Consider the following 57,671-nt stretch of genomic DNA (forward strand, 5'->3'; position numbering starts at 1 on the left):
TAAAATCTCTTCAAACACCTAGTAAATAGTTTGTAAATAAGGGAATTTGTCCCTTTTTATACTATTCAAAGTCCACGGAGAAGAACTGTATCCGTGGGCTTTTTCTATTTATTTTTCTTTAACGAAAGGATGAAATAAAATGACAATCGTCAGTTTAAATAAAGTGAGTAAAAATATTGGTGGTCAGTCCATCTTTGAAAATGTGAATTGCGAAGTTCAAGCGAATGAAAAAATTGGATTAGTGGGACGAAATGGAAGTGGTAAAACAACGTTGTTTAAATTGTTAACTGGACTCGAAAAGCCAGATAACGGTGAAATAAGCATTAAACGAGGTACGAATATTGGTTATTTAGAACAAGTGCCATCCTATTATAATGATGAGACTGTACTACAAGTTTTGGAAGGTGCTTTTAGTGAGGTTAAACGTATTGAAGATCAGCTAAAAGAGCTTGAAAACATTATGCAAAGCTCTATGAATGAGAGAGACATGCAGAAGTTATTGAATCAGTATGGTTCTCTTCAAGACGTTTTCACTCATTTAGGAGGATATGAAGTTGAGTCCAAAATAATGAGTGTCGCAAACGGTCTAAATATTACACCACTACTACAGAAAAAATACGTTGTGCTTAGTGGTGGTGAAAAAACAAAAGTGGGACTAGGGTTAATTTTATTACAAAATCCTGATTTATTGTTATTAGATGAACCAACTAACCATTTAGATTTAATGGCAGTAGAGTGGCTAGAAAAATATTTAAAAGAATACAGTGGTACAGTTATCGTTATTTCGCATGACCGGACTTTTTTAGATCAAGTTGTTACGAAAATTTTAGATATGGAGGATGGAGAATTAACGATCTATCATATGAATTACAGTGGATTCGTCAAAGAAAAACAAGAACGATTATTGTTAGAATTTAATAGCTATCAAGAACAGCAAAAGAAAATTAAGAAGATGAAGGAAGCAATAAAGAGGTTAAAAGAATGGGCAAATAGCTGCACTCCACCGAATGAGGGGTTACACCGTCGTGCTAGAAATATGGAGCGAGCATTAGAACGGATGGAAAAACTAAAAAGGCCACAAATTGATCGTAAAAAAGTTGAGTTACAGTTTAGTGGAAATGAACGAAGTGGGAAAGATGTTTTGCTGTTAAAGGGAATAACGAAACGATTTGATTCCAGAAATTTATTTGTTGAAGCAAATTTAAACGTCTATTATTTAAATCGCGTTTGCCTAATTGGTCAAAATGGAACTGGAAAATCTACCTTAATTAAAATAGCTCTTCAACAAGTGAATCCTGATGAAGGGGAAGTTTATGTAGGAAGTAATGTGAAAATTGGCTATTTGTCCCAAACCTTTTCATTTCCAAATCAAGATCAAACGCTATTAGATACATTTCGAGATGAAGTAAATGTAACCGAGGGTGATGCAAGGCACATACTTGCAAAATTTTTATTTTATGGTCCATCTGTTTTTAAAAAGGTAAAAAATTTAAGTGGTGGCGAGAAAATGAGACTAAGGTTAGCTCAACTTGTTCATCAAGATATAAACTTATTAATTTTAGATGAACCTACAAATCATTTAGATATTGAATCAAGAGAAGTGCTTGAAGATGCCATTGAACAGTTTAATGGAACAATTTTCGCAGTCTCCCATGATCGATACTTTTTAAATAAATTGTTTGATAAAACGTATTGGATTGAGCAAGAGAAGTTATATTTTTTTGAAGGAAATTATGAATGGGCTAGAGAGAAAATGGAAGATTTATTTTTGGTAAATCAAACTTCTACAAAAGATGATGAACAAAAAGAGAAAAAAGTGAAGAACGATAAAAAACAAAAGAGTGAAGAAGAAATAATTGAAGAAATGATTATGGAACTAGAAAAAGAGCTTTTTCAATATGAGCAACAGCTTTTGGCAGAAAGTGAACTTGATGTGCTACAAAAGTTACACAAAATTATTGAAGAGAAACAAAAAGAAAGAGAAAAATTGTATTTGAAGTTGAGCTAATTGATTTTAGATTTATCCCGCTATTCGCGGGCAGTAAGACCCCCACCTCAAGATTGGGAGAGATACGAAGAAGATAGGTGGGGGATGAATGCCCCCACTGATGGAAGTTTCACTTTATAAGATTAATGGCTAATGGTGATTTTCTTGTTCAATGAGTGAGTGTTGAACAAGAAAATCTTATGTTGAGAAATCTTCTATTTAAATATTGATTTTAGATGGTATATAAATGAGGGACTAAATAGAAAAAAGTAATGAAGTGGTCAATGTTTGTAAAAAATGAGTTTTTGTACACTGGAAGGACCGTCCAATATCCTTATAATGAACATGATACTATTACTCAAGATCATGAAGGGGATTACATATGACAATTGTTTTTAAAAATAAAGATGGACAAGTTCGAAGTTTTTGGAAAATAGGATTGGCTTTTATACTTATGTCAATGCTGTTAGGAGTATTTTTGTTTCCTTTATATGCTCAAATGGCTTTAAAAAATACTCCTATGGAAGAACTATTAAACAATCCACTTAATAATTTGTATGGGATGTTTGTACAATGCTTAAGCGTTGTTATAACAGTTTTAATTTGCTTGAAATTAGAAAAAAAATCATGGGAAAGTGTAGGGATTACACATATTAAATCTCAATGGAAAAATTTGTTAATGGGTCTTCTTTTAGGTGCAATTTCCATTCTATTTATTACATTGATTTTAGTGGTCACAAATCAAATCACTTTAACTTCTGTTAAAATAACTTCTAATTTACTGATAAATACAGGAATTTTTCTTTTAGGATTTATTTTTGTTGCAATTAATGAGGAATTATTCTTTCGAGGATATGTTGTCTCAACATTACTACAAACCCGTTCATTTCCTATCGCTTATATTGTATCAAGTATATTTTTTGGTTTAATGCACACTTCTAATCCGAATGTTCATATTTTAGGCATTATTAATGTCATGTTAATTGGATTTTTATTTGCCTATATGTTTATTCAAACGAAATCATTATGGATGTCTATGGGATATCATTTAACATGGAATTTCTTTCAAGGAAATATTATCGGGTATAATGTTAGCGGGACAACTGGAAGTGGATTCTTTCGTATTAAGTCAGAAGACAACTTCTGGACTGGAGGATCGTTTGGTGTTGAGGCTAGTGTATGGACAACAGTATTTATAATTGTTGGATTCATTGTTACGAAAGTTTATACTAATAGATCCTCTCAAGCTAAGGTACAGTTAAATCGTATTAATGAGCAGTAAGACTATACGTGAAGTTTAGATAAAAATGCCATCCTAATTATAAAAGTCAAAGTGTGAAAGTTGTAGGACGCTTTCAATTTATTGTGTATAAGCAAAAGAAAAGACAGCTTAGATCAGCTGTCTTTCTTAAATGCTTCTTATTGATTACTATTTAGTTGTTTCTGTAATTCTTGATTAGACTGTTGTAATTTTTGATCAAATTTTTCTAATGCAGTGTTAATAGCTGCTTGGTCTTTCTTTTGAACTGCAGATTTCAATTCTTTGAAAATACCACGTTCACCATTTTCTTTGCCTTTAAATTTATCTTTATCATTGTCATGGTTCTTACCTTCGTGGTTTCCAAATATCGCTTCAAATTTCTTATGTGCTTCTTGTTTTGTTATTTTTCCATCTTTTTCTTGTTGTTTAATCGACTGAATTTCTTGTTTATGAGCTTGGAAAAAAGCTTGTCGTTCAGATTTTTCTTGACCCTCTTGTTTTTTGAAGCCTGCTGTATTATGCAGTTTATTCTCTAAATTTTTATGTGTTGCTAAATCTTGTGTAAGTTTAGTTTTTAAATCAGAAGAAGCATATTTATTAATGATATTCATAAATTTCTTCTCTTGATTACCCTTATGATGATTTTCATACTTTGAGTATTCATGAGTAGCTGATGTGTTGTTTTGATTTGAATGATCCATTACTGCACTCCCAGCTGCAGGAGCTAATATTGATGCTGCTAAAACTGGCACAATTAAACTTGATCTGATTTTCATTTGGACTTCCTCCTAAAATGCTTTATGGTGTTACAGGTAGGATTATGTTCTAAGTTTCTTAACTTTTTCTTAACAAAAAAATGACTAGTTAAGTTTTATGAGAATGAATTTTATAAGATTAAAATTCATTAGAAAAAGATTTGAGGAGCGAATGCTGGAAACACAAGGAAGAAAGTTGGATTATCTACTAAATTTGGTAATTATCTAAATGTATTCTTTAATAGGCTACTTATTTAATTTTTATATTTTATAAGTTTTTCTCATTTGAAAAGATGTAATTAGTATAAGTATTTAAGGATTTGTAATATGTATTACCACTTTTAATTTATTTTTTAGCTGCTTTCGTATACATTGTTACTATTTTAGTATGTGTAATTTGATTGGAACGTAGGGATGCTCGCTTTCCTAGGGGCGTGAGCTGAGCCTCCTCGTCGCATACGCTCCTGTGGGGTCTCAGCCTTCCCGCATCTCCCACAGGAGCCTTGGCACCCTTCCGTTCCAATCAACTTCTGTCCTTTAATTTACAAAACCCAAAAACAACAATCTTTAAAAAAATACCCTGTTTTTTTGTTTATAAATTAGTACTAGGTCCTAAGATTAGGTGATATAATAATTAAAGAAACAAAAATTTAAAATAGAGGTGGATACTATATGTTTAAATCAAAAGCTCGTATTACTGCGATTGGTTCATATGTTCCAGAAAAGAAGTTAACGAATTATGATTTAGAAAAATTAGTTGAAACAAATGATGAATGGATTGTAAAACGTACAGGTATTAAAGAACGAAGAATAGCGAATGAAGATGAGTATACAAGTGATATCTGTTTTAAAGCCGTTCAAAATTTAATGGAGCGGTATGATAAGACGGTTGAAGATGTTGATATGATCATTGTGTGCACAGTAACACCTGATTTCAAAACTCCAAGTGTAGCTTCTCTACTTCAAGCAAAGCTTGGTATAAAGAATACTGGCGCAATTGATTTAAATGCTGCGTGTGCTGGATTTACCTATGGTTTGCATATGGCTAATGGTTTGATAACTTCTGGTTTACACAAGAAAATTTTAGTTTTGGGCGCAGAAACCTTATCTAAAATTACTGATTATGAAGATCGAACGACTTGCATTTTATTTGGAGATGGAGGAGGAGCGGTTCTTGTAGAATTTGATGAAGAACAACCAAGTTTTCTTTCTTCGTATATAGGTTCAGAAGGAGAAAAAGGAAAACACTTATATTGTACAAACTTATCAAATCGTATGTTTGAAGAGGATTTAATTGATAGTAATAAAATTGTTCAAAATGGTCGTGAGGTATACAAGTGGGCAGTTACTACTGTTCCGATTGGAATGAATAAAGTCCTTGAAAATGCATCCACTCAAATTAATGAAGTAGATTGGTTTGTTCCACATAGTGCAAATTTAAGAATGATTGAATCAATCTGTGAAAAAAGTGACTTTCCAATCGAACGAACATTTTATAGCTTAGTTGATTATGGAAATACGTCATCAGCAACAATTCCATTATCATTAGATAAAGGGGTTAGTGAAGGGAAACTCAAAAGAGGAGATAAAGTTTTATTATATGGATTCGGTGGTGGGCTAGCTCAGGCTGGATTATTGATTAATTGGACAATTTAAAAACAATACTTTCGTTTAATCAGCAGACCAAGACTGTATTCTTTCAGCCTTGGTCTGCTTTTTGATTATACTTTGCAGTTCAGAAAATCGATCATGCGGAAGTTCGTTTCATCATTTCCTGCTAACCAGTAGGGTCTCCAGATGGTTGGGGCACTGGCATATTTAGTGTTGTCCAGCCAAGGAAATGTAATCTGTATATGACATAATGTAAACTTTTTATGACATCATGCATATAATACTTTACCGGATGTAAAAGTGACCATACAGGAGGTGTAAAACATGACTTATCAGGAAAAGAAGAGCATCGGCGCCATCCTTATTTTCGGATCTTATTCCTTGTACATGTACACGAGGTTTCCCGGTGGGGGCCTGGAGTCGGAAACATTTCGATATTGGGGTTCCTTCGTTCTCATCTTGACTTTGATTTCAATAGTCGCACATATCATTATCAGCATTATTTTTAACATCTTCTTTAGAATTACGACCAGGGAAAAGGAACCAACTTTTGCTGATGAACTGGATAAGTTAATTGACTTGAAAGCAAATCGAAATTCTTTCTTTGTGTTTATTGTCGGCTTTCTTCTTGCAATGGGATCACTGGTCATCTATCAGCCGTCACAAGTAATGTTCATAATCCTAATCACTTCTGGATTCATTTCAGATGTGACCGGCTCCATTACAAAACTGTATCACTATCGGAGAGGAGTGTAAGGTGTACGATGGGCAAAAATCTTGTCGGCAATCATATACGTAAATTACGATTCAATCATGATGAAATGACTCAGCAGCAATTGGCTGACAAGGTGGGCGTAACGAGACAAACAATATTGGCACTCGAAAAGGGAAACTACTCTCCATCCTTAGAACTGGCTTTTCGTATTGCTCTCGCCTTTAACTTACCATTGGAAGAGGTTTTCTTTTATGGTAACAGCATAAAGAAGTAAGAACTATGATTAAGAAAGGGGATAAAAAATGATTTCAAACAAGAAAGCGGCACAAATTGTGGGAGTACTGTTTATACTTGCATCCGTTACGGCAATAATAGGTCTTAATTTATACAATCCTATCCTAAAAAATCCCGACTATCTGATTCAAGGTTCCGAACACGCCAATCAGGTGATATTAGGAGCACTTATGGAGTTAATTCTTGTGGTATCGGTGATTGGTACTGCAACTACAATGTTTCCATTTTTAAGAAAGTATAATGAAACGATAGCACTTTGGCATGTTTGCTTTAGATTTCTTGAAGGCATTATCATTACTGTTGGTGTAATTAGTGTACTGTCGCTATTGACATTAAGCCGTGAATTTGTAGAAACAGGAGCTCAGGATATCTCCTCTTTTCAAGCTTCAGGTATTTTATTAAAAGCAATACATGACTGGACATTTATGCTTGGTCCTCTTTTCATGCTAGGAATTAATACGATGATGTATAGTTATATATTTTATAAATCCAAATTAATACCTAGATTTATATCCATCTTGGGGATGACAGGCGCAACAATGGTTTTTATTTGTGCCTTGTTAGTAATGTTCGGTGTAATTCAACAAATTTCTGTTATAGGTGGTATTTTAGCCTTACCAGTAGCAGCTAATGAAATGATTTTAGCAGTATGGCTTATCATTAAAGGATTCGATGAATCTGCACTAGCTTCCATATCTACAAAAAAGTAAAATAAGCGGTAAAATTTTTGTTCAACTAACGCATGCATAAGTTCAATAAAAAAAGGATCTTTTTTGGAAGATCCTTTTTTTGCTGTTCGTCCGCGGAAAGGAAGCGGATTCTTGAGAATATCATCAATGTTGTTTAACAGAGATTTAAAATTAAAGATTATCCTAAAAATGCTTTTAACATCCAAATGTGTTTTGTTAGTTCGCTACTAATCGCAAGAAGTTTGTCACTAATTATTTCTTCTGCAATTTCCATACCGTTTTGAAGTTCTATATTCATACTTGTGAAATCATTAATAATATCTTGTACCATTTCTTCAGCAGTGCTATTTCCAGTTGCTTCTGTAATACTAGAAATCTCTAAGTACTCTTTCATTGTTGCAGAAGGACGAAATCCTTGCATTAAGGCAAGTTCAGCTAGTTCATCAATATGGGTACTTGCCTCATTATAAAGTTCTTCAAATTTTTCATGAAGGGTAAAGAAGTGAGGTCCTTTTACAAACCAGTGATAGTTGTGTAATTTAACGTATAATACATTCCAGTCAGCAATTTGTTTGTTTAATACATCTTGAATATTTTTTGTAGTAGTTGTTGTCATTTTAATTTCCTCCTAAATAACTTATTTATATTAATTATAATATAAGAATCATTATAATTAAGTAAGGTTTTTAATTTAAATTATTTAAATCAGGAAAAAATGCCCGATTTAAAATTAATTTGAAATAGGCGTCAGATGTACAGTTTCTATATTTTGATCAACTACTTCTAGGTATTCCGAAATTAGCTGGTGGAAAATTGTATCCCAATTTTGAGTAGTTGCGTAGGCCCTTGCTTTTTTTGACATTGCTTCTAAAAATATTGGTTTAGTAAGGCAATCATCAATCGCCTGGCAAAATGAAGAAACATTTTTTGGTTCGCACAGAATGCCAGTTGAATAATCTCTAACGATTGTACGAACTCCACCAGAATTTGCACAAATAACTGGTGTACCACACGCCATTGATTCAAGGACAACATTTCCAAATGTTTCTGTAGAAGAGGGGAAAATCATTAAATTACTAATACTATAGATTTCCGTTAAAGCTTCTTTCTCAAGAAAACCAGTATAAATAATATTTGATTCACCTGTTTTTTTCATCAATTCATTTTTCTTTGGGCCATCGCCTGCTAGTATCCAAGTTACATCGTCCCCATAACGTAGTTTTGTATTTTGTATAATTAAAGCAAGTGTTTCTAAATCTTTTTCAGGTGCCATTCTACTAACAAATGAAAGAATATATTTAGAGGTAATCTTATATTTTGAACGAATCGATGAAACATCTTCAATAGGATGAAAAAGGTCACAATCTACACCGTGCGTCCATATTGATAGATGCCGAAAGTTTTTTTCTTTTAATTCTTCTAAGGTGTCTTTTGATGGAACAAAAGTTTTTTGAAAGGACTGGTGAAACCATTTCAAATAGCGCCATATGATATCTCTAAGAAATTCAAGTTTGTAATATTGTAAATAAGAATGAAAGTTTGTGTGAAAGGATCCTACTATAGGAATTCCTAGCTTTTTTGAAAGTGAAAGTCCACATAATCCAATCGAAAACGGAGTTGCAATATGAACTAGATCGGGATTAAATTCAATTAATCTCTTTTTCAATCTCTTTAGATTCGGTAAAGCGATTTTACAGTCAGGATATAACTTAAATGGAATACTTTTTATTGGAAATATATTTGGTGAATTCATGGAAAGCTTATCATCATGCGGAACCACAATCAGATAGTCTATTCCGGACTTTTCTAAATAATTCGTTAAGAGATTCAATGTTTTTGAGACACCATTAATTTGAGGTAAGTACGTATCGGTAAATATAACAATCTTCATGAGTTCACCCCTATTAGAATAAAATTGAAAAGAGTAGAGTTTTTAAATTAGCTTTTTTCAAAAAAGATAGTTGCTTTTAGGTTTTGTAATTTAAAAGGCAGAAGTTGATTGGAACGGAAGAGTGCCCAGGCTTCTGTGGGAGATGCGGGAAGGCTGAGACCCCACAGGAGCGTATGCGACGAGGAGGCTCAGCTCACGCCCCAAGGAAAGCGAGCACCCTGGAGTGGAAATCAACTTACACATACTGAAATAGCAACAATGTATACGAAAACAGCAAAATTTTATCATTTGAATAATAATGTAAGGTATTAGTATTTATTTGAATAATTCAAAGGAACCTGTTTCACTTTATCAAAAATAAATAAATTAATATTTCTTAATTTTCAGTATAAATAAGAAATGTGGATAGAATACGAAGAAAGTGTAAAAGAAGTGTAATGATTATTAAATTAAATGAAAAGGCTACCATTATTAAGTAATATACACTTAATAACAGTAGCCTTTAAAACTATTTATTGTTATGTAATTCCATTTCAACTTCTTTATAATATTGTCCTTTTTCAACATATTCTCTTCGAATACGATTCATGTCTTCAATATCTTCCTTCGTTAATTCACGAATTACTTTTGCAGGTCTTCCGAATGCTAAAGTATTCGGTGGAATTACTTTTCCTTGAGGAATAAGACTTCCAGCACCAATCATTGCACCTTCACCAATTTCAGCACGATCTAATACGATCGTTCCCATCCCCACTAAAGCGTTTTTTCGAATAATCGAACTGTGAAGAATAACACTATGTCCGATTGTTACACCATCTTCAATAATTAATGGATTGTTAGGACTTTGATGAAGAACGCTTAAATCTTGAATGTTTACATCATTTCCGATAATTGTATTACTTACATCCCCTCGAATGACAGCACCGAAAAAAACACTACTACGTTCACCAATTGTAACGTCTCCAGTAACAGTTGCGCTAGAAGCAATAAATGCACTAGAGGAAATTTTTGGTTGTACCCCTTTATATGGTAAAATCATATTATACCTCCATGAAAAATTTCTTTACCTAATTAAAGTATAACATGAGAGAAGTTTCTTATTTACAAAAACTAGAGGGGAGTGGTCAGTTGAGATGTCATTGCCTACAAATTCAATACAACTAATGCCGAAAGTATATAAGAAGGTATTTCCTACAGTACATAAAGAACTTAATTTTTGGAAGAACGAAGCAAATACTATCCCAGATCCTGAATTAAAAAAACAAGCACTAATGAGCATTCAACATAAAACATTCCACTGTGAGGGAGGAAGCATCTTATCTCTCGTCTCTGAAGAGAAAATGGATCTGATTATTCAGTTCATTGTTGCGTACCAAACGATTAGTGACTATCTAGATAATCTATGTGACAGAAGTACTTCACTTGACCCAGCCGATTTTAAAGCGTTACATGAATCAATGATGGATGCAGTTGGATTAACAAATTCAACTCAAAATTATTATCGTTTTCGTGAGGAACAGGATGATAATGAGTATTTAAAAAAACTTGTGAAAACGTGTCAAGATGTTTTGAAACAAGCTCCTCACTATGAAATCATCAGGCCATATTTACTTGAACTAGCAGATTATTATTGCAAGCTACAAATACATAAGCATGTACAAAAAAGTGAAAGAGAACAGAGACTAATAGATTGGTTTGAACCATATAAAAATAAATTTTCTGATTTGACATGGTATGAATTTTCAGCATGTGCTGGTTCCACTTTAGGGATCTTCTGCCTTGTCTCTTATGCTTTTAATGAAGAGTTAAGTTCTGAATTTTTTCACGAAATATATAAAAGCTACTTTCCATATGTTCAAGGTCTACATATTTTACTTGATTACGTTATTGATCAAAATGAAGATATTGAAGGTGGAGATTTAAACTTTTGTAGTTACTACGAATCGAAGGAATTAATGATTGAACGAGTAAAGTATTTTGCAGAGCAAAGTGACAAATCTTTAAAAATACTGCAAGACTATCGTTTCCATCGTTTAATTATTCGAGGATTACTTGGAATTTATTTAGCAGATGAAAAAATGTCGGGTACAAAAGAAGATAGGAAAATAAGAAATCAAATTGTAAAATGCGGTGGGTTAACATCATACTTTTTTTATCGAAATGCTAGAATCTATTTTAAAATTAAAAAACGTGCATAAAAAGAAGGGAGCTGTCTTGGTTAGGACAGCTCCATTTCTTTAGTAAACTAGCTCGCTAGTTCATTTTTTGACTGGCTAAAAAATTTTTTCATTAAAGGCGGAGTTGCAATAGTTGTAATTAATACGACAATGACCATGACTGTAAATAACTCTTCACTTAATAAATGATTTTGGATACCTGATGAAGCAATAATTAATGCGACCTCACCACGTGATACCATTGCAGAACCAATTCCTAAAGAACTCTTAGTATTGAAACCCGCTAATTTTGCTCCTAGTGCGCCTCCTACTAATTTTGACAAAATCGCAATGATGCTTAGAATAACGATCGTCCAAATTTTATCAGTTATTCCTGTGAAATTAACTGAAACGCCAATAAGTGTAAAGAATACAGGGACAAAAATTGAATAGGCAATTGTTTCTACTTTTTCAGTCACTTCTTGCTGATATTTTGTTACGGAAACGGACACCCCTGCAATATAAGCACCGATAATTGGTGCAATTCCTGCTTTGTCAGCAAAAGTAGCGAATAAAAAACAAATGATTAATGCAGCTGAAATAACGGTTTCTGAAACCTGAAGTTTGACAAATCGATTAAGAACCCAAGGGACAACCTTCCATCCAAGAGCAATTGCAATCGCAAAGAAAGCGAATTTTTTTAAGATAACTGTTGTTAAATTAACATCTCCACCAGAGAGGCTCATAACAAAAGCAAGTGCGATAATGACTAACACATCATCTATCACTGCTGCACCAAGAATAGTTGCACCTTCCTTAGTTTTTAATTGACCCATCTCCTTCAGTGCTGCAACTGAAATACTTACACTTGTAGCGGAAAGTAATAATCCTAAGAAGATTGACTCGAATGTAGATAAGCTCATTGTAATTCCAGCTAAATAACCTAAAAACATTGGAAGAATAATACCTAACACACCTACATAAGAAGACGCTTTTCCAGTTCGCTTGAATTCTTTAACATCTGTTTCAAGTCCAGCAAGAAACATTAATAAAATGACACCAATTTCACTAATTTCGTTTAAAACTTCAGTATTTGTAATCAGTCCTAGAACAGCAGGGCCAAGAATAATTCCAATTAATAATTTCCCTAAAACTGACGGCTGACCAAGCTTAACACTAAGGTCACCTGCAATTTTAGATGCTAGTAAAATAATTGCTAATTTGAAGATAAGCATAGGGGTAAAACCACCTTTCATTTCTATTATTTGCACAAAAAGAGCCTGTTACTACGAGTAAATTACAAAAAGACATAATTTACCCGTAGTGACAGGCTCCTCCAGTTAAAGCATTCAGTTATATATAGTTTATTATAGATTAATTTTTTCATAATCACAAGATATGGTGATTCCTATTTTACGATCTTAAGAGTACCAATTAATGGGATAAAGAATGAAAAAAGAAGTTCGAATATAGTTATTCAATCTTCTTCTACTACATTAATCTGTTACTGTAACTCCCGTATTTGAATGAACTGTTTCTTCTACAGAATCATTGATTAATTTTTTTGCAAAAATAGGGTATAAAATTGGTACAATACAAAGACCTAGAGCGACCAATCCAACTGTAGAAGCCAATGCAACTTGAACAAATAAATAGCTTTCACTAAATAATAAGCCTACAAATGTTGCGAGTATAGTCATACATACTGCAAACATACTTGAGGTATTACTAGCAAAAAATTGAGCATGTTCCTTAGTATTCGTTTTATAAAGTTGTGCCAACACAGAGCAAGATAGTGTAAACACTAAAGGTAAAACGATCACTGGAACTAAGAATTTTAAGCCTATTTGACCGTAATGGTTCATAAAGTATTCTTCTGAAGCAGCAAGACCTACTACATATGATAAGCCAGCCCCAGCAACAGCAAGGATTGCAAAATAAACATTTCGATATGCTAGAGCTAATAGTAAGAAAGCGACGATGAATGAGTATCCAAGCAACCATTTTATATCTTTACTTACAATTGGTTTTAGACTGTAAACAGTAGCTGGATCATCTGAAACAGCTGTTTTAGCATTAGTAATTCTTTGATCTTTCAGTGATTTATTAGTTGTATTGTAAACTTGATCAACTAAATTAGCTCCTTTATTTGAAAGAGGTGACTTATCAAAAGTTACATAAACAAACGTTACATTACGATCTTCTGACATGTAGTTATCATAAATCTTATTAAACTCTGGTTTTGATAAAGCTTCTTCTGGTAAATACCATCCAGCAAGAGAAGGGTTAACACTATTTGATAGATTTGTTAAATAGCCTTGAGCTGTATTTAAACCGTCATGAATTTGATTTAAACCTCCAACAGCTTTACCTAATCCATCTGTTAATTCGCCAACTTTATTAACAAATAATCCAATCCCATCACCTAACTGAGTTTGGCCACCTTTTAATTGTCCTAATCCATCTGTTACTTTAGGGATATTTGAAAGAACTAGTGATTGCCCATCAGCTGCCCTAGTAATTCCATTTTGTAATTGTCCCATTCCATCGTATAGTTTTGTTAAGCCAGCAATTAATGCTGTTTGACCATCAACTACTTGCTTCATGCCTCCGTTAGCTTTCTTTAATCCTGCACTTAAAAGACCTGCACCTTTTTCTGCTTCGCCAACTTTTGATATAAAAGCGGTTAAGCTTGTGTTTAGTAAAGTTAATGTACCTTGAAGTTGCAAATAAAGTTGATCTGAAGCAACTGTTGGGTATTTTTGTCCCAATTCAGTTGCAATACCTTGAGATCCTCGTACAATACTTTGAATTTTTGCGAGATTTAATTTAATATCACCGACACCAGATGCGAGTAAATTAAAGTTCGTTTCAATTGTTTGATAACCGGCTAACAACTGTTTACTTCCGTCTAACAGCTTTTTTGTACTATCTTTTGCAATTCCTAATCCATCATGCAATTGCTTAGCTCCAACAGATCCTTTTCTAAGGCCTGCTTCAATTTGAGATAATCCACCTTGAAGTTTCCCCATGCCTGTTTGAAGTTTTGTTGTACCATTTATTAATTTGTCTATCCCATCCGTAGCTTCTTTTAATTTAGGAGCATTGCTTTCTAATTGATCCTTAGCTCCTTGAAGACCTTCACGGATTTGATTAACTCCGTCGTTTCCTTTTCCTAGACCGTCTTTTAATGTTGTTGCTTGACTCACTAACATTAATGGATCTAATTCACTACTAAATGGTCTAGTTGCACTTCGAATTGATTTTACTCCATCAATGTGAGACAAGCTGCGGGATAGAGCCTCAATCGAAGTCATACCAGCAACATTGTTCCATCCGTTTGGATTATCTAACACGATTTTTAGTGGAGTAGTTGTACCTTCGCCAAATTCATTTGCAATCACTCGAGATCCTTTTGCAGCATCAGTGTTTGGAAGCCCGTCAGCAGTGCTATATGCAACTGCTTGCTTATAAAATCCAACAATTGGTGCAGCAATAACGAAAGCGATTAAGACAAAAATACTACCACGTTTTGTAATAGCTGAATTCCATTTTTGCCATCTAGCATAAGTAGAGCTCTTAGCACCTGGGAATGATAAAAGCTTCCCGAAAATAGCAAATAGTGCCGGTAAAAATGTTACCGAAACTAAGTAAGATACAACCCCAAGGATAGCAAGAATACTTAGTGATTTCGTGATTTGAAAAGTTGTATAAGTTAGTCCGAAAGAAAGAGATGCAAATACTAGGTGTGAAACAAATAATGAATAGTGTTTTTCTTGTAATGCTAAAATGAATGATTCCTCATTCGATTTATTGGTACTAAAAATTGAGACTACTCGATAATAAAGTCCGAACACTGATATAACGGATAATAAGAAAGAACCAATTCCTAAAGCTAGTGGTGTAACGTTCGTAATTGGCAACGTGCCGTTATCAACTAGTACATTATAGATCGAAGCGCTTACAAGGAAATTTAAAATTGTCATAATATAAACTGATATAATAACAAATACTTTTCGCGTTATTAATAGAGCAATAATAGTAGTTGCTATTACACTAATGATAAGCCCTTTTTTTAATCCTTCTTCATTCTGTTTATTAGCTTGATCGTCAACAAAAATTGTACCAGATACATATCTTTCCATACCTTTAACAGAGGAAATTGATTTTAATTCGTTATAAAGCTTGGATATATTTTTATTCTTAACATTTAAAAAACCTGTGAGAAAGAGTGTTTTACCATCATTCGTTTCAAGTGTACTTTTTAATCCTAGTTCATCAATTGAATTAGCAATTGATTGTAATCCAATGGATTCCATCTTTTCATTTAATTTGTCTATAACTCCTTTAATCGTATCTTTGTCTGCCTTAGTAAGCTCGCTGTTTTTATGAAATACAATCACAAACTGTTTAGTGTTTTTTGGATCCATTCCATGTGCTTCTTGAATCTTTTGTGCTTTCATAACTTGAGAGCTTGCTGGTAGTGTGAGGGTACCTTTTTCTTTTATGAGCGAAGAAAGAGAGGGTGCTATAAAAGCAAGTGCGGCAGCCAGTATAATCCAAATGGTTGCTATCAAGTATTTCGATTTAACGAAAAATGACATTCAAACACCTCCGTGAGTTTTTAGTAAACAATCGTTCGTACAAGAAAGTGAAAAAATAGGAAAAAAGGACGGAATCACTTGTACAAATTTAATGTTATTTATATCATTTTAATTCAGAATTATCTAAAAATTTAAGTCAAACTTTTAGACAAAATTTGTAACAATCATTGATATTAAGCGAGAAAAGTATAAGAATATTGAGTAGTTTGATATTTTAAAAGAATATTGAACGTTATCTTTTTTTGATCCTTTTTTACTAAAATCCTTATATTTATTTCTATAAATAACAAAACATAGGAAAAAATATAATAGAAGAATAAATTAAATGTGGAAGCATGATATTTTGATGTAATAAACACATATATGATAGAGAGGTCGAAAAAAGTCAAAAAAAATAACCTTGTTCGTAGAAAAAAGTCGAATGAAACGACTTTTTCCATACTTACTAAGGAAATCTCTTATCTGTTTTCTAAATATTTAGCTGTAGCACTTGTTTCGATTTGTTTTTCATCTTTAATTGTTCCAAATACATAATCAAATAATGGATTAGAAACACCGAACCAATAGTTTTCATTTTTAAAATGATGTAATATATGAGTCTTTTTTAACCATCTTCCAAATTTTGATTTAGGTTTAATTGGTTTATGAGCTATATAATGTTTCCATTCATAAGCTAATAACATAACTATTGTTCCAATCGAAAATGCAACCATCGCCAGTAAATTTGAATAGATTAAATAAAAAATACCACATAATATTAATAGATTTGGAAAACTATACCATAAAGGTAAAAAAAGCAATTTTAAATCGTCTGGTTCAAGGTGATGATCATAGTGTAGCCTTTTTATTGCTTTTAATAAGAACTTGTTTTTAGGTGGCTTCATATGGAATACAAATCGATGTGTCATATATTCAAAAAAAGCAAATGTTAATAGACCAATTCCAAAAAATAAGAAATGAATCCATTGTCCCCCAAAAAGAAACATTGAACTTGTTAAAGCGACTGCCAAAATAATCATGAATGCAATATCAAAATGAAGAAAAAAATCACGATAGAGCTTACTCATTAATAATCCTCCTTATTTAACTTTAACTAATACTATTCTAGAAATGAAATTTAATTCCTTCTCTATTCTAGTATTCTATTTTTATGAAGGATAGAACTTTATTGAAATGAACACAAAGTAAAATATAGTAGCTTATTTTTAGGAGAAAAATTAATGAATCTGTTAATTATTTTCTTTTGTAAAGTCTAACGGTAAGTGAACGAAATTGCTGTGAGATATAATACTACAAAAATAAATTAATAATAATAAAACGCACGATGGATATATTTTGTTCCCATCACACGTTTTAGATTATTATTCAACTTCATTAGTCACTTGTATTTCCTTTGTAATGTTATATTGAAGATTTTTCATCTCTTTATGGAATTGTCTCGGCGTTACATTGTATTTTATTTTTAATTCTCTAAAGGATACTTGGTTCATCTTGTCTTGTAGAATTTTATTAATCGGTTGATTTGTCAGTTTAGATATAGCTGCACCGTTTACTAAACTGTTTACTTGGTTATCTTGTTGTTTTAGGAGATTGTTTAATTTTGCTTCTGGTTCTTTTAAATAATTCGATAGGTAATGAACGACTTCTTCCTTATGTAAGTTTAAAAATTGGTGATACTTTTTTTGGTAAGGATATTGGTGATGTGGATTGTACCGGGAGTAATCAATCACATCTGCATAGGAGATGAAAGGAACGAGTAAAAAAATAAGTATGCTAAAAGTTAAGATTTTTTTCATTATTTTTTCCTCCAATACAGTTATTTCATGAGGAATAGTGTTTACATTATTAAGTGAAATATGTAAATAGCTTTTTAAAGGAACAATAGGGAATTGATAAACCGTTTGTTTAAGAAATTCTGTTTTTGTGGAACTCCTTTTTTAAAGATTGTTGCTTTTAGGTTTTGTATTTTAAAAGACAGAAGTTGATTGGAACGGAAGGGTGAAGGGCTTCTGTGGGAGATGCGGGAAGGCTGAGACCCCACAGGAGCGTTTGCGACGAGGAGGCTCTGCTCACGCCCCTTGGAAAGCGAGCATCCCTACGTTCCAATCAACTTACGCATACTGAAATAGCAACAATATATACGAAAACAACTAAATTAAAAAAGTAGGCACATTTTCATTGCCTACTTTTTTGTGTCAAATTTAATTATTATCTTTTTTCAATTGCCACAATAAACGGTGGATTGTTTGCTTGATTGATGAATCGATAGCATAAAACATGTGCAGTATCTTGTGGCATGTTTTTAACAAATTCCATTAGTGCATCACGCTCGATTTCGCCACCTTCATGTCCATGATAGATGACTACAACTAATATGCCTTCTGGTGCCATCATGTCATGAATTTGTTCGATGGCTGAAATAGTTGATTGTGGTACAGTGACAATTTCTTTATCACCGCCAGGTAAATAACCTAAATTAAATATGGCACCTTTAATTTTTCCATGATTCGATTGAGGGACGGTCTCTTTTACTTTTTCATGACTTTGTTGAAATAAAGTAACCCGCTTCTGTAATGAAGCTTTTTCAAGACGTTCTGCTGTATTTCGAATGGCCTGATCTTGTACATCGTATCCATATACATGGCCTGTTTCGCCAACTAATTCGGCTAAGAAGGTTGTGTCGTGTCCGTTACCTACTGTTGCATCAATGACGATGTCTCCTTCTTGTACTGCTAGATGTAACAATTTTCTTGCGTAAGGTAAGATGCGATCAAGCTTCATTTGTTAGAACCTGCTTTTCTGCATATTTTCCTTGCCAGCTATTACGTCGTTCGAATTCACGGTCAATACTATTTAATACTTCCCATTTATTTAAGCTCCACATTGGTCCAACCAATAAATCTGCCGGGCCATCACCTGTAATACGGTGAACAATCACATTACTTGGTATGATCTCTAATTGATCAACAACCAGCTTAATATAATTTTCAAATTGCATGAATTCTAATAGTCCTTTTTCGTATTGCTTCATCATAGCTGTACCTTTTAATAAATGCAGCAGATGAATTTTTATCCCTTGAATATCTAGCTTTGCTACTTCACGAGCAGTTTCCATCATCATTTCAGGGGTCTCTAAAGGTAGTCCATTAATAATATGCGAACAAACACGAATACCATGTTTGCGAAGTTTTTTAACACCTTCTACATAAGTTGGATAGTCATGGGCACGATTAATAATGTTTGCTGTCTTTTCATGGACAGTTTGTAGCCCTAGTTCTACCCATAAATAAGTGCGTTTATTTAACTCGGCTAAATAGTCTACTACATCATCTGGAAGACAATCAGGACGTGTTGCAATGGATAGTCCTACGACACCTTCTTGTTCAAGAATTGGTTCGAATTTTTGTTTTAGAACTTCTACAGGAGCATGTGTATTAGTATAAGCTTGGAAATAACCTAAATACTTTCCACTTTGCCATTTCTTATGCATTTTATCTTTTATTTTATGAAATTGAGTAACAACATCTTCCGCACGATCTCCGGCAAAATCACCTGAACCTGAAGCGCTACAAAATGTACAGCCACCAAATGCTACCGTACCATCACGGTTTGGGCAGTCAAATCCTGCATCAATCGAAACTTTAAACACTTTGTCACCAAAATGTTGGCGTAAGTGATAATTCCACGAATGATACCGTTTATGATCCAAAGAATATGGAAAAGGATTATTTTGTCTCATTTCTGATCTCTCCCTAATAAGTCACTAATGTCGATTTTATCATTGAATGAATGTAATGCAAAATGGAAAAACATTTCTTTTTTGTCAGTAACTTTTAGTAGGTGAAAGTTCTAACTTTGGTAAAACTACATGTAAGGTACCATACATAAGTGGTGTCTTATTAAAAAATGTCTGATGAAAGTTATAAGGAGGCATTTCCATGACAGATCGTGTTTTTGGGCAAGAACAAATCCAACAAGCTAAAAAAGCGATGGAGTATGCAGTTGAACAACTTGAAGTAGGAATGCGTCAAGAACACTATAATGATATCGAATACTCAGACGCACAGATGAAGCTTGAACAAGCAATTCGTGGTCTTACTCAAGTAGAACATTTAGCAAATAGAGAAAACCGTGATGAGTTTTCGCGTTTACGAATTCAAATGGAGCAATTAAAAAATCAAATGGTAGTCACGCCACATTAAGAGGTACTACGATGAATGAAAGCATAAAGGAATATTTATTTTTAAGGAGGAACCAAGCTATGGCAACAAAATCAAATAGCAATAATCCAGAGCAAAAAACACAAAATGCAAAAATTACTGAGTTCTCTAGTGAGCTAAGTCCGGTAGGTGCAGTAAAGCAAAAAAATGCAAAAAAAGGTCAACCGCAAAGATCAAAACAAGGCTAATTGATGTATCAAAAAAGAGTGAACATTGTGTTCACTCTTTTACTTTTTATTTAAAACCATGCTTTTGCTAATAATTGAATTGCTTTAAGTATTTCTTCCTCAGATAAAATTGCAAAGCCCAGTAACACAGTTTTGTCATCACTCATTCCATATGCTGAGACAGGGTATACTCTTATGCTACATTTTGCAGCCTGTTCAATGAGCTCTTTTTCTGACATACCATTATTTGGACGTACTAATAGATGTAACCCAGAATCTTGACCAATGATTTCAACGAATTCTGGAAAATGTATTGAAATGGCAGATACAAGAGCATCTCTTTTTTTACGATAGATTACGCGCATTTTCTGGATATGTCTTTCCCAATAACCTTCTTGTAAAAATTTCTTTATAATGTCTTGATCGATTCGTGAAACTGTATGTGGATAAAAGAAACAATCTCTTTGATACACTTGAATGAGTGATTTTGGAAGAACCATATAACTAATACGCAAGGATGGTAGAAGAGCTTTTGAAAATGTGCTCATATAAATTACTTTTTCATTAGGGTCTAACCCTTGTAAAGCTGGAATTGGTTTACCTGAGTAGCGAAATTCACTATCATAATCATCTTCTATTATATATCGCTCTTCTTTTGCTTCTGCCCAATTTAAAAGTTGCATCCTTCTTGAGATAGGCATAATCATCCCATTTGGAAATTGATGAGATGGTGTAACAAAAGTGATATTCACCTTACTCATCTCTAAGTGGGAGATGATCATCCCATCTTTATCAAGTGGAATCATCTCTACCTGTTCGGATCCTTTTTCGAACAACATCAGTTTTCGGTGATATCCAGGGTCTTCCACAGCAAATGTACTCTCTGGCAAAATTTGAAATAAAATTTTTAGTAAATTTGGTGTGCCGGATCCAATTATTATTTGACTTGGGGAGCATCTAACTCCGCGTGATTCATATAAATATTTCGCAATTGCCTGACGTAACGCCAATTCACCTTGGGGATGTCCAAGTCTGAGTACCTCTTTATTCTCCCTCTGAAGTACTTCACTTGCTAATTTACGATATAAATCAATAGGAAATGAATCCTCATCCACACCTGTGTGAGAAAAATCAAACATATAATTTCGTTTAATGTGAGGTTTCTCTTTGACATTTTGGATACTCCTACTAATGTCAAAACCGTTTTGTTCCAATTCACTCACAAAGAATCCTTTGCGAGGGAGTGAGTCGATGTAACCTTCTGCAACGAGTTGACCGTAAGCTGCTTCAATTGTATTCTGACTGATTTGAAGATACTGTGATAGCTTTCTTTTCGAAGGTAACTTTGTTTTAGGAGTTAAATTTCCTGATGCAATTTCTTGTTTAATATAATGATATAACTGTACATATAATGGCTCTTCACTATGAATATCAAGATTAGGTGTTAACTCTAACATATCAACTGACCTCATTAATTTTTAGTAAACTGACGCTTATAATAGTGTCAGAATGAAATTATAATACCACTATGTTATTCATTACTTTTATAAAAATCAATAGTTGAATTAGTATAGGGGGATTCATCATGAAGACATCACGTTATCTTGGCCTACTAATGATTATTAGTGGTGCAACACTTTGGGGACTGTCAGGGCCTATGATTCAATGGTTGTTTAGTCATTCAGATTTAACATCCATTAATTTTTTAATCGTTCGATTAATTTCAGCGGGGTCAATTATTTTAGGATATCTTTTTTTCGCAAAGAAAAAGATTTTTATGGTTTGGAAGGATCCAAGAGATTGGATTCAAATTGTTATTTTTGCTGTTATTGGAATGCTTGGTGCTCAGTACGCTTTTATTGAAACCATTAACGTGAGTAATGCAGTTACTGCAACCTTATTTCAATTCTTCGGACCAGTATTGATTACTATCTATGTAGCTATTCAAAATAAAAAACTGCCGTCTACAGTACAAATTCTAGCCGTTTGTACAGCTCTAATTGGTCTCTTCTTTCTAATAACAAATGGTTCAATTGAAAATATTGTGTTATCTAACAGAGCTATTTTCCTCGGTGTTCTTACGATGCTTGGTTTTACATTCTATACGCTTCATCCTGCTTCTCTTATCAAAAAGTGGGGTACTTTAATGATTGTCGGCTGGGGGATGTTTATTGGTGGAATCGTTTTATTGATATTTAATCAGAATTTTAGTGTACAACTTTTACCAAATACTTTAACAAACTATATTTTCTTTATTATGATTCTAGCTATTGCCATTGGAACGATTTCTTTTCTACTTTATATCGGTAGTTTAAAATATCTGTCCCCTACAGAAACAAGTATTTTATCTAGCATTGAACCGTTTGTTGCTGGAATCGTTTCTATGACATGGTTAAACGAATCGTTTGGAGTTTATCAAATGGTTGGAGGTGCTTTTATTATTACTGCTGTTATCTTCTTAACAATGCCGAAGAAGAGAGAGAAGTTAAATGAAAAGATAAAAATGGTATCGTAAGAAAGGGAATTAGGGTAATTGTGACATGATAGGATAATGCGAAAAAGTCATCCTACATTATTCTTCTTTGAGTATCCCCCGCTCGGAATAATTAGAAAAATCGGAAATTATTCCTATAAAAAAATATTTACTTAAAGTAGGTTGAAACCAAGTTCATTCTAAAATACAATTTAATAGGTTGATTAGAGATGCAGGTGAGAGAGGGGGAACGGCATGCCTAAAAAACTATGGTTCTTAATAATTGGTATGATCATAAACGTAACAGGAAATTCATTTCTATGGCCGTTCAACACAATATACATTCATAAGTACCTAGGTAAATCGATGACAGTTGTTGGGATAGTCTTGATGTTAAATTCATTAGCAGGTGTATTTGGTAATATGTTAGGTGGCTGGTTATTTGACAAGATTGGTGGATACCGTTCAATTTTAACTGGAATCGTCATTGCATTTTGCGCTATTTCTGGTCTAGTTGTGAATCATACATGGATTTTTTATACAACATTTTTTGTACTATTAGGATTTGGGATAGGAATTGTTTTTCCTTCTATGTATGCAATGGTTGGAGCGGCTTGGCCTGAAGGTGGTCGAAAAGCATTCAATGCACTTTATGTTGCACAAAATTTAGGAGTTGCAATCGGTACAGCACTTGGTGGGCTTGTAGCTAATTTTAATATTAATTATATCTTTTCAGCAAATTTACTTTTATATGTCTTTTTCTTCTTGATTGCTGTTTTCGGATTTAAAAATATGCAAACTACACAGGAAGTGGATCGTAAAGTAAAGGAAGAAAAGAAAACAAAAGGAAAATTTGTATTAACACCTTCTTTAAAAGCATTATTAATGGTTTGCTTAGCATATATTCTATGTTGGTTATCATATGTTCAATGGCAAACAACGATTGCAGCAGAAATGGATACTCTACATATAAGTATAGACAAATATAGTTGGTTATGGACGGTAAATGGAGTATTAATTGTACTTGCTCAACCAGTTGTATCAACATTTATTCGTAAGTATGTGAGTAGTTTAAAGAAACAAATGATTTATGGGATTGGTTTCTTTATTTTTTCAGTAGTGGTTGTTAGCTTTGCAAAAGACTTTTCTATTTTTATGACAGGGATGGTTATTTTAACAATTGGTGAAATGTTTGTGTGGCCAGCAGTACCAACGATTGCAAATATGCTAGCTCCGAAAGATCGAATTGGAATGTATCAAGGAATTGTAAATAGTGCATCAACAGTTGGTAGAATGCTAGGTCCTATTCTTGGAGGAGCAATTGTTGATACATTAAACATAAATATACTGTACATTGTGTTAATAGGATTATTATTTATTGCAATCATTTTTACTTTTTTATATGAAAAATTAGCAAAAAAACATGCAAGCATGCATAGTGATACAATTGCTTCATAAGTAGTAAAAAATCTCTAATCAATTGATGGTTAGAGATTTTTTTATGCTCGTTAATATCACAGATTTACTTCCATTTCTCCTTAAAAATCAGTAACAATTTACCCTTTTAATTACTATAGTCGCTATTCTAAAGATTGATTTTTTTAAAGGCTACCCTAAAATAACATCTTAAAAGACAAGCATTATAGAGTGAATTTCTTATTTTCAAGGGCCATGGTGCGAATATTATTAGCATGGATGTCTTTTTTCTAAAAGATTGTTGCATTTGAGATTTTTAATTTTAAAGACAGAAGTTGATAACAACGGAAGGTGCGAGACTCCTGTGGGAATAGCGGGAAGGCTGAGACCCCGCAGGAGCGATAGCGACGAGGAGGCTCAGCTCACGCCCCAAGGAAAGGGAGCAACCTGGAGTTGTTATCAACTTACGCATTCTAAAATAGCAACAATGTATATGAAACAGCCTTTCTTAAAGGTTAATATAAAAAAATGTTCATTGTATAATTGACCTTTTTGAATGGGTATAATATATTATAAATAATATAAAAATTTGATCGGCTATGATTGGGAATAGTAACAAAAATGAAGAGGTTTAGAGAGTTGACGGCTGGTGAAAGTCAATCCATTCATTTTGTGAACTCGCCCGTAAGCTACATTTTTGAACAGCTTATGCTCAGTAGAGAATGTCGTACTCCACGTTACGGAAACAAGTGAATGTATTAATTACATTAATTTGGGTGGTACCGCGGGAAATCCTCTCGTCCCTTTATTGGGATGAGAGGATTTTTTTGTTTACCAAAAAGCAAATTCAGAGTCTAGCCGATCACCAAAGGAGGAGTTTTCATGAGTTTTAATCACCAAAGTATTGAAAAGAAATGGCAAAAACATTGGTTAGAAAACAAAACGTTTAAAACAACAGATGATGCAAATAAACCAAAATTTTATGCGTTAGATATGTTCCCTTATCCATCTGGTGCAGGTCTACATGTAGGGCATCCAGAAGGTTACACTGCAACTGACATTCTTTCACGTATGAAGCGTATGCAAGGTTATAATGTACTTCACCCAATGGGATGGGATGCATTTGGATTACCTGCTGAACAGTATGCATTAGACACTGGAAATGACCCAGCTGAATTCACTGAAAAAAACATTAACACATTCCGTAATCAAATCCAGGCATTAGGATTCTCATACGATTGGGATCGAGAAGTGAATACAACATCTCCAGATTACTATAAATGGACACAATGGATTTTCTTAAAAATGTACGAAAAAGGCTTAGCATTTATTGATGAAATTCCAGTTAACTGGTGTCCAGCACTTGGAACAGTTTTAGCAAATGAAGAAGTAATTGACGGAAAAAGTGAGCGTGGTGGACACCCTGTTGAGCGCCGTCCGATGAGACAATGGATTTTAAAAATCACAGCTTATGCGGATCGTCTATTAGAAGATCTAGAAGAACTTGATTGGCCTGAAAGCTTAAAAGAAATGCAACGAAACTGGATTGGACGTTCAGAAGGTGCAGAAGTGTATTTCAAAGTTGATGGAGTAGATGAAAAAATTACCGTATTTACAACTCGTCCTGATACATTATTCGGTGCAACTTATTTAGTACTAGCACCTGAGCACGACTTAGTTTCTAAAATCACAACAACTGAACAAAAAGAAGCAGTTGAAAGTTATATTGACTCAATTAAATCGAAAAGTGATCTAGAGCGTACTGATCTAGCGAAAGACAAAACTGGAGTATTCACAGGAGCTTATGCAGTTAGCCCTGTAAATGGCGAAAAACTTCCAATTTGGATTGCTGATTATGTATTAGCTAGCTATGGAACTGGAGCTATTATGGCAGTACCAGCTCATGACGAACGTGATCATGAATTCGCGGTGAAATTCCAATTACCAATCGTAGAAGTAGTTGCGGGTGGAGACGTACAAAAAGCACCTTATACAGAAGATGGAAAACATGTTAATTCAGCATTTTTAAATGGCTTAAATAAAGAAGAAGCTATGACAAAAATGATTGAATGGCTTGAAGTATCTAAAGCTGGTGAGAAAAAAGTAACATATCGTCTACGTGATTGGTTGTTCTCTCGTCAACGTTACTGGGGTGAACCAATTCCTGTTATTCATTGGGAAGATGGTACATCATCAGCTGTTCCTTACGAAGAACTTCCATTAGTACTTCCAAAAACAGAAGATATTCGTCCATCTGGAACAGGTGAATCACCACTAGCAAACATTGCAGACTGGGTAAATGTTGTTGATCCAGTTACAGGTAAAAAAGGACTTCGTGAAACAAATACAATGCCACAATGGGGCGGTAGCTGTTGGTACTACTTACGTTATATTGATCCACATAATGCTGATGCGCTTGCAGATGCAGAAAAATTAAAACAATGGTTACCTGTTGATATTTATATTGGTGGAGCTGAGCACGCTGTTCTTCACTTACTATATGCTCGTTTCTGGCACAAATTCCTTTATGATTTAGGTGTTGTTCCAACTAAAGAACCTTTCCAAAAATTATTTAACCAAGGAATGATTTTAGGTTCAAACAACGAAAAAATGTCTAAATCAAAAGGAAATGTTGTTAACCCTGATGATATCGTAGCAAGCCACGGTGCAGATACTCTACGTCTATATGAAATGTTCATGGGACCTTTAGATGCATCAATTGCATGGTCAGAAAATGGTCTTGATGGATCTCGTCGTTTCTTAGATCGCGTTTGGCGTTTACTTGTAACTGATAATGGTGAGCTTTCTTCTAAAATAGAAGAAGGAATAACTGTTAAAGGTCTTGAAAAGACATATCACCAAACAGTGAAGAAAGTTACTGAAGACTTTGAAGGATTACGCTTTAACACTGCCATTTCACAAATGATGGTCTTCATTAATGAAGCTTATAAAGCAGAACAATTACCAAAAGATATGGTAGAAGGATTTGTGAAATTATTAGCTCCTGTTGCACCACATATCGGTGAAGAACTATGGTCTCTACTTGGTCACGCTGATTCAATCACTTATGCATCATGGCCAGCATTTGACGAAGCTAAGCTTGTTGAAGATGAAGTAGAAATCGTTGTTCAAATTAACGGAAAAGTAAAAGCAAAATTAAAAGTTGCGAAAACTGCTTCACGTGAACAAATGGAAGAAATCGCATTAGCAGATGAAGCCGTTAAAGAACAAGTAGAAGGTAAAACAGTTCGCAAAATTATTGCCGTACCTGGAAAACTTGTTAATATTGTAGCAAACTAATTGGTTGAAGGATCTCAAGAGTGTTATTCGCTTTTGAGATCTTTTTTTTGTTATCATTGCAAATCATATGTAGCTGTTTTATGATTTGGTTTAGGAATGTTATTTGGTGTAACATATACATGGAATGTGCTTTAAAGAGTAATATTATTTTGGCTCTTTTCTAAAAGATTGTTGCTATTAAAACGATATTGTTAAAGGAAACTGTTGATTAAGAAGTTGATTGGAGCGGAAGGTGCGAGACTCCTGTGGGAGCAGCGGGACAGGTGAGACCCCGCAGGAGCGATAGCGACGAGGAGGCTCACCGCCCGCCCCAAGGAAAGCGAGTATTTCTTTCGCTTCAATCAACTTATCGCATTCTTATTTAGCAACAAAATTTAGGAAACTGCCATTATTTTATAATTAGTTAATACATTTAAAAGGAGTGTATATTAATGAAAGAAATTTCTACTGAAGAGTTACAACAAAAAATTGAAGCTGGTGAAACATTATTTTTAGTTGATGTTCGTGAAGATGATGAAGTAGCAGCAGGCATTATCCCAGAAGCAGTTCATATCCGTATGGGAGACATCCCAAGTAAACTAGACTTCTTCTCAGAAGATAATGAATATATTTTCATTTGTCGTTCAGGTGGCAGAAGTGGGAATGTATGTGAATACTTATCCGAGCAGGGCTTCAATGTAACCAATGTTGTAGGCGGTATGTTAGCTTGGGAAGGCGAAACGAAGTAAGGAACAAGGAAACAAGGAATTAAGGAAGTAAAAAAAGCCAATTCTTTTGAGGTTATCAAAAGAATTGGCTTTTTTTGTTTTAAATACATATTTTTTCAAGAGTTAAACAAAATAGTAATAGCTGGTAACAAGTTTATTTGCTTAGGTTTATTGTTACTTATAAACCTATTGTTAATAAATGATCAAATCAAAATATAAACATATTCAAGGAGGAAAAACATGAAACGTGGTTTGAAATTATCTGTTGCAGCATTATTACTAACAGGAGTTATGACTGGATGTAATATGAAAGGGACGAATAAGAAACCGGCTCCTACTGCTAAATTGACTGGTACGATTAGTGCTGCTGGATCTACAGCATTACAGCCACTTGCTGATGAAGCAGCTAAGGAATTTATGACAACATATCCACAAGTTTCAATTACAATCCAAGGTGGGGGAAGCGGTACAGGTGTAAACCAAGTATCTTCTGGTGCAGTACAAATTGGTAATTCAGATGTTCCAGCTGCTGAAAAATTAACAAATCCATCACTAGCAAAAGGCTTAGTTGAAACAAAAGTTGCAGGTATTGGTTATTCTATTATTACGAACAAAGATGTTGGTGTAGATTCTCTTACTCAATTACAGATTCAGAATATTTTTTCTGGAAAAACTACAAATTGGAAAGATCTAGGCGGAAAAAATGAAAAAATAAATGTCATTAACCGACCAGCTTCTTCTGGAACACGTACAGCATTTGAAAAAACAATTATGAAGAATGTAAAGATTAATGATAGCGTCGGAACAGTTCAAGATTCGAACGGAGCGGTTGAACAAGCAATCAATAGTACTCCTGGTTCAATATCATATTTAGCAAATTCTTATTTAGCTGGTGGTAAAAAGACTACATTAAAAACAGTAAAAATAAATGGTAAAGATTCTACTGTTGCGAATATTACTGCCGGAAATTATCCTTTCTATTCTTATGAATATATGATCACTAAAGGGGCTGCAAAATCTCCTGTTAAAGAATATGTTGATTATGTAAAAGGAGATTCATTCTCTAAGAAAGTAGAAGAAATGGGTTATATTCCAATTTCTAAAATGAAGGGTTTAAAATAATATCATTTCGTACGTGAATAGAATTATGATGAATTGGAATTTTAATGAGAGTTGGTTTTTACCAACTCTCATCATTCTATTTAGACATTAGAGGTTTATTATGGAATATAAAAAAAGAAATTTCTTTCTAATTGAATATCTAGGACGATCACTTGTGACCTTATGTGGATTACTTATGGTTGTCATTACAATTGCTATTATCGTATTCATTGTGAGCAAAGGCATTCAATCGTTTACTCAAAATCATATTTCTTTATTTGATATGTTATTTTCTAAAAATTGGAGTCCTAATAATCCTACAAATCCAAGCTTTGGAGCCGTTATTTTTATAGTTGGTTCAATACTTGTATCTGTGGGTGCTGTCATAATCGCTGCACCAATTGCTATATCCTTAGCTGTGTTTATGAATTATATTTCGCCAAAATTTGGTGATAAAATTTTAAAGCCAGTTTTGGAAGTTTTGGTAGGAATTCCATCAGTGGTATATGGTTTTTTAGGTGTTACACTCCTTATCCCTCTCATCAGAAATACGGTTGGTGGAGTTGGATTCAGTTTATGTGCAGGTATCATCGTTCTAAGTATTATGATTTTACCTACTATTGCAAGTATTGCTTCGGATGCAGTAAGAGCAGTTCCAAAAGATTATTTAGAAGCTTCGTATGGATTAGGCTCAACAAGATGGCAAGCAATTAGATTAGCTATTGTTCCGGCAGCTAAAACAAACATTTTAACAGCTATTGTATTAGGGCTAGCAAGAGCATTTGGTGAAGCACTTGCCGTACAAATGGTAATTGGAAATACAGTGAAAATACCAAAAGGTCTCTTTGATCAAACTGTTACACTTACAGGAATATTAACGATGGATATGGCTAATACAATGAATGGAACTGCTTGGAATAATGCATTATGGACTCTTGCGATGATATTACTGTTAATCTCGTTTCTCTTTATTCTCGTTATTCGATTAATTGGTAGGGGAGGTAAACGAGCATGAATGCAAAAACGACGGATAAAGTTTGGACAGGGGTCTTTTATATTATTGCATCGTTGGTTGTTCTCCTACTTTTATTTTTATTGGTTGTTATTCTCTATAAAGGGTGGAAGTTTTGGGATGTAAACTTTCTCATAGGAGCTTCTAGTGATACTCAGGCAGGTGGGGGGATCGGAGCTCAACTTTTCAACTCTTTTTATATTTTAATCCTAACATTAATTATTTCTGTTCCAATTGGATTAGGTGCAGGAATCTATTTGGCGGAATATGCAAAATCCGGGCGTTTTTTAGAATTTTTGAGATTATGTATTGAAACATTAGCTTCATTACCTTCAATTGTTGTTGGGTTATTTGGTTTATTAGTCTTTGTTACGATGACAGGATGGGGCTATACATTAATTGGCGGTGCTTTAGCCATTACAATCTTAAATTTACCAAGTCTAACAAGGGTATGTGAAACCGCCTTATTAGATGTCCCTAAAATTAGCAAAGAAGGAAGTCTTGGTTTAGGTGCTACGAAATGGCAAACAATTGTTAAAATCAGTATTCCATCTGCCATTCCACAGTTAATAACAGGAGTCATTTTAGCAGCTGGAAGAATATTTGGTGAAGCAGCGGCTCTAATTTATACAGCAGGACTTGCAACACCATTTTTAAACGGATCAGCACCAATAAATACTCCACTAAATCCATTCAATATTTTTAGGCCAGCGGAAACATTAGCCGTTCATATTTGGAAATTGAATTCTGAAGGAATCGTTCCTGATGCACAAGCAATCGCATCGAAATCTGCAGCAGTTTTAATTGTGATGGTTTTAGTATTTAATTTATGTGCAAGACTGTTTGCTAAGTATCTACATAGACGGTTTACAGGTACAAAAAGAAAATCAAAATTTATTAAACGCCCACTATAATTTGTAGATTTGGAAACTTCCTTTTCCTTCTGAGGATGCATCAACTTTACATTTATTTTGTGATACTCTTTCCTTTTTGAACATATAATAAATCATTAAACCTTTTGAATTTTGAAAGGAGGGGGTTGATGTGCCAAAATTATTGAAAGTTGATATCACTGATAAGATTATTGGGAAATTTAAGGAAGGCTATTTAGAACTATATTCATCAAAATTTCGAATTGGTAAGTTGCATTTAAAGGATAGTACGAATCAATATGAATTGTCAGAAGGATACGTACATGAAAATGGGCGTTTATATTTAATCGTTAACCTGCAAAGAGAACAGATTAATGTCCATTCGTAACTGATGGTCGAAATTGTAAGAAAGCTAGATGAACGGATGTGAGAGGAATTAAATATCAGGAAGCTGTTCAGACAGATGTTTTATTAAAGCAAATTGATAGTTTTTCTCCGATAATCACACATGACCTAACGGATTTGTAGAATTCGTTAGGCCATTTTATTTTGAATAAATAGTTTACTGTTCTTTTACGTATTGTGCTGCAGAGGCACCAGCAATTCTTCCTGTTACAAAAGCTGCTGTAATATTATAACCACCAGTGTATCCATGGATATCTAATATTTCACCACAAAAATACAATCCATTCATCAACTTCGAAGCCATTTCTTTTGGATGAACTTCCTTCGTGGAAATGCCCCCACCTGTTACAAAGGCTTTTTCGATTGATAAAGTACCGTTTACTGTAAATGTAAATTGCTTACAAGCTTGGACAAGCTCTCGAATTTTTTGTGAATTAATTTCATTACATGGCTTGCTTTCATCAATTTTACATTGGTCTAATAAAAATAATAAATATCTTTCTGGAGCCAATCCTTTAAGTACATTTTTAATTGCTTTTTTTGGATCTTCTTTTACCTTCTTGATCGTTTCTTGAAACAATGTTTCTTCACTTATAGAAGGAAATAAATCAATTGTCATGTTTACATCTTTTGTTTTAAATTTTTGTTGAACTTTATACACAAATTGGCTACAACGAAGAGCAGCTGGACCTGAAACTCCAAAATGAGTAAACAGCATGTCCATTTTATGAGTAATAACTTTTTTTCCTTTAGGATTTAAAACACTTAATTCAATATCCCGTAATGCCAGTCCTTGAAGTGTTTTTTCTTGAATAAATCGCTCGTTTGAGGTAATTGGTACTTCAGTTGGAAATAATTCAGTAATTGTATGACCTGCTTTTTTCGCCCAAGCATATCCGTCACCAGTAGATCCTGTATGAGGAACAGATTTCCCGCCTACAGCTAAAATGACAGATTTTGTGTTAATGATCTTACCATCCTGTAATTGGACTCCAATAACTCTTCCATCTTCATAGAGTACTTCTTTTACAGAAGTATTTGTTTTTACTTGTACATTTAGTTTTTTTAGTTTGTTAATTAAAGCATTTACAACTGATTTTGCATCATCTGATACGGGAAACATACGTCCATGATCTTCTTCTTTTAATGCTACTCCCATTCCTTCAAAAAAAGAAATGATATCTTCATTATTGTATATTGAGAATGCACTGTATAAGAACCGTCCGTTTCCAGGGATATGTTTAATTACTTCATCAACTGGAAGTCTATTTGTTACATTACAGCGCCCACCACCAGAGATCGTAAGCTTACGTCCAAGGACATTACCTTTTTCGAGTAACAATACATTTGCTTCGTTTTCAGCAGCACTAATTGAAGCCATTAATCCTGCGGTTCCACCACCAATAACAATTACATCTGCATTCATTTTTTTCACTCTTTCTTTCCTACAGTTAATAACGTTAGGATAACATGAAAAGATAAAAGCACCAACTTTGTAACAAATTATTAATTTTTCTTTTTAGTTCGGTGTGGTAAAATACATTAGTTGGTTTGAAAGAGCTTCAAGGGGTTAGTAGGAGGAAGTATATGTCCGATTCAAAATTTCTAAAAGGCACACTGATTTTAACAGTGGGAACTTTTTTTATAAAATTTTTAGGTATGATCTATGTTATTCCTTTTTATCACTTAGTAGGGACACAGGGTGGAGCATTATATAATTATGGCTATAATCCTTACACAATATTTTTAAGTATTGCTACTGCTGGTGTTCCATTGGCTGTATCTAAATTCGTTTCGAAATATAATGCACTAGGACAATATCGTACAAGCCGGAAAATGTTTACATCTGGTTTAACATTATTAACAATTACGGGTATATTATCATTTTTAATTTTATATATTATCGCTCCGTACATTGCACCGGCCACAGATCCAAAATATGGGAATTCAACTCAAGATATTGTAATGGTTATTCGAATGACAAGTGTTGCATTAATTATCGTACCAATGCAAAGTATCATAAGAGGTTTTTTCCAAGGTCATCAGTCAATGGGACCTACTACGATGTCTCAATTAATTGAGCAAATCGTTCGGATTATCTTTTTATTAGGATCATGTTATTTAGTTATTAAGGTATTTCATGGATCAATTGCACTTGCAATTGGTTGGTCTACATTTGCTGCTTTCGTAGGGGCTGCTGCAGGATTGGGAATACTATTATGGTATTGGTTTTCTCGTAAGAAGTATTTAGATGAATTACTAGAAAAAGATACTACTGGTATTGATATCCCTTTATCAACAATGTTTAAAGAGCTACTTACTTATGCAATACCATTTGTATTTGTCGGAATGGCAATTCCTTTATATACACAAATTGACAACCAAACCTTTAATCATGCAATGATATCCATTGGAAAAGGTAAAATAGCTGACACTGCATTATCAATCCTAAACATGTATGCAAGGCAACTAAGTAATATCCCTGTATCTTTAGCAACTGCGTTTAGTTTAACATTAGTACCTACAATTACTAAGTTTTATATTGCAAAAGATCATAAAGGACTTCAGCGACAAGTATCGCAAATATTCCAATTAGTTCTCTTTTTGACTGCACCAGCAGCAATTGGAATGGCTGTGTTAGGATATCCACTTTATACAGCTTTCTTTAGCTCAAGTGATTTAGGCGGAATGCTATTAACATGGTGTGCACCAAACTCTATTTTCTTTGCATTGTATTCTATTAGTGCAGCGGTTTTACAAGGAATTAATAAACAAAAGCATGCTGTATTAGGTACGTTGTACGGAGTAATTATAAAAGCAGTGATTAATATTCCATTAATTAAATTGATGCAAGCAAATGGTTCAATTCTTGCTACTGAAATAGGATTTACGGTTTCAATCGTTTATATATGTATACAAATAAAAAGACAAGCAAACATTAGCTTTAATCTAATACTTCGTCGCTCATTATTAATCATGATTTTTGTGACAATCATGGCGATTGCAGTTAAAATTGTAGAAAGTATATGTTCTTTATTCCTATCGTATGAAGCAAGTAGAGGACAGGCTATAATGATATTAATTCCTAGTATTTTAGTGGGAATGATTGTCTACATTTACCTATCAGCAAAATCTGGTTTAATGGAAAAAATGTTAGGAAAAACAATCACTTCAAAAATGAAGAGAATAGTCTTAAGAAGAGGTTAATCTATGAGAATTGATAAATTATTAGCAAATATGGGTTATGGTAGTCGAAAAGAAGTAAAGGGACTATTAAAACAAGGCGTCGTAAAAGTTGGAGATCAGATTGTTAAAAGTCCAAAAGAACATGTTGATGTTGAGAAAGATGAAGTAACTGTACTTGGAGAGATTGTCGAGTACAAAGAGTTTGTCTACTTAATGATGAATAAACCTCCTGGAGTTATTTCATCAACAGAAGACTCAGAACATGAGACAGTTATTGATTTACTAGAATTAGAAGATTCAATTTTTGACCCATTTCCTGTAGGGCGTTTAGATAAAGATACTGAAGGATTGTTACTAATTACGAATGATGGACAATTAGCTCATCAGTTGTTATCACCGAAAAAACATGTTCCTAAAAAATACTTTGCAGTGATTGATGGGATTGTAACAGATGAAGATGTTACAGCTTTTCGTGAAGGCGTAGTTTTAGAAGATGGGTATAAAACAAAACCTGGTGAATTAACAATTTTAAAATCTGGAGAAACTTCTGAAATTGAATTAGTCATTACAGAGGGTAAATTCCATCAAGTTAAGCGTATGTTTGAATCGGTAGAAAAAACAGTAACATATTTACAACGCTTAGAAATGGGACCGTTAAAGCTAGATGAAACATTAGAACTAGGAGAGTATAGAGAGTTAACTGAAGAAGAGCTTGAACTCTTAAAACATGTTCATGATGAAAAAGAATAATGTGAAACTTCTATTAGTAGAGGACTTACTGCTCGTTATTACGGGATAAATAAGGGATTCGGACAAAGAAGGCTGTTTATTAGAATGCTAATAATACAGCCTTTTTTGTGTTCGTTATGAAGAAACCTTTACTTTCTTTCCTGTTATGGCCCACTTACCCCTACTTGGACTATAAACTAGATTGTTAAACTCTAATATGTTTAAATCTCGTTGAATCGTTCTAGGAGTTATGCCAAACTCCTCAACTAAATCTTTTGTAGAAACGGTACCATTTTCACTAATGTACATGTAAATGGATTTGATTCGCGTCAGCATACGAGAAGTTCCCGAATTCAAAATACCACTCCTTTACCGCTTTATGGTGCGCATAACAGGATGTACTAGCAGATCTATAATTTTAGGTAAGTTCTTATTCCATTTTACTCTATAATTATTAATTAATAACGAATTTTAAGTAAAAATTTATAAAAAATATTACTGTTTTGCGCAAACGTAACCATAAAATTATGATTACAAAATATTTATATTCTACAAAGAATGCTATTTTCCTTCTTTTTTCATGAATTTTTTATAAAAAGACTGATTAGGAAAGGACATAGTTTTTCATAGAATGTTATTAAAGACTTTACTAAGATATATAAAAATAATTTTTAAAGGCTGTTTTCGTATACATTGTTGCTATTACAGTATGTGTAAGTTGATTTCCACTCCAGGGTGCTCGCTTTCCTAGGGGCGTGAGCTGAGCCTCCTCGTCGCTATCGCTCCTGTGGGGTCTCGGCCTTCCCGCATCTCCCACAGGAGTCGAGCCCCCTTCCGTTCCAATCAACTACTGTCTATTAAATTAGAAAACCTAAAAGCAACAATCTTTAAAAAAAGAACCTAAAAAAATGTATCAATATTGATTAATGACTTCTTTAAAGCTTCACTAGTTTTAATTTCCAAAACGACAGAAAGATTATGTTTTTTTGCAAAATGTAATCTTTCGTTTATAGGAACATTGCCAGTGTATAGTGTTTGATGATCTCCATTTTCATTAAAGTCATGAAGATGCATGTGGGTAACCTTTTTAGCTAATTTCTCGAATACATTTGTTTCTCTAAAGTGACATTTTGCATCATGTCCTGCATCCCAAGTTAGATTAAAACCATCAAGCTCTTTAATAAGATCGATACCTTTTTTTACAAACGGAAGGAAGAAATTACATGTATTCTCTATACAAACCTTCACGTTATATTCATCGGCAAAGAGCAATATTTCTTTATAGGAATCTAGAAATAATGTAAGAAATTCAGCTTCATATTTTTCGTTTATCCAATATTTTGACTCTGGTAAAGTAAAATATATACCATTATTTATGTGCATATTTAAGATATTTATACCAGCAGAACTTGCCCAAAGTATAACCTCTTTACATCGATTAATATGACCTCTCCTCATTGAAGGCTGAAAAGAAGTTAAATCGAGTTCTTCAGGTAAATGAATCGTAAAATCTATTTTATGTTTCATCATAAGTTTTTTTAGTTTTTCAGAACTAATATATTCTGGTGTGAATATCGGAAGATTCATATTTAATTCAATAAAGTCCAAGCCAAGTTTACAGCAGAGGTTGATGTTTTCCTCTAATGAATCAAATTCAATTAATGTAGGCATTCCTAATCGGAACATTAGATTTCCTCCTTGTTTTTTTCTTTATTTGCTATTTATTAATGGTTAAAGAATAAAAAGAATAGAATTGAAATTCAAAAAATAAAATTTATAACATGGTTATCTTCCTAGAAAAAGCACTCATATGAGAGCTTTTTTTGCATTTTGCTCCAGTTTCGTTACTTAAACCGTATCACATCCTATTAAATTAATATAAACGTTTTTAGTGAATATCAACAATCTTGTTTAACAGAGCATATGTTAAAAAATAAGCATATTAAGTACAAGTAGAAAATACATTAACAGAGAATTATTTAATGATTTTGTACGAATGGAGGTGAGAAATGAAAGTGATGTTAATTCAAACTATCAAAGCATGCCTAAAATAGGCAGCCTTGATTAAATGTATAAACAGAAAGGAGTAATAAAATGTGGTCTAGGGTTGGAAGATACATAATAAGCTTGGTCATAATAAATAATCTCTTTTTTTTAGGGAATGTTGTACTACCTAATACTATTTTCTATATAAAAATGGTTAAAGGTGTTTCTGCAGAAGTAACTGATACTGAACCGCCAATAATAAAAGGTGCTCATGATCTTACAGTTTTTGTTGGGGACACAGTTTCTTATGGAACGGGTATCACTGTAACAGATAATACTGATAAACAAGTAGAATTAAAGATTGATAGTAGTGCAGTGAATTTAAATAAAGTAGGACATTATCAAGTTGTTTATAGTGCTACTGATCTCTCAGGCAATAAAACTTCTATTAGTATAACTATATATGTAAAGGCTGATACTGAACCTCCAAAAATAAAAGGTGTTCAAGATCAAACAGTTTTTGTTGGTGATCCAATTTCTTATAAAAAGAATGTAACTGTAACAGATAATAGGGATAAACAAGTAGAATTAAAGATTGATAGCAGTGCTGTGAATTTAAAAAAAGTAGGAGATTATCATGTTATCTATAGTGCCACTGATCTTGCAGGCAACAAAGCTACTGTTACCTCTACAATTCATGTCAAAAAAGTAGATGTAAAAACAGAGGTATTAAATAAAGAAGCAGATAAGGTTCTTGCTAAAATTACAAAAAATAATATGACCCAAATTGAAAAAGCTTGGGCTATTTTTAACTGGGCCAAAAAAAATATTGCCTATACAGGCCACTCAGATAAATCAGATTGGATGGCAGGTGCAATGCGTGGCTTTAAGCAGGGGAATGGTGATTGCTTTAATTATTATGCAACTTCAAGGATATTATTAACCCGTGCAGGCATCGAAAATCAAACAGTTACTAGAGTTGGTGGGAAAACACTTCATTATTGGAATTTAGTAAAGATTGGAGGTGGATGGTACCATTTTGACACTACTCCTACTAAGAAACCTTATACCGGTTTCTTGCGTACAGACGCAGAAGTAGCAGCGCGCTCTAAAATAATTAAGGGTTACTATAATTTTGATAAAACAAAACACCCTGCAACACCTTTAAAACCGTTAAAACAGAGAAGTGCATTTTTAAAATAACAAAGGAAGGTAAAAATAATGCAATATAATGTACTGGAGTATTTAGAGAATACTGTAAAAGGAGTTCCTAATAAATTAGCTTATGCGAATGAACAGTTTGGTTTCTCCTTTAAAGAAGTTTACAACCAGGGAAGGGCAATTGGAACCTTTCTATATCAACAAGGTGTTTATAAACAACCTGTCGTAGTTTTTATGAACAGAAACCCCAAAACGATTGTTGCATTTTATGGAGTTATATATGGGGGGAACTTTTATGTACCGATTGATGAAGAAATGCCTAGCTCACGTATAGAATTAATCTTAAACAAGATAAACCCAAGAGCTATTATATGTGATGAAGATTCTGAGAATTCTATAAAATCGTTGGGATATAGTGGAGCAATTTATTTATATGACGACATTATTAAAACGAATATAGAAGAAAAATCATTATTCAATATCCGTCAATCCTCTATTGATACTGATCCTGTTTATATTGTCTATACATCTGGTTCAACTGGTATTCCAAAGGGAGTAATAGCTTGTCATCGTTCAATTATTGATTATATTGAGAGTTTATCTGAGGCGTTGGATTTCAATCAAGATACGATATTTGGTAACCAAACTCCTTTATATTTAGATGCATGTTTTAAAGAACTTTTTCCTACTTTAAAATTTGGGGCAACAACTTTTATTATTCCTAAGAGTTTATTTATGTTTCCTATTAAATTAGTGGAATTCTTAAATGAATATAAAGTTAATACAGTCTGTTGGGTTGTGTCTGCTTTAACCATGATTTCTTCTTTTAAAGTGTTTGATAAGCTTGTTCCTGAGTATTTACATACTATTGCCTTTGGTAGTGAAGTCTTTCCTATAAAGCAATTTCATTTATGGAAAAAAGCTTGTCCAAATGCAAAATTTATTAATTTATACGGCCCTACTGAAGCAACAGGCATGTCTTGTTATTTTATAGTAGATCGTGAATTAGAAGAAAATGAAGTAATTCCTATTGGAAGACCATTTAGAAATACTGAAATATTATTACTAGACACCAATAATAAACCGGTGACTGATGGAGATGTTGGAGAAATATGTATTAAGGGCACTTGTCTTACATTAGGGTATTATCAAGACTTTGAGAGAACATATGAAGTATTTGTACAAAATCCTTTAAACAAAGCATACCGTGAATTAATTTATAAAACCGGTGATTTGGGTAAATACAATAAAAGAAAAGAATTGGTATTTGTCTCAAGAAAGGATTATCAAATCAAACATATGGGGTATCGCATTGAACTTGGAGAAATTGAAATGAATGTAAATTCAATTGAACCTATAAAAAGTGCTTGTTGTATTTATGATAAGAAAAAACAAAAAATCGTACTTTACTATGTAGGAGATATCGATTCAAAGGATATAGTAGTAATTTTAAAGCAACACTTGCCAAAGTATATGATTCCAAATCGAATAGTGAAGTTAGATCTGATGCCTTTAACTACAAATGGAAAGATTGACCGATTGTTCTTATCAGAATATGAATTTAACACAAAAAAGGAGACTAAAATATGAATCAATTAGTAGAGATATTAAAAGAATTACATCCTGATGTGGATTTTGAGAAGAATGAAAATTTGGTCGGTGATAGGGTACTTGATTCCCTAGATATCATAGCTCTTATTGCAGAGATTGATAGTGAATTTGATGTAGCCATCCCTGCAGAAGAAATTGTACCTGAAAATTTTAACTCTGCAAAAGCTATTTACGCATTAATTAGTCGCTTATCAGATGATATCTAATAAGGGGGGAGGACAATGCTTTTCACATCTTACCCTTTTCTAGTATTTATCGTTTTGTTATTTCTTGTTTATTATCTCATCCCTAAAAAATATCAGTGGATCCTGCTCTTAGGAGCTAGTTATTTGTTCTATGGATTTGCTGGACTTCATTTTTTATTCTTTATTATTGTAACTACAATTTCTACTTATTTGGTAAGTAAGAAAATTGGACAACTGGAACTTAGTAAATTAGATTATTTACGTCAACGTAAAAATGAACTGTCGAAAATAGAAATAAAAGAATACAAGACTTTAATTAAATCAAAAAAGTGGAAGTGGCTACTTCTTTGTTTGTTTATAAATCTAGGAATATTGGCTGTTATGAAGTACACGAATTTTACAATAGCTAATATTAACTATATTGCCAGAGCATTTGGTAGTGAAGGTCAACTTTCTTATTGGACAATAGCGGTACCATTGGGAATATCTTATTATACTTTTCAAAGTGTAGGATATATCATTGATGTTTACAGAGGAAAGTATTCACCTGAAAAGAACCCTTTTAAACTGGCGTTATTTGTATCGTTTTTCCCACAATTGATTCAAGGACCAATTAGCAGGTTTGACGATTTATCAAAAACACTCTTTCAAGAGCACTCGTTTGATAAAAGGAATGTGAAATTTGGACTACAAAGGATTATGTGGGGCTTTTTTAAAAAATTGGTCATTGCTGACCAGTTATCAGTCGCAGTTAATACCATATTTAATGATCCTGGAACGTATCAAGGAGCCTATGTATTTGTTGGCATGTTATTTTATGCATTTCAGCTTTATGCGGATTTTACTGGTGGAATAGATATCACTATTGGAATCGCACAAGTATTAGGTATTACAGTAAAAGAAAATTTTCATCGACCTTATTTCTCTAAATCAATCGCTGAATACTGGAGAAGATGGCATATCTCTATGGGTACATGGTTTAAGGATTATGTCTTTTACCCTCTATCTGTATCGCACCCAATGCTAAAACTAAATAGGTTTTCTAGAAGTAAATTTGGAGACGAGATAGGAAAGCGGGTACCAGTCTATATTTCGGTATTAACTTTATGGTTTACAACAGGTATTTGGCATGGAGCTAGTTGGAATTTTATTGTATGGGGTCTTACAAATGGTGTTGTAATTCTAATTTCGCAAGAATTCCATCCATTTTATAACTGGTTTCATACTAAATTTAAAGTAAAGCATACGTTTTATTTCCGCTTGTTCCAAGTTGTTCGCACGATATTGTTAATGAGTTCAATTCGGTTGTTTGATTGCTATGAAGATGTACCTTTGACATTCAAAATGTTTGGCACTATGTTTACGAGTTCTAATTACTTTGAATTGTTCAATGGGGCTTTATTGAAATTGGGATTATCAATTGATAATTATATCGTTCTCTTCTTTGGCCTACTGACAATACTTACTGTAAGTTTAATACAGAGAACTGGAAATGTAAGGATTAAACTTGAAGGAAAACCGATATTTGTGCGTTATGCTGTCTATTATATTTTGATTATTTCTATTATTGTGTTAGGAGCATATGGAATAGGCTATGAATCTAGCCAATTTATATACAATCGGTTTTAGGGGGATATAATTGAAAAAAAGGAAGCTGTTTACTGGATTTATTGCATTATTTCTATTAATAGGAAGCCTGTATATTTTACAAAGGCTACTTATGCCTAAATATATGTCAGGTATAGTTGAAGGCTCTTTAGTTGGAGAATACTATAAGGAAGATGTAAAAAAGCATGATGTGATTTTTATTGGGGACTGTGAAGTATATGAGAACTTCTCTCCAATAACATTATGGGAAAAATATGGAATAACAAGCTATATTCGAGGTAGTGCTCAACAGCTAATTTGGCAGTCGTATTACTTATTAGAAGAGACTTTAAAGTATGAAAAACCAAAAGTAGTAGTTTTTAACGTATTATCAATGAAGTATGATCAGCCTCAAAAAGAAGCGTATAATCATATGACTTTAGACGGTATGGAAATGTCTTTATCTAAATTAAAGTCTATTAAGGCTTCAATGCTGAAAGATGAAAATATAATGGATTATTTGTTCCCACTTTTACGTTACCATTCAAGGTGGGATAAGTTACAGAAAGAAGATTTCCAATATCTATTTAATAAAGAAAAGCTTTTTAATAATGGATATTATATGAGAGTTGATGTTAAACCTGCAGGATCAATTCCAAAGGCTAGGAAATTGCCAGATTATCAATTTGGGAAGAATTCATATGATTATTTGGATCGAATGGTCAAATTATGTGAAGAAAATGGGATTAAATTAGTATTGATAAAGGCTCCAACCTTATATCCGAATTGGTACGATGAATGGGATAATCAGATGGTAAACTATGCTAAAAAAAATAATCTTACATATATTAATTTTCTCAAATCAACGAAAGAAATCGGGCTTGATTATAATGTTGATACCTATGATGGTGGTTTGCATTTAAATGTATCTGGGGCAGAGAAATTATCTAATTATTTCGGTAATTTTTTAACGAAAACTTATCAACTTAAAGATCATAGAAATGATAAAAATCTTAAAAAGGTTTGGGAGAAAAAAATAGATTTTTATTATGCTATGAAAAAAGATCAACAAAAGGAACTTGCTGAGTATGGGTATTTAAAAAGATATGCTATTAAATAAGCAATGAGGAAAAAAATTGTAATGAGTGGGGGAGAAAAATGAAGAAAGTAAATTTACTTTTTGTAGCACTCATTTTAATTTTAGTTGGTTGCAGCTCTAAAGTTAGTAATGAGGTTAATCCAAAGGGAACTGTAAAAGCAGGAGTAGAACAAAAAACAGCTTCTCCTAAATCCTCTTCAGAAAAGAATGGATATAAATTAAAAATAAATGGAGTATCTATAGCAATGAATGCAAAGGCAGCTCCTATTATAAAACAATTAGGCAAGGAGAAGAATTATTTTGAAGCACCAAGCTGTGCATTTCAAGGGTTAGAAAAAACTTATTCATACAATGGATTTGACCTAAATACCTTTGAAAAGGACGGAGTTGATTATGTAGTAGGAATTGCGTTCACAGACGATACAATTGCAACTACAGAAGGAGTATCGTTGTTCGCCAAAAAAGAAGAGGTACTCCAAAAATATGGAAATGGGTATAAACAAAAAAACAATTCGTACACGTATAAAGCAGACGGGACAAATTTAATCTTTTTAATTGAAAATAATGAAGTAAGTTCAATTGAGTATAGAGGAACACTTGAATAATATAGTTATAATAGATTGATAATTCATAATATTTATTTAGTTGGGTGAAAAAATGGATTATAAATTAGGTGTTATCGGTGGGATGGGTCCACAAGCTACATCGGTCTTCTTTCAAAAAATCATTGAAAACACAGCAGCTTATAAAGATCAGGATCATATTAATATGGTTATTTTAAATCATTCAACTTTGCCGGATCGAACGAGTTTGATATTAAATCAAAAAGAAGAAATTTTAGAATATATATATAAAGATATACAACTATTAGAAAGTATAGGAGTTAATCATATCGCTATTCCATGTAATACAGTACATTATTTTTATAAAGAAATGAATGAGATTACAAATATATCAATTATTAATATGGTAGAAGAAACGGTCAAGAAAATTTATAAGTCATGTGGAAAACAAAGTAAAGTTGGTATACTCGCTACAAGTGGAACAATTAAAAGTGGAATATATAAAGAAGAATGTGAGAAATATGGATTAACTCTTCATATACCTAATGAAGAGTTTCATCAAAAAACGATGGATATAATTTATAAGGATGTTAAAGGTGAATTAAATACAGAGTCAAGTAAATTAGAAGAAATAATTGCTGACCTCATCCATCAGGAAGATTATAGCTGTGTTATTTTAGCTTGTACCGAGTTATCTTGTATTAAGCTAAGTGACGCTGTATTACCTTATTGCATAGATGCAATGGATGTATTAGTTGAAAAGGCTATTACTCTGTCAGGGAATAAATTAAAGAAAAAATCTAAAAGTGAAGTGCTTTCTACTTAGTTTGAGGGTCTAATTAATCATTGTTTATGCTGATAAAATCCATATGATTTAGATTAGAATAGGTCAAAGTTATTAAAATTATTAGTTTCTAAAGATAATCGCACTTTGTAGTGGGATTTCAGTTTGTAGGCTGAGTGGGTTTAAACCCTTGTCTACAAGCTTTTTTTATTGGGTTGAAAATCCATGTTATCAAAACGATGGGAAATTAGCTTTAAAAGACATAATACCTGCTAAAAATATGAAATAGAATCATAGAAATTCGAATAAAAATACTTGTTTTTACTAAATGTAAAAATTAAAAATACATGATTTTTCCTTTTGTTGGAAAAATTAAGTAATAGACGAAACGGAATAGGAGGAACTGCTATGTTCGAGAATAATGAACTACCGCAATTTCCTGAGCCATATTGGAGAGCTTCTACAGAATTTCAATCCTTTTCTAAACTAACATCAGATATTGAAGCTGATGTAGCGATTGTTGGTGGGGGAATTACTGGGATTACAACAGCGTATTTGCTTGCAAAAGAAGGGGTAAAAGTTGCATTAATCGAAGCCGGAAGTATATTAAATGGAACAACTGGTCATACAACAGCAAAAATAACTGCCCAACATGACCTAATTTATGATGAGCTTATTCAAAAACTTGGAGAAGAAAAAGCAAATCTATATTACAAAGCGAATGATGAAGCGTTACAGTTTATTAAAAATAAAGTGAATGAATACAAGATTGATTGTGATTTAACAGCAGAGGATGCTTATATTTATACCAATTCTGATGACTATATTCGCAAACTAGAGAATGAATACAAAGCTTATGAGAGATTAGGAATTAACGGTGAATACGTGAAAAGCACCCCGCTTCCGTTTGAAACGGAAGCAGCAATCATTATGAAACAACAAGCACAATTTCATCCCCTTAAGTTTTTAAACAACTTGATACCTTCTATTCAAAATGCTGGAGGATTGATTTATGAAAATACAACAGCAGTTGATATAGAAAAAGCTGATAATCCACAAGTTATTACAAGGGATGGTCATAAGATAACATGTAAGCATGTCATTATTTGTTCTCATTTCCCGTTCTATGCGAATGGACTATATTTTACAAGAATGTACGCTGAAAGATCCTATGTACTTGCGGCTAAAACAGAAGTAGATTTTCCAGGAGGCATGTATATAAGTGCAGAACAACCAACACGTTCGCTACGGTATACAATGATGAATGGGAAGAAGCTTGTTCTTATTGGTGGTGAAAGTCATAAGACTGGCCAAGGGATATCCACAATTAAGCATTACGAGGCACTACAAGTCTTTGGAGATAAATATTTTGGTATTAAGGAAATCCCATATCGATGGTCTGCTCAAGATTTAATTACGTTAGATAAAGTTCCATATGTAGGCCAGATTACAGCGAATATTCCTAATATCTTCGTAGCAACAGGGTACCGAAAATGGGGGATGACAAACAGCGTAGTCGCAGCCTCATTATTACGAGATACAATTATGGAAAGAAATAATCCATATTATGATCTTTATTCACCATCTCGATTTAACGCTGATCCAAGTGTGAAAAATTTCTTTACTTTAAACCTTGACGTTGCGAAACATTTAATTGAAGGAAAACTAGAATATGCTTTTAGAAAGCCAGAGGATTTAGTAAACGGTGAGGGTGCTGTTGTAAATGTAAATGGGAAAAGAGCGGGTGCTTACAAAGATGAAGATGGAGTAGTACATATTGTTGATACAACATGTACTCATCTTGGATGCGAGCTAGAGTGGAATAGTGGAGACTGCACCTGGGATTGTCCTTGTCATGGATCGCGGTTTTCTATTAAAGGTGATGTAATAGAGGGACCTGCAGAAAAACCATTAAAGCGTATTGATGAAAGATAAATCCTCTAATGGATTGTAGCTTGTAAAAATTTGATTTCGGATCGGGTAACAAAGTTTTATTCTAAATGAAATTGTTTTTTAAATAGAGGAATACAAATAAATTGAGAAGTGATTTATTTGTATTCCTCGTACTTTTTCAATCGCTGGGAAGTAGTTTTCCTTGATGGGCTATCTCTAATTTTTTTCTCTTCCCATGGTATTTCCTCCAATGCCTTCCACGGCTAAACAAGGCTCTTACGCTTTTCGTGTAAAAAGTGTTAATATATTAATAGTTAGAAATAGGAGGTATTTGTTATGAGTAATGTGAATTGGATGGAAGAGGTTTTAAAGCGTAAAGATGATTTTTTAAGAGAAACAAAGGAATTATTAGATATTGAGAGTGTTTATGATGAGGAGACAATCTCTGAGGGTGCTCCGATGGGGAGAGGTATCCAAAAGGCTTTAGACTATATGTTAAAGCTAGGAGAGAAAGATGGTTTTACTCCTAAAAATGTAGATGGCTATGCAGGTCATTTAGAAATGGGTCAAGGAGAAGATCTTGTAGGAATTTTATGTCACTTAGATGTTGTTCCTGCTGGTGATGGATGGTCACATGATCCTTTTGACGCAATTGTGAAAGACGGCAAAATTTTTGCTCGTGGATCAATTGATGATAAAGGGCCAACAATGGCTGCTTATTATGCAATGAAAATTGTTAAAGAACTTGGCTTACCAATGAATAAGCGTGTTCGAATGATTTTAGGTACAGATGAAGAGAGCCAATGGAGATGTGTGGATCATTATTTTGCAAAAGAAGAAATGCCGACAATGGGATTTGCTCCTGATGCAGATTTTCCAATTATTTATGCTGAAAAAGGGATTCTTGATTTCCGATTTAAGCAACAGTATTCTGGAAATGAAAATAATGGAGATTATACTTTAACTTCTTTTTCGTCTGGACGCCGTGTAAATATGGTACCTGATTATGCAAAAGCTGAAGTAAAAGGTGCCCCTGTTTCAAATGAGGAATTTCAAGCATTTTTAAGCAACAAAGGATGCACAGGTTCTATTACTGAAGAGAATGGATCGCTAATTTTTGTTGTTGAAGGCGTATCGGTTCATGGAATGGAACCAAATCTAGGGAAAAACGCAGGTATTGCACTTGCTACATATTTAAATAAACTATCTTTTAATACTCAAGCTGCTGAGTTTTTAAATTTTGTTACAACTTATTTTGAAGACGATTCACGTGGTAAAAAATTAGGTGTAGCATTTAATGATGATATTACAGGTGATTTAACAATCAATCTTGGTATTCTTCAATATACGAATGAAAACGGTGGGGAATTTGCTTCAACACTTAGATATCCTGTAACAACAGACATTAAAAATGTTATTTCTACATTAGCAAAACGTGCAGAAGAAACTGGATTTACATATGTAGAAGGAAAGAATTCAGGTCCACACCATGTACCTCAGGACCATCCATTAATTCAAACACTTCAAAAAGTGTATGAAGAACAAATGGGAGAGGAAGCAAAATTACTATCTATTGGTGGAGGAACATACGCACGTTCATTAAGTGCAGGTGTAGCGTTCGGTCCGTTATTTTTAGGTAAACCTGAAGTTGCCCATCAAAAAGATGAGTATGCGGAAATTGATGATTTATTAAAAGCAATAGCTATTTATGCTCAGGCAATTGCGGAGTTAATTAAATAAAACAACAATAAATGAGAAAGACTGTCCTAAAATAGTAATTTATTTAGGACAGTCCATTTTAATGTTGTCTTTATCATTTTTTTAGTTTTACAAAGGTGTTTTGAGAGGAGAAAAAATTTGAGTTTAACAACTAGAAGTAAAAATGTCACCATGATGATTTTTCAGTTTTATTATTTTTGTATCTATTTTGCGATAGGATCTACGTCGTCGCTTTTGTCCGTTTATTTTAAAGACCAACTTCACTTGACCACAAGTCAAATTGGATTATTAATGTCACTTAGTCCAATTGTTACGATATTTTCACAACCATTATGGGGGATGTTGAGTGACTTAACTCAAAACCCTAAAAAAATGTTACTCATTGGACAGTTTAGTTCGATCTTAATTGCTTTAATGTATTCAACTGTAAATTCTTTTTCCATTTTAGTTATTATGGTTATTTTACTAGCAATTTCCCAAAGTGCATTAATACCTTTGTCGGATAGTATCTCGCTAACGTATATTCAAAAAATTGGTGGAAATTATGGTTCTATCCGTTTATTTGGTTCAATCGGTTTTGCAGTAGCTGCGTTAATTTCAGGTGAGTTAGCAAAAAGTTATGGACTGATTGTTATTTTTTATATTTTTGCATTTCTATTATTTGTAGGTATCTTGATTGGATTTTTACTTCCTTCAGCTACACCAACTACTAAGAAAACCTCCGTTATTAAAGGGTTACCATACTTGTTAAAACAGAAAAAATTTGTTTTATTCCTATTTTTTGCCTTTGTCGTGTTTGGTCCAGTAAATGCAAATAATACGTATTTTGGTCTTTATATTCAAAATCTAGGGGGAACACTAACTGGGGTAGGCATTGCGTTCTTAATTTCAGCGGGAAGTGAAGCACCTTTTATGCAGTACGCAAAGAGATTGATTTCTCGTTTTGGCATGTATAATATTTTATTGCTATCTGCAGGTGTATCTGCATTACGCTGGGTACTTTATTTTACTGAACCTCCTTTAATACTGGTCTATGTTTCATCGATATCTCAAGGTTTAACAGTAGGATTATTCATTCCTGCTGCTTTACAGTATGTTAAACAACTAGCACCACAGGAACTCCAATCAACTGCTGTAACACTTTATGCATCTTTTGGCCTAGGTTTAGGCGCGTGGTTTAGTACATTTATCGGAGGCTATTTATCTGATTATTATTCAATCCATGCTATTTATATCCTTTTCGCCTTGCTTAGTTTTATTGGAGTTGGAATTATGTTATATCTTAAAAGTACTTCTAAAATTCCTAGCAAAGAGGAGATTGCTTCGTGAGCGGACATTATTTTATAGCTGTTCCTTTATCGAATGATCTAAAAACAGAATTATTTCATCTATCGAATGTTTGGAAAGGTAAGCTTCCATTTAAAAAATGGACTGCCGAAGAAGATTTTCACATTACATTAGCATTTTTAGGCCCTGTTGAAGAGGATAAAAGAAAAGAGATTGTTGAAGAAATTCAGCAGTCTCTCTTATCTATTGAATCCTTTACACTTCAACTTGCAGATCTTGGCCATTTTGGACCTTCAAAGAATCCAAGTGTTTGGTGGGCTGGAGTACAAAAAAGTAAGGAACTAGATGAACTTCAAAAAAATGTTTCGTTGTCATGTGAAAAGGTCGGTTTTCAATTAGAAAAAAGACCGTACAAGCCACATATCACACTTGCTAAAAGATTTAACCTTGCTTTTAAGGATGATTTTTCGATTCCTTCAACTTTGGACATAAAAAATAAAACAATCGAAGTTTCCTCTATTGTTTTATATCAAATTTATCCAAAAAGTACACCGAGTTATCAAATAGTTGAAAAGTGGAATCTAGAAGGTGAAAAATAGAGTATTTCAATTATTTGTAAGTCAGAATTTTTAGTATAACTGTTTATTTACAACATTGGGGAGTCATTAAATAAGGATCTTTTCTAAAAGATTGTTGCTACCCGAGATTTTAATTTTAAAGACAGAAGTTGATTACAGCGGAAGGTGCGAGACTCCTGTGGGAAAAGCGGGAAGGCTGAGACCCCGCAGGCTTGCCGAGGAGGCTCAGCTCATGCCCCGCGGAAAGAGAGTATCCTTGAGTTGTAATTAACTAACGCATTCTAAAATAGCAACAATGTATACGAAAACAGCCTTAAAAAAGATAGAATTGATACAAAGGGGAAGGGAAATGGCACAACTCATTAAACTACTAGATTATCCATCAAGATACGAAGGAGATCTATTTCATTATCCAAGCCAATTTGTAGTATTAAAAAGACAACAATGGAAAAAAATTAATAATGCTTGGCTAACTGGAAATTGGGAAAGCTTGAATGAAGAAGAGACTTCTGAAGTATTAGTTGAAGATATTCAACCAAAACAAATTTCTGATGTTGAAATAAAATCGAAAAAACAACAATTTTTCCAATTTTTAAATAAGGTTAAATTTTCTAGAAAAAAATCGACTGAAGAAGCTGAAGAAGTTGAGAATGTCACACCAAGTGATGAAATATCAAGTATTTTAGAGGTATTTCGTGTTGCAAATGAATATTTTACTGAAAAGGAACTCAAACAAAAGTTTTTAGATGAATTTTTTAAATTTCAATTAAAATGGGCAACATCCAGAATGATTGAAGAAAGTGAGATTGACCGTAAAATAATCTTTGATGATAATTTGCGTTATTTCTTACAATCGTTTCCAGACAATTTCCTTGTATTATACCAACCAGTATTATATGTCGGGAAAGCTCCAATTGAGTTAGAGGTAATTATTGTTGGACCAGTCGAAACGTTATGTATTTCGATTATTAATGGAGAAGAAAATCATGTAAATATCTACAATAAAGGTAATTTTTGGACGCAAAAAATGCTTCAACGAGAGAAAAAGATTGTTAATCCGATCAATGGATTAAACCGAATGGTAAAACTTGTGAATCAAATCTATAGGAAAAATGACATTGTGAGCAATGTTAGAAAAATATTGTTGTGTAAATCTGGCTATATTGACTACTTACAAGCTCCACATGAACTTGAATTGATTGATAAGCGAAATTATCAAGATTGGCATGAGCAGATTATCAATACATCATCACCAATTAAATTAAATCAATTAAAAGCTGCACAGTCCATTTTAAGTTTATGTGAATATACTAATCATATCGAATTGGTTAATAAGGAGGCAGGAGAAGAAGACTAATTGATATTCTTCTTCAGTTTTTCTTTTGATGTTCAGATAAAGTTTTTACAGGATGGTGAAAGACTTTGTTTCGTATTCATCGGGATTTTGAAGCATATATGGATCAATTTCAGGAAATAACATTGATCATTCCAAGAACATACTATGGTGGGGTATGTTCTTCTTTCACTTTACTGAAGAATGGCCAAGAATATGAGCAATTACAAATAACAAATAAAATAGATTATGATTCATTTGTAAAATATGTTGTAACATCATCAAATCCGCTTTCTCTTGAAGAACGATATGATTTACAAGATGAACGAGAGAATAAGACTGATCTTCAGGTTGGTGGAGTAATACGCTCGCCATTATTTGATGAGAAATATGCTTATGATGGGGAAGATTTAGGTGCTACTTATTCAAAAAATAGAACTATTTTTAAGCTATGGGCACCAACAGCTTTTAAGGTTCGTTTACGTATCTATCTTGATTCGAACGAAACATACATCGAACATTATATGAATCGAACAAGTAATGGTGTATGGGAATACGAGATAGAAGGAGACTGCGAAGGATTTATCTACACATTTTTAGTATGTGTAAATTTAATTTGGCGTGAAGCGGTTGATCCTTACACGAAAGCGGTTACAGTGAATGGTGAACGAGGAGTAGTAATCGATTTATCAAAAACATCTCAAGTTGAAAAAATAAAGCTAAACGTTTCTAATGTACCAACGGATTATATCATTTATGAAACAAGTATAAGAGATTTTACTTCTTTTCCTTTAAGTGGTGTAAAGCTTAAATCAACTTATGACGGATTTATTGAAGAGGGTACAAAGTATAAGGAATTTTCAACTTGCTTTGACTATATTAAAAAACTTGGTGTTACACATATCGAATTATTACCTTTTTTTGATTTTGTAGGCATTGATGAAACAAAACCACAATTACAGTACAACTGGGGGTATAACCCGCTAAATTTTAATGTACCAGAGGGAAGTTATAGTTCAGCTCCAACTAATCCTTCACAACGAATTGTTGAATTAAAAAAACTACTATCAAAATGCCATGAAAATGGATTACAAATCATTATGGATGTTGTCTATAATCATGTGTATGAGTTAAAAAATAGCCATTTTGAAAAGATCGTTCCAGGGTACTATTTTCGCCAAGATGAAAGTGGTCTTCCTGCAAATGGAACTGGGGTAGGAAATGATTTTGCTACTGAACGGATGATGGCAAGAAACTACATTATTCATTCACTGAAATTTTGGTTAAAAGAGTATGATTTAGACGGATTTAGATTTGATTTAATGGGTATATTTGATATTGGAACAATGAAAATGATAGAAAAAGAATTACGTGATCTGAAAAAAGGAATTATTTTATTTGGTGAAGGATGGGATTTAAATACCCCGCTTCCACCAGAGAAAAAAGCTATAATTGCTCAAAGTCATCAACTTCCTACAATTGGTTTTTTTAATGATCGATTTCGTGACACAATAAAAGGAAGTACTTTTTCGATACAAGAATTAGGGTTTATTAGTGGTCATAACAGTAATCCAATGAGGTTAGTTGATTTATTAGCGGGAAGCGTTGGTCTTGGAAATCAGTTAAGTTTTTTTTCTTCTCCAATCCAAACAATTAATTATGTTGAATCTCATGATAACCATACACTGTGGGATCGATTAACACTAACAGAAAAAAATGAAGAAATTCTGATTATAAAAAAACGTCATTTACTTGCAACAGCAATGGTAATATTATCAATTGGTGTTCCATTCATTCATAGCGGGCAAGAATTCTTTCGCAGTAAAAAAGGTGTAGAAAATAGCTATAATGCAGGGGATGTAATTAATTCGTTAAATTGGGAAAAAGCGGAGCAAGAGCAAGAAGCGATAGAGTATGTAAAAACTCTAATAAGCATTCGGAAGAAATTTAATGCGTTTAGACTTTCTACTAAAGAAGATATCCTAAAATATGTAAGTCCATATATTGTAGACAATTCAGTAGTGGGATTACATTTTAAACAATTAAAAGAACTTGATGAAATAGAAGAGTTAATTGTATTATTTCACAACGGAATAGATCATAAATTGATTCCGTTTATACAAAATGGAAAATGGGAATATTTACTAGCGGATGGGAAGTTGCAGGAAAAAGGTTCACGCATCATTGAGAAAAACAGTTTAGAACTTGCACCGATTTCTTGTACCATTCTTGTTAAATATTAGCAATGTCTTGCACAATACAAGTAAACCATGTAAGATTATAAAGATGGCTTATTACAAGTTTTGTAATAGGCTATCTTTTCTTTTTTGATATTGATTAAACGCTAAATATAACATACAACAAGGAACGGAAGAACAATGGACTTGATTAAAGAAATGTTAGGAAATGAATGGACAATCTCACCTGCTGGTGGTTCAACTGGTGAGGCATATATAGCTGAAAACGAAGATAAAACACTATTTCTTAAACGAAATTCTTCGCCTTTTTTAGCAGTATTATCTGCTGCTGGTTTTGTTCCGAAATTAGTTTGGACAAGAAGGCTTGAAAATGGAGATGTATTAACTGCTCAGGAATGGGTTGCTGCAAGAAGTCTTGAACCTAAAGAAATGGCTTCTGAAGAAGTAGCAACATTTTTAAATCGCATTCATTCTTCTAAAGAATTGTTGTATATGTTAACGAAATTAGGAATAAGTCCTTTAGAACCTAAAGAATTGCTACAAACGATTGTAGATAATTTAACTGAGGAGTTTGCAAATCATAAAAGCGTTATAAGAGGACTAGAGTATCTAGAAAAAAATATGCCAACGTTCAATCCCGACGATCTTGTCGTATGTCATAGTGATTTAAATCATCATAATTGGCTTTTAACAGAAACAGATGATTTATTCTTGATTGATTGGGATGAAGCAATCATTGCTGATAAAGCATTTGATTTAGGAATGTTTCTCGTAACATACATTGATCAACAGGATTGGGAACATTGGCTTTCACTATATGGCATCTCTTTAACAGATGAATTAACCAAACGAATGAATTGGTATGTAGTTGCTCAAACAATTATTTGGTTAAAAGATTATTCGCTTAAAGAGGATGATAAACAAGCGAATAAAATGGAAAAATTACTTGAAAGAATAGTATAAAATGACAGTGTAGCATTTCCTCGGAAATTGTCATTCTTAAGAATATTGATCAAAATCATTAACCCATTGTGACAATTGTTGTTGGTGATTTGAGATGTGCTGGTCTAAATCAGAAGAATATTTTCCTGATTGACTATAGTAATAAATGTCACTTAACGTACTTTTTACACTCGCATCTAGTTGATCGTTGTTCATAAGTGATTGAATAATTCTTTCTAATTGTTCACACTCAGATACGGTTCCACAACAGTCAGATTGATGATTTGTTAATATATCTTTTAAAATGGTCATTTGATGCTCATGATTTAATGGCATAAAATACACATCCTTTCTTTTCTAAACACTTATTATTGTTTGTTTAGAGGGATGAAAATATACAAAAGCATACTTATACCGAGTGCTAGAATGTACTTGGTTTTTTATTTGAGTTTCGATACATTGTTGCTATTTTAGAATGCGTTAGTTGATTCCAACTCCAGGTCGCTCCCTTTCCGTGGGGCGTGAGCTGAGCCTCCTCGGCAAGCCTGCGGAGTCTCAGCCGTCCGGCTATTCCCACAGGAGTCTCGCACCTTCCGTTGTAATCAACTACTGTCTTTATAGTTACAAAACTCAAAAGCAACAATCTTTTAGAAAAGAGCCTTATTTAAAGAGAGATAAAGTGAAACTTCCATCAGTAGGGAGTTTCATCTGTAATTATTTTTAGGGGGAGTGGAAATATGCGTTTAAGACATAAACCAGGTGCAGCAGATCAGATTAGACAATATCCGCAGTACGTAATTTTAAATCCACAAGATAGTAAAGGGAAATGGCAATCAGTTTTTGAAAAAGAACAGCCAATTCACATTGAAGTTGGTACTGGGCGCGGAAGATTTATTGTGGAAATGGCAAAAGCAAATCCACATATAAATTATATCGGGATTGAAAAATATACGAGCGTAATTTCTGATGCTTTAGATAAATTAATCGAAGCAGAGGTTCCAAATTTAAAATTATTAAATGTGGATGCTCAAAAGTTAACCGATTTTTTTGAGGATGGCGAAATCGATCGCGTTTATTTAAATTTCTCAGATCCATGGCCTAAGGTTCGCCATGAAAAACGCCGATTAACGCATAAAACATTTTTATCAATGTACCAACAAATTATGAATAAAGATGGAGAAATTCATTTTAAAACGGATAATCAAGAGCTATTTGAATTTTCAATAATGAGTATTGCTAATTATGGAATGACAATTCATTTCTTAAGCCTTGATCTTCATAACAGTGAGTTTGAAGGAAATATCATGACTGAATATGAAGAGAAATTCTCATCTAAAGGAAATCGAATTTATCGAATAGAAGCAGCATATCGTAAGTAAATAATAAACTGTCATAGCAGGATTTAGTTAAATCTTGTTGTGACAGTTTTTTTAGTTTAAGCTCTGTCTAAAAGATTGTTGTTTTTTAAAGATTTTGTTTCGATTTTCGTAAACTTTGTTGCTATTTTAGAATGCGATAAGTTGATTGGAGCGAAAGAAATACTCGCTTTCCTTGGGGCGGGCGGTGAGCCTCCTCGTTGCTATCGCTCCTGTGGGGTCTCACCTGTCCCGCTGCTCTCACAGGAGTCTCGCACCTTCCACTCCAATCTACTTCTTTATCAATCCTTTTAAATTAATGGATTTTTATAAAAATTCACAAAAATGATATAATCAAATAAAGTAGAAATGGAAAGGGGATATAGCATATGAGTAAAATGAAGATAGGTTCATGTAAAATTCAATGGATGGATGGTGGAAACACATCATTAGATGGTGGAGCAATGTTTGGGGTTGTTCCTAAGACACTTTGGGCTAAAAAGTATCCCTGTAACGATATTAATCAAATACCTCTTAGAACAGATCCACTTCTAATTCAAACAAATGGACTTAATATCATAATTGATAGCGGAATTGGTGATGGGAAATTAAATGAAAAGCAAAAACGAAATTTTGGAGTAACTGAGGAAACGAATTTAAAACATAGCCTTGAAAAGCAAGGTTTAACAAGTGAAGATATTCATATCGTCATTATGACACATCTTCATTTTGATCATGCTTCTGGTTTAACTAAAAGAGATGGGGAGAATTATTTTTCGTGTTTTCCAAACGCAAAAATAATTGTATCTAACATCGAATGGGATGAAATGAGAAATCCAAATATTCGTTCTCGAAATACATACTGGAAAGAAAATTGGGAAGCTATTCAAGAACAAGTTGTTACATTTGAGAAAGAAATGATTATAACGGATGAAATAAAAGTTGTTCATACTGGTGGACATAGTGATGGACATAGTATTGTCGTCATTGAAAGTGGAGAAGAATTATTATTACATATGGGAGATTTAATGCCAACTCATGCACATATGTCACCTTTATGGGTAATGGCATATGACGACTATCCAATGGCATCAATTTATGCAAAAGAAAAGTGGGTAAATGAAGGTCTGAAACGTAACGCATGGTTTACGTTTTATCATGACAATGAAGTACGTGCCATAAAATGGAACGAGGATGGAACCATTCTTGATTCCATCCATCGTTAATAGTACTATGTTAAATTTCGTGTGTGGTAATTAGTTCACCATTTTCAGCATTTAACATGAAGGTAAAATTCTTTTGTTCACCATTATCATCAATTGTAAAACCGCCTTCGTAAATGTCACCTTCATGAACACTTGTTGAAGTCCATTTTGGTTCAGAATTAATCCATGTACCAGTTACATTTCCATAAGAACGGAAAAAAGGTTTTACGGTTTTTAATGCTTTTTCAGGTTGAACATATTGAGAGGATAGTTTGCGCTTTAATAAAACACCACCAGCAATTCCTAACCCAATACCGACTAATAAACGTTTGTATTTCAAAATTGTCTCACCCCGTATGTATAAAAATTTAAACTTTTGTTAACAAAAAGCAAAAACTGTTAATGAATAAAATTTTTTTCTAATGGTATTATATGCTAGATTTAGATAAAATAAAAAGGGAAGAATCCATTTTTTAATAATATTTTATGTGATACATAGAGAGGAAGCGGATTTAATGGATCAAGATACATTACAGTTGTTTAAATTTTTAACTGAACTTCAAGGTGCTTCAGGTTTTGAACATGAAGTACGTCATTTTATGAGAAAAGAGCTTCAGAAATATACAAATGAAAT

General features: G+C 33.2%; 53 protein-coding genes and 1 other annotated feature (2 of these 54 only partly in view). Of the genes, 37 read left to right on the forward strand and 16 right to left on the reverse strand.

Annotated features, from left to right (window positions below; all coding sequences use genetic code 11):
- The 3 genes from J5Y03_RS14260 to J5Y03_RS14270 form a co-directional block, all read left to right on the forward strand.
- Positions 1-22 carry the 3' portion of an RAxF-45 family protein gene (locus J5Y03_RS14260; protein WP_209406661.1) on the forward strand. Its footprint begins 134 nt before the window's first position, so 22 of the gene's 156 nt are visible here — the last part of the coding sequence; its start codon lies beyond the left edge, outside the window; it ends in the stop codon at positions 20-22.
- A gap of 117 nt (positions 23-139) precedes the next feature.
- A complete protein-coding gene (gene abc-f / locus J5Y03_RS14265; protein ID WP_209406662.1) occupies positions 140-2,008 on the forward strand; it encodes a ribosomal protection-like ABC-F family protein in 1,869 nt (622 codons plus the stop codon).
- A 361-nt stretch (positions 2,009-2,369) separates the two neighbouring features.
- The gene (locus J5Y03_RS14270; RefSeq protein WP_209406663.1) at positions 2,370-3,269 is read left to right on the forward strand and encodes a CPBP family intramembrane glutamic endopeptidase; all 900 of its coding nucleotides are present in this window, start codon (positions 2,370-2,372) and stop codon (positions 3,267-3,269) included.
- Positions 3,270-3,406: 137 nt separating this feature from the next.
- On the opposite strand, the gene J5Y03_RS14275 is transcribed toward J5Y03_RS14270, so the two are convergent.
- Complete coding sequence (locus J5Y03_RS14275; protein WP_209406664.1) at positions 3,407-4,024, reverse strand: hypothetical protein; 618 nt, start codon at positions 4,022-4,024, stop codon at positions 3,407-3,409.
- A gap of 651 nt (positions 4,025-4,675) precedes the next feature.
- On the opposite strand from J5Y03_RS14275, the gene J5Y03_RS14280 reads away from it, so the two are divergent.
- The 4 genes from J5Y03_RS14280 to J5Y03_RS14295 all read left to right on the forward strand — a co-directional run bounded on the left by J5Y03_RS14280 (position 4,676) and on the right by J5Y03_RS14295 (position 7,333).
- Positions 4,676-5,659, forward strand: a complete 984-nt coding sequence (locus J5Y03_RS14280; protein WP_209406665.1) for a ketoacyl-ACP synthase III — start codon at positions 4,676-4,678, stop codon at positions 5,657-5,659.
- Positions 5,660-5,938: 279 nt separating this feature from the next.
- A complete protein-coding gene (locus J5Y03_RS14285) occupies positions 5,939-6,370 on the forward strand; it encodes a hypothetical protein (protein ID WP_209406666.1) in 432 nt (143 codons plus the stop codon).
- A gap of 8 nt (positions 6,371-6,378) precedes the next feature.
- A complete protein-coding gene (locus J5Y03_RS14290) occupies positions 6,379-6,603 on the forward strand; it encodes a helix-turn-helix transcriptional regulator (protein WP_209406667.1) in 225 nt (74 codons plus the stop codon).
- A 28-nt stretch (positions 6,604-6,631) separates the two neighbouring features.
- Positions 6,632-7,333 carry a DUF4386 domain-containing protein gene (locus tag J5Y03_RS14295; protein WP_209406668.1) on the forward strand — a complete coding sequence of 234 codons (702 nt, stop codon included), beginning with the start codon at positions 6,632-6,634 and terminating at the stop codon, positions 7,331-7,333.
- Positions 7,334-7,490: 157 nt separating this feature from the next.
- Here J5Y03_RS14295 and J5Y03_RS14300 read toward each other — a convergent pair whose 3' ends face one another.
- The 3 genes from J5Y03_RS14300 to J5Y03_RS14310 form a co-directional block, all read right to left on the reverse strand.
- Entirely contained in the window at positions 7,491-7,928 is a 438-nt protein-coding gene (locus tag J5Y03_RS14300) for a Dps family protein (protein WP_209406669.1), read from the reverse strand.
- A gap of 114 nt (positions 7,929-8,042) precedes the next feature.
- Positions 8,043-9,203: a glycosyltransferase family 4 protein gene (locus J5Y03_RS14305; RefSeq protein ID WP_209406670.1), complete on the reverse strand. Its 1,161-nt coding sequence runs from the start codon at positions 9,201-9,203 to the stop codon at positions 8,043-8,045.
- 508 nt (positions 9,204-9,711) lie between these two features.
- A complete protein-coding gene (locus J5Y03_RS14310; protein ID WP_209406671.1) occupies positions 9,712-10,242 on the reverse strand; it encodes a gamma carbonic anhydrase in 531 nt (176 codons plus the stop codon).
- A 94-nt stretch (positions 10,243-10,336) separates the two neighbouring features.
- On the opposite strand from J5Y03_RS14310, the gene J5Y03_RS14315 reads away from it, so the two are divergent.
- On the forward strand, positions 10,337-11,401 hold the full coding sequence (locus tag J5Y03_RS14315; protein WP_209406672.1) for a tetraprenyl-beta-curcumene synthase family protein: 1,065 nt from the start codon (positions 10,337-10,339) through the stop codon (positions 11,399-11,401).
- A 47-nt stretch (positions 11,402-11,448) separates the two neighbouring features.
- Here the strand turns inward: J5Y03_RS14315 and J5Y03_RS14320 are convergent, their stop codons facing one another.
- From J5Y03_RS14320 to J5Y03_RS14345, 6 genes are all read right to left on the reverse strand, one after another.
- A complete protein-coding gene (locus tag J5Y03_RS14320) occupies positions 11,449-12,594 on the reverse strand; it encodes a cation:proton antiporter (RefSeq protein WP_209406673.1) in 1,146 nt (381 codons plus the stop codon).
- Between the two features lie 261 nt (positions 12,595-12,855).
- A complete protein-coding gene (locus J5Y03_RS14325; RefSeq protein ID WP_209406674.1) occupies positions 12,856-15,963 on the reverse strand; it encodes an MMPL family transporter in 3,108 nt (1,035 codons plus the stop codon).
- Between the two features lie 458 nt (positions 15,964-16,421).
- Complete coding sequence (locus tag J5Y03_RS14330; protein ID WP_209406675.1) at positions 16,422-17,030, reverse strand: sterol desaturase family protein; 609 nt, start codon at positions 17,028-17,030, stop codon at positions 16,422-16,424.
- 294 nt (positions 17,031-17,324) lie between these two features.
- The gene (locus J5Y03_RS14335) at positions 17,325-17,759 is read right to left on the reverse strand and encodes a hypothetical protein (RefSeq protein WP_209406676.1); all 435 of its coding nucleotides are present in this window, start codon (positions 17,757-17,759) and stop codon (positions 17,325-17,327) included.
- 412 nt (positions 17,760-18,171) lie between these two features.
- Positions 18,172-18,744 carry a class I SAM-dependent methyltransferase gene (locus J5Y03_RS14340; RefSeq protein WP_209406677.1) on the reverse strand — a complete coding sequence of 191 codons (573 nt, stop codon included), beginning with the start codon at positions 18,742-18,744 and terminating at the stop codon, positions 18,172-18,174.
- Positions 18,734-19,702 carry a TIGR01212 family radical SAM protein gene (locus tag J5Y03_RS14345; RefSeq protein ID WP_209406678.1) on the reverse strand — a complete coding sequence of 323 codons (969 nt, stop codon included), beginning with the start codon at positions 19,700-19,702 and terminating at the stop codon, positions 18,734-18,736. The genes J5Y03_RS14340 and J5Y03_RS14345 overlap by 11 nt, the downstream gene beginning before the upstream one ends.
- Positions 19,703-19,901: 199 nt before the next feature.
- Here J5Y03_RS14345 and J5Y03_RS14350 point away from each other — a divergent pair, with 199 nt between their 5' ends.
- Together J5Y03_RS14350 and J5Y03_RS14355 are read left to right on the forward strand one after the other, a co-directional pair.
- On the forward strand, positions 19,902-20,165 hold the full coding sequence (locus tag J5Y03_RS14350) for a DUF2524 family protein (RefSeq protein ID WP_209406679.1): 264 nt from the start codon (positions 19,902-19,904) through the stop codon (positions 20,163-20,165).
- A gap of 59 nt (positions 20,166-20,224) precedes the next feature.
- Positions 20,225-20,371 (forward strand): glycogen biosynthesis protein GlgD, encoded by a 147-nt coding sequence (locus tag J5Y03_RS14355; protein WP_209406680.1) that lies wholly within the window; start codon positions 20,225-20,227, stop codon positions 20,369-20,371.
- A gap of 50 nt (positions 20,372-20,421) precedes the next feature.
- On the opposite strand, the gene pdxR is transcribed toward J5Y03_RS14355, so the two are convergent.
- A complete protein-coding gene (gene pdxR, locus J5Y03_RS14360) occupies positions 20,422-21,807 on the reverse strand; it encodes a MocR-like pyridoxine biosynthesis transcription factor PdxR (protein WP_209406681.1) in 1,386 nt (461 codons plus the stop codon).
- Between the two features lie 128 nt (positions 21,808-21,935).
- Between pdxR and J5Y03_RS14365 the strand changes: the two genes are divergently transcribed.
- From J5Y03_RS14365 to J5Y03_RS14400, 8 genes are all read left to right on the forward strand, one after another.
- The gene (locus J5Y03_RS14365) at positions 21,936-22,865 is read left to right on the forward strand and encodes a DMT family transporter (RefSeq protein WP_209406682.1); all 930 of its coding nucleotides are present in this window, start codon (positions 21,936-21,938) and stop codon (positions 22,863-22,865) included.
- A 213-nt stretch (positions 22,866-23,078) separates the two neighbouring features.
- The gene (locus J5Y03_RS14370) at positions 23,079-24,281 is read left to right on the forward strand and encodes an MDR family MFS transporter (RefSeq protein ID WP_209406683.1); all 1,203 of its coding nucleotides are present in this window, start codon (positions 23,079-23,081) and stop codon (positions 24,279-24,281) included.
- A gap of 548 nt (positions 24,282-24,829) precedes the next feature.
- Positions 24,830-25,047: a binding site (T-box leader), on the forward strand.
- A 74-nt stretch (positions 25,048-25,121) separates the two neighbouring features.
- Positions 25,122-27,539, forward strand: a complete 2,418-nt coding sequence (gene leuS, locus J5Y03_RS14375) for a leucine--tRNA ligase (protein WP_209406684.1) — start codon at positions 25,122-25,124, stop codon at positions 27,537-27,539.
- A gap of 431 nt (positions 27,540-27,970) precedes the next feature.
- A complete protein-coding gene (locus tag J5Y03_RS14380) occupies positions 27,971-28,267 on the forward strand; it encodes a rhodanese-like domain-containing protein (RefSeq protein WP_209406685.1) in 297 nt (98 codons plus the stop codon).
- 219 nt (positions 28,268-28,486) lie between these two features.
- Positions 28,487-29,368 (forward strand): phosphate ABC transporter substrate-binding protein PstS family protein, encoded by an 882-nt coding sequence (locus J5Y03_RS14385; RefSeq protein ID WP_209406686.1) that lies wholly within the window; start codon positions 28,487-28,489, stop codon positions 29,366-29,368.
- A gap of 100 nt (positions 29,369-29,468) precedes the next feature.
- Positions 29,469-30,362 carry a phosphate ABC transporter permease subunit PstC gene (pstC, locus tag J5Y03_RS14390; protein ID WP_209406687.1) on the forward strand — a complete coding sequence of 298 codons (894 nt, stop codon included), beginning with the start codon at positions 29,469-29,471 and terminating at the stop codon, positions 30,360-30,362.
- Entirely contained in the window at positions 30,359-31,273 is a 915-nt protein-coding gene (gene pstA / locus J5Y03_RS14395; protein ID WP_209406688.1) for a phosphate ABC transporter permease PstA, read from the forward strand. The genes pstC and pstA overlap by 4 nt, the downstream gene beginning before the upstream one ends.
- A gap of 130 nt (positions 31,274-31,403) precedes the next feature.
- The gene (locus tag J5Y03_RS14400) at positions 31,404-31,619 is read left to right on the forward strand and encodes a DUF2553 family protein (protein ID WP_209406689.1); all 216 of its coding nucleotides are present in this window, start codon (positions 31,404-31,406) and stop codon (positions 31,617-31,619) included.
- Between the two features lie 174 nt (positions 31,620-31,793).
- On the opposite strand, the gene J5Y03_RS14405 is transcribed toward J5Y03_RS14400, so the two are convergent.
- On the reverse strand, positions 31,794-33,062 hold the full coding sequence (locus J5Y03_RS14405; RefSeq protein WP_209406736.1) for a BaiN/RdsA family NAD(P)/FAD-dependent oxidoreductase: 1,269 nt from the start codon (positions 33,060-33,062) through the stop codon (positions 31,794-31,796).
- Positions 33,063-33,223: 161 nt separating this feature from the next.
- On the opposite strand from J5Y03_RS14405, the gene J5Y03_RS14410 reads away from it, so the two are divergent.
- Complete coding sequence (locus J5Y03_RS14410) at positions 33,224-34,843, forward strand: putative polysaccharide biosynthesis protein (protein WP_209406690.1); 1,620 nt, start codon at positions 33,224-33,226, stop codon at positions 34,841-34,843.
- Positions 34,844-34,846: 3 nt separating this feature from the next.
- The gene (locus J5Y03_RS14415; RefSeq protein ID WP_209406691.1) at positions 34,847-35,572 is read left to right on the forward strand and encodes a pseudouridine synthase; all 726 of its coding nucleotides are present in this window, start codon (positions 34,847-34,849) and stop codon (positions 35,570-35,572) included.
- 114 nt (positions 35,573-35,686) lie between these two features.
- Here the strand turns inward: J5Y03_RS14415 and J5Y03_RS14420 are convergent, their stop codons facing one another.
- Positions 35,687-35,887, reverse strand: coding sequence for a DeoR family transcriptional regulator (locus J5Y03_RS14420; RefSeq protein ID WP_407648447.1), 201 nt, complete (start codon positions 35,885-35,887; stop codon positions 35,687-35,689).
- 564 nt (positions 35,888-36,451) lie between these two features.
- Positions 36,452-37,237 carry a sugar phosphate isomerase/epimerase family protein gene (locus tag J5Y03_RS14425; RefSeq protein WP_209406693.1) on the reverse strand — a complete coding sequence of 262 codons (786 nt, stop codon included), beginning with the start codon at positions 37,235-37,237 and terminating at the stop codon, positions 36,452-36,454.
- Between the two features lie 408 nt (positions 37,238-37,645).
- Here J5Y03_RS14425 and J5Y03_RS14430 point away from each other — a divergent pair, with 408 nt between their 5' ends.
- The 14 genes from J5Y03_RS14430 (at position 37,646) to J5Y03_RS14495 (ending at position 54,498) form a co-directional block, all read left to right on the forward strand.
- Positions 37,646-38,740, forward strand: a complete 1,095-nt coding sequence (locus J5Y03_RS14430; protein WP_209406694.1) for a transglutaminase domain-containing protein — start codon at positions 37,646-37,648, stop codon at positions 38,738-38,740.
- Positions 38,741-38,758: 18 nt separating this feature from the next.
- Positions 38,759-40,288 (forward strand): AMP-binding protein, encoded by a 1,530-nt coding sequence (locus tag J5Y03_RS14435; RefSeq protein ID WP_209406695.1) that lies wholly within the window; start codon positions 38,759-38,761, stop codon positions 40,286-40,288.
- On the forward strand, positions 40,285-40,515 hold the full coding sequence (locus J5Y03_RS14440) for a phosphopantetheine-binding protein (RefSeq protein ID WP_209406696.1): 231 nt from the start codon (positions 40,285-40,287) through the stop codon (positions 40,513-40,515). Before J5Y03_RS14435 ends, J5Y03_RS14440 begins: the two co-directional genes overlap by 4 nt.
- Before the next feature lie 15 nt (positions 40,516-40,530).
- On the forward strand, positions 40,531-42,123 hold the full coding sequence (locus tag J5Y03_RS14445; protein ID WP_209406697.1) for an MBOAT family O-acyltransferase: 1,593 nt from the start codon (positions 40,531-40,533) through the stop codon (positions 42,121-42,123).
- 10 nt (positions 42,124-42,133) lie between these two features.
- Positions 42,134-43,201, forward strand: a complete 1,068-nt coding sequence (locus tag J5Y03_RS14450) for an SGNH/GDSL hydrolase family protein (RefSeq protein WP_209406698.1) — start codon at positions 42,134-42,136, stop codon at positions 43,199-43,201.
- Positions 43,202-43,239: 38 nt separating this feature from the next.
- On the forward strand, positions 43,240-43,785 hold the full coding sequence (locus tag J5Y03_RS14455) for a hypothetical protein (protein WP_209406699.1): 546 nt from the start codon (positions 43,240-43,242) through the stop codon (positions 43,783-43,785).
- A gap of 52 nt (positions 43,786-43,837) precedes the next feature.
- The gene (gene cuyB, locus J5Y03_RS14460) at positions 43,838-44,569 is read left to right on the forward strand and encodes a cysteate racemase (protein WP_209406700.1); all 732 of its coding nucleotides are present in this window, start codon (positions 43,838-43,840) and stop codon (positions 44,567-44,569) included.
- Between the two features lie 366 nt (positions 44,570-44,935).
- Entirely contained in the window at positions 44,936-46,462 is a 1,527-nt protein-coding gene (locus J5Y03_RS14465) for an FAD-dependent oxidoreductase (protein ID WP_209406701.1), read from the forward strand.
- A 294-nt stretch (positions 46,463-46,756) separates the two neighbouring features.
- Complete coding sequence (gene pepV / locus J5Y03_RS14470) at positions 46,757-48,160, forward strand: dipeptidase PepV (RefSeq protein WP_209406702.1); 1,404 nt, start codon at positions 46,757-46,759, stop codon at positions 48,158-48,160.
- Positions 48,161-48,277: 117 nt separating this feature from the next.
- A complete protein-coding gene (locus tag J5Y03_RS14475) occupies positions 48,278-49,468 on the forward strand; it encodes an MFS transporter (RefSeq protein WP_245208904.1) in 1,191 nt (396 codons plus the stop codon).
- Positions 49,465-50,025, forward strand: coding sequence for an RNA 2',3'-cyclic phosphodiesterase (gene thpR / locus J5Y03_RS14480; RefSeq protein ID WP_209406703.1), 561 nt, complete (start codon positions 49,465-49,467; stop codon positions 50,023-50,025). The genes J5Y03_RS14475 and thpR overlap by 4 nt, the downstream gene beginning before the upstream one ends.
- Positions 50,026-50,353: 328 nt before the next feature.
- Positions 50,354-51,361 (forward strand): NERD domain-containing protein, encoded by a 1,008-nt coding sequence (locus J5Y03_RS14485; RefSeq protein ID WP_209406704.1) that lies wholly within the window; start codon positions 50,354-50,356, stop codon positions 51,359-51,361.
- Between the two features lie 65 nt (positions 51,362-51,426).
- Positions 51,427-53,580, forward strand: coding sequence for a type I pullulanase (gene pulA / locus J5Y03_RS14490; protein ID WP_209406705.1), 2,154 nt, complete (start codon positions 51,427-51,429; stop codon positions 53,578-53,580).
- Positions 53,581-53,724: 144 nt separating this feature from the next.
- Positions 53,725-54,498 carry a phosphotransferase family protein gene (locus J5Y03_RS14495; RefSeq protein ID WP_407648448.1) on the forward strand — a complete coding sequence of 258 codons (774 nt, stop codon included), beginning with the start codon at positions 53,725-53,727 and terminating at the stop codon, positions 54,496-54,498.
- A gap of 36 nt (positions 54,499-54,534) precedes the next feature.
- Here the strand turns inward: J5Y03_RS14495 and J5Y03_RS14500 are convergent, their stop codons facing one another.
- Positions 54,535-54,813 (reverse strand): YtzH-like family protein, encoded by a 279-nt coding sequence (locus tag J5Y03_RS14500; protein WP_209406707.1) that lies wholly within the window; start codon positions 54,811-54,813, stop codon positions 54,535-54,537.
- Between the two features lie 401 nt (positions 54,814-55,214).
- Between J5Y03_RS14500 and trmB the strand changes: the two genes are divergently transcribed.
- Both trmB and J5Y03_RS14510 read left to right on the forward strand, forming a co-directional pair.
- Positions 55,215-55,856, forward strand: a complete 642-nt coding sequence (gene trmB / locus J5Y03_RS14505; RefSeq protein ID WP_209406708.1) for a tRNA (guanosine(46)-N7)-methyltransferase TrmB — start codon at positions 55,215-55,217, stop codon at positions 55,854-55,856.
- Between the two features lie 365 nt (positions 55,857-56,221).
- Positions 56,222-57,058: a YtnP family quorum-quenching lactonase gene (locus tag J5Y03_RS14510; RefSeq protein ID WP_209406709.1), complete on the forward strand. Its 837-nt coding sequence runs from the start codon at positions 56,222-56,224 to the stop codon at positions 57,056-57,058.
- Between the two features lie 10 nt (positions 57,059-57,068).
- Here the strand turns inward: J5Y03_RS14510 and J5Y03_RS14515 are convergent, their stop codons facing one another.
- The gene (locus J5Y03_RS14515; protein ID WP_209406710.1) at positions 57,069-57,377 is read right to left on the reverse strand and encodes a hypothetical protein; all 309 of its coding nucleotides are present in this window, start codon (positions 57,375-57,377) and stop codon (positions 57,069-57,071) included.
- A 175-nt stretch (positions 57,378-57,552) separates the two neighbouring features.
- On the opposite strand from J5Y03_RS14515, the gene J5Y03_RS14520 reads away from it, so the two are divergent.
- A protein-coding gene (locus J5Y03_RS14520; RefSeq protein WP_209406711.1) for a M42 family metallopeptidase crosses the window boundary here: on the forward strand, positions 57,553-57,671 show its 5' portion. It continues 952 nt past the right edge of the window; 119 of the gene's 1,071 nt are visible here — the first part of the coding sequence; the start codon lies at positions 57,553-57,555; its stop codon lies off the right edge, out of view.

The organism is Gottfriedia endophytica (assembly GCF_017814275.1).
Taxonomy (GTDB): Bacteria; Bacillota; Bacilli; order Bacillales; family Bacillaceae_G; genus Gottfriedia; species Gottfriedia endophytica.

Excerpts from the sequence above, each read along its gene's own strand:
- abc-f (WP_209406662.1), top strand. The coding sequence starts at position 140 with ATGACAATCGTCAGTTTAAATAAAGTGAGTAAAAATATTGGTGGTCAG.
- J5Y03_RS14270 (WP_209406663.1), top strand. The coding sequence starts at position 2,370 with ATGACAATTGTTTTTAAAAATAAAGATGGACAAGTTCGAAGTTTTTGG.
- J5Y03_RS14275 (WP_209406664.1), bottom strand. The coding sequence starts at position 4,024 with ATGAAAATCAGATCAAGTTTAATTGTGCCAGTTTTAGCAGCATCAATA.
- J5Y03_RS14280 (WP_209406665.1), top strand. The coding sequence starts at position 4,676 with ATGTTTAAATCAAAAGCTCGTATTACTGCGATTGGTTCATATGTTCCA.
- J5Y03_RS14285 (WP_209406666.1), top strand. The coding sequence starts at position 5,939 with ATGACTTATCAGGAAAAGAAGAGCATCGGCGCCATCCTTATTTTCGGA.
- J5Y03_RS14290 (WP_209406667.1), top strand. The coding sequence starts at position 6,379 with ATGGGCAAAAATCTTGTCGGCAATCATATACGTAAATTACGATTCAAT.
- J5Y03_RS14295 (WP_209406668.1), top strand. The coding sequence starts at position 6,632 with ATGATTTCAAACAAGAAAGCGGCACAAATTGTGGGAGTACTGTTTATA.
- J5Y03_RS14300 (WP_209406669.1), bottom strand. The coding sequence starts at position 7,928 with ATGACAACAACTACTACAAAAAATATTCAAGATGTATTAAACAAACAA.
- J5Y03_RS14305 (WP_209406670.1), bottom strand. The coding sequence starts at position 9,203 with ATGAAGATTGTTATATTTACCGATACGTACTTACCTCAAATTAATGGT.
- J5Y03_RS14310 (WP_209406671.1), bottom strand. The coding sequence starts at position 10,242 with ATGATTTTACCATATAAAGGGGTACAACCAAAAATTTCCTCTAGTGCA.
- J5Y03_RS14315 (WP_209406672.1), top strand. The coding sequence starts at position 10,337 with ATGTCATTGCCTACAAATTCAATACAACTAATGCCGAAAGTATATAAG.
- J5Y03_RS14320 (WP_209406673.1), bottom strand. The coding sequence starts at position 12,594 with ATGCTTATCTTCAAATTAGCAATTATTTTACTAGCATCTAAAATTGCA.
- J5Y03_RS14325 (WP_209406674.1), bottom strand. The coding sequence starts at position 15,963 with ATGTCATTTTTCGTTAAATCGAAATACTTGATAGCAACCATTTGGATT.
- J5Y03_RS14330 (WP_209406675.1), bottom strand. The coding sequence starts at position 17,030 with ATGAGTAAGCTCTATCGTGATTTTTTTCTTCATTTTGATATTGCATTC.
- J5Y03_RS14335 (WP_209406676.1), bottom strand. The coding sequence starts at position 17,759 with ATGAAAAAAATCTTAACTTTTAGCATACTTATTTTTTTACTCGTTCCT.
- J5Y03_RS14340 (WP_209406677.1), bottom strand. The coding sequence starts at position 18,744 with ATGAAGCTTGATCGCATCTTACCTTACGCAAGAAAATTGTTACATCTA.
- J5Y03_RS14345 (WP_209406678.1), bottom strand. The coding sequence starts at position 19,702 with ATGAGACAAAATAATCCTTTTCCATATTCTTTGGATCATAAACGGTAT.
- J5Y03_RS14350 (WP_209406679.1), top strand. The coding sequence starts at position 19,902 with ATGACAGATCGTGTTTTTGGGCAAGAACAAATCCAACAAGCTAAAAAA.
- J5Y03_RS14355 (WP_209406680.1), top strand. The coding sequence starts at position 20,225 with ATGGCAACAAAATCAAATAGCAATAATCCAGAGCAAAAAACACAAAAT.
- pdxR (WP_209406681.1), bottom strand. The coding sequence starts at position 21,807 with ATGTTAGAGTTAACACCTAATCTTGATATTCATAGTGAAGAGCCATTA.
- J5Y03_RS14365 (WP_209406682.1), top strand. The coding sequence starts at position 21,936 with ATGAAGACATCACGTTATCTTGGCCTACTAATGATTATTAGTGGTGCA.
- J5Y03_RS14370 (WP_209406683.1), top strand. The coding sequence starts at position 23,079 with ATGCCTAAAAAACTATGGTTCTTAATAATTGGTATGATCATAAACGTA.
- leuS (WP_209406684.1), top strand. The coding sequence starts at position 25,122 with ATGAGTTTTAATCACCAAAGTATTGAAAAGAAATGGCAAAAACATTGG.
- J5Y03_RS14380 (WP_209406685.1), top strand. The coding sequence starts at position 27,971 with ATGAAAGAAATTTCTACTGAAGAGTTACAACAAAAAATTGAAGCTGGT.
- J5Y03_RS14385 (WP_209406686.1), top strand. The coding sequence starts at position 28,487 with ATGAAACGTGGTTTGAAATTATCTGTTGCAGCATTATTACTAACAGGA.
- pstC (WP_209406687.1), top strand. The coding sequence starts at position 29,469 with ATGGAATATAAAAAAAGAAATTTCTTTCTAATTGAATATCTAGGACGA.
- pstA (WP_209406688.1), top strand. The coding sequence starts at position 30,359 with ATGAATGCAAAAACGACGGATAAAGTTTGGACAGGGGTCTTTTATATT.
- J5Y03_RS14405 (WP_209406736.1), bottom strand. The coding sequence starts at position 33,062 with ATGAATGCAGATGTAATTGTTATTGGTGGTGGAACCGCAGGATTAATG.
- J5Y03_RS14410 (WP_209406690.1), top strand. The coding sequence starts at position 33,224 with ATGTCCGATTCAAAATTTCTAAAAGGCACACTGATTTTAACAGTGGGA.
- J5Y03_RS14415 (WP_209406691.1), top strand. The coding sequence starts at position 34,847 with ATGAGAATTGATAAATTATTAGCAAATATGGGTTATGGTAGTCGAAAA.
- J5Y03_RS14420 (WP_407648447.1), bottom strand. The coding sequence starts at position 35,887 with ATGCTGACGCGAATCAAATCCATTTACATGTACATTAGTGAAAATGGT.
- J5Y03_RS14425 (WP_209406693.1), bottom strand. The coding sequence starts at position 37,237 with ATGTTCCGATTAGGAATGCCTACATTAATTGAATTTGATTCATTAGAG.
- J5Y03_RS14430 (WP_209406694.1), top strand. The coding sequence starts at position 37,646 with ATGTGGTCTAGGGTTGGAAGATACATAATAAGCTTGGTCATAATAAAT.
- J5Y03_RS14435 (WP_209406695.1), top strand. The coding sequence starts at position 38,759 with ATGCAATATAATGTACTGGAGTATTTAGAGAATACTGTAAAAGGAGTT.
- J5Y03_RS14440 (WP_209406696.1), top strand. The coding sequence starts at position 40,285 with ATGAATCAATTAGTAGAGATATTAAAAGAATTACATCCTGATGTGGAT.
- J5Y03_RS14445 (WP_209406697.1), top strand. The coding sequence starts at position 40,531 with ATGCTTTTCACATCTTACCCTTTTCTAGTATTTATCGTTTTGTTATTT.
- J5Y03_RS14455 (WP_209406699.1), top strand. The coding sequence starts at position 43,240 with ATGAAGAAAGTAAATTTACTTTTTGTAGCACTCATTTTAATTTTAGTT.
- cuyB (WP_209406700.1), top strand. The coding sequence starts at position 43,838 with ATGGATTATAAATTAGGTGTTATCGGTGGGATGGGTCCACAAGCTACA.
- J5Y03_RS14465 (WP_209406701.1), top strand. The coding sequence starts at position 44,936 with ATGTTCGAGAATAATGAACTACCGCAATTTCCTGAGCCATATTGGAGA.
- pepV (WP_209406702.1), top strand. The coding sequence starts at position 46,757 with ATGAGTAATGTGAATTGGATGGAAGAGGTTTTAAAGCGTAAAGATGAT.
- J5Y03_RS14485 (WP_209406704.1), top strand. The coding sequence starts at position 50,354 with ATGGCACAACTCATTAAACTACTAGATTATCCATCAAGATACGAAGGA.
- J5Y03_RS14500 (WP_209406707.1), bottom strand. The coding sequence starts at position 54,813 with ATGCCATTAAATCATGAGCATCAAATGACCATTTTAAAAGATATATTA.
- trmB (WP_209406708.1), top strand. The coding sequence starts at position 55,215 with ATGCGTTTAAGACATAAACCAGGTGCAGCAGATCAGATTAGACAATAT.
- J5Y03_RS14510 (WP_209406709.1), top strand. The coding sequence starts at position 56,222 with ATGAGTAAAATGAAGATAGGTTCATGTAAAATTCAATGGATGGATGGT.